The 57094-nt window shown below is 62.3% G+C and carries 47 protein-coding genes, 1 tRNA gene and 9 pseudogenes (1 of these 57 cut by a window edge); 32 read left to right on the forward strand and 25 right to left on the reverse strand.

What is annotated here, in order from left to right; translation table 11 throughout:
* Positions 1-1727: DNA translocase FtsK (locus KQH55_RS10875; protein ID WP_255763130.1), on the forward strand; the 1727-nt coding region annotated here is incomplete at its 5' end.
* A 26-nt stretch (positions 1728-1753) separates the two neighbouring features.
* Here KQH55_RS10875 and KQH55_RS10880 read toward each other — a convergent pair.
* Positions 1754-1960, reverse strand: a pseudogene (locus KQH55_RS10880) (beta-propeller fold lactonase family protein); the annotation flags it as partial.
* 118 nt (positions 1961-2078) lie between these two features.
* On the opposite strand from KQH55_RS10880, the pseudogene KQH55_RS10885 reads away from it, so the two are divergent.
* Both KQH55_RS10885 and KQH55_RS10890 read left to right on the forward strand, forming a co-directional pair.
* Positions 2079-2234: pseudogene (locus KQH55_RS10885) on the forward strand (trehalase-like domain-containing protein); the annotation flags it as partial.
* Between the two features lie 207 nt (positions 2235-2441).
* Complete coding sequence (locus KQH55_RS10890) at positions 2442-3704, forward strand: polyhydroxyalkanoate depolymerase (protein ID WP_235090894.1); 1263 nt, start codon at positions 2442-2444, stop codon at positions 3702-3704.
* Positions 3705-6815: 3111 nt separating this feature from the next.
* Here KQH55_RS10890 and KQH55_RS10895 read toward each other — a convergent pair.
* Positions 6816-7448, reverse strand: a complete 633-nt coding sequence (locus KQH55_RS10895) for a TetR family transcriptional regulator (protein ID WP_235090896.1) — start codon at positions 7446-7448, stop codon at positions 6816-6818.
* Between the two features lie 221 nt (positions 7449-7669).
* On the opposite strand from KQH55_RS10895, the gene rsxB reads away from it, so the two are divergent.
* The 3 genes from rsxB (at position 7670) to KQH55_RS10910 (ending at position 9919) form a co-directional block, all read left to right on the forward strand.
* Positions 7670-8638, forward strand: a complete 969-nt coding sequence (gene rsxB, locus KQH55_RS10900) for an electron transport complex subunit RsxB (protein ID WP_076797252.1) — start codon at positions 7670-7672, stop codon at positions 8636-8638.
* Positions 8639-8681: 43 nt separating this feature from the next.
* Complete coding sequence (gene nth, locus KQH55_RS10905) at positions 8682-9326, forward strand: endonuclease III (RefSeq protein WP_076786292.1); 645 nt, start codon at positions 8682-8684, stop codon at positions 9324-9326.
* Positions 9327-9487: 161 nt separating this feature from the next.
* A complete protein-coding gene (locus KQH55_RS10910) occupies positions 9488-9919 on the forward strand; it encodes a DUF1841 family protein (protein ID WP_235090898.1) in 432 nt (143 codons plus the stop codon).
* A gap of 62 nt (positions 9920-9981) precedes the next feature.
* Here KQH55_RS10910 and KQH55_RS10915 read toward each other — a convergent pair whose 3' ends face one another.
* Both KQH55_RS10915 and KQH55_RS10920 read right to left on the reverse strand, forming a co-directional pair.
* Positions 9982-10359, reverse strand: a complete 378-nt coding sequence (locus KQH55_RS10915) for a cytochrome c (RefSeq protein ID WP_373566387.1) — start codon at positions 10357-10359, stop codon at positions 9982-9984.
* Positions 10360-10399: 40 nt separating this feature from the next.
* Entirely contained in the window at positions 10400-10753 is a 354-nt protein-coding gene (locus KQH55_RS10920; protein ID WP_076786288.1) for a cytochrome c, read from the reverse strand.
* 316 nt (positions 10754-11069) lie between these two features.
* On the opposite strand from KQH55_RS10920, the pseudogene KQH55_RS16950 reads away from it, so the two are divergent.
* The 4 genes and pseudogenes from KQH55_RS16950 to KQH55_RS10935 form a co-directional block, all read left to right on the forward strand.
* Positions 11070-11255: pseudogene (locus KQH55_RS16950) on the forward strand (hypothetical protein); the annotation flags it as partial.
* An 8-nt stretch (positions 11256-11263) separates the two neighbouring features.
* Positions 11264-12481, forward strand: a complete 1218-nt coding sequence (locus KQH55_RS10925) for a benzoate/H(+) symporter BenE family transporter (protein WP_235090900.1) — start codon at positions 11264-11266, stop codon at positions 12479-12481.
* A 165-nt stretch (positions 12482-12646) separates the two neighbouring features.
* The gene (tal, locus tag KQH55_RS10930; RefSeq protein WP_076786282.1) at positions 12647-13600 is read left to right on the forward strand and encodes a transaldolase; all 954 of its coding nucleotides are present in this window, start codon (positions 12647-12649) and stop codon (positions 13598-13600) included.
* 99 nt (positions 13601-13699) lie between these two features.
* Positions 13700-14341 (forward strand): DNA-3-methyladenine glycosylase I, encoded by a 642-nt coding sequence (locus KQH55_RS10935; RefSeq protein WP_076795972.1) that lies wholly within the window; start codon positions 13700-13702, stop codon positions 14339-14341.
* A 113-nt stretch (positions 14342-14454) separates the two neighbouring features.
* Here KQH55_RS10935 and KQH55_RS10940 read toward each other — a convergent pair.
* A pseudogene (locus tag KQH55_RS10940) lies at positions 14455-14789 on the reverse strand (sodium:solute symporter); the annotation flags it as partial.
* 32 nt (positions 14790-14821) lie between these two features.
* Positions 14822-15766 carry a spermidine synthase gene (locus KQH55_RS10945; RefSeq protein ID WP_076795975.1) on the reverse strand — a complete coding sequence of 315 codons (945 nt, stop codon included), beginning with the start codon at positions 15764-15766 and terminating at the stop codon, positions 14822-14824.
* Positions 15767-16018: 252 nt separating this feature from the next.
* On the opposite strand from KQH55_RS10945, the gene KQH55_RS10950 reads away from it, so the two are divergent.
* A complete protein-coding gene (locus tag KQH55_RS10950; protein ID WP_076797253.1) occupies positions 16019-16297 on the forward strand; it encodes a YlcI/YnfO family protein in 279 nt (92 codons plus the stop codon).
* Positions 16294-16602, forward strand: a complete 309-nt coding sequence (locus KQH55_RS10955) for a type II toxin-antitoxin system RelE/ParE family toxin (RefSeq protein WP_076795977.1) — start codon at positions 16294-16296, stop codon at positions 16600-16602. Before KQH55_RS10950 ends, KQH55_RS10955 begins: the two co-directional genes overlap by 4 nt.
* 85 nt (positions 16603-16687) lie before the next feature.
* Here the strand turns inward: KQH55_RS10955 and KQH55_RS10960 are convergent, their stop codons facing one another.
* The 3 genes and pseudogenes from KQH55_RS10960 to htpG form a co-directional block, all read right to left on the reverse strand.
* Positions 16688-17164, reverse strand: coding sequence for a DNA-deoxyinosine glycosylase (locus tag KQH55_RS10960; protein ID WP_076795979.1), 477 nt, complete (start codon positions 17162-17164; stop codon positions 16688-16690).
* 25 nt (positions 17165-17189) lie between these two features.
* A pseudogene (locus tag KQH55_RS10965) lies at positions 17190-17753 on the reverse strand (chorismate lyase); the annotation flags it as partial.
* Positions 17750-19648: a molecular chaperone HtpG gene (gene htpG / locus KQH55_RS10970; RefSeq protein ID WP_235090903.1), complete on the reverse strand. Its 1899-nt coding sequence runs from the start codon at positions 19646-19648 to the stop codon at positions 17750-17752. The gene htpG and the pseudogene KQH55_RS10965, both read right to left, overlap by 4 nt.
* A gap of 330 nt (positions 19649-19978) precedes the next feature.
* Between htpG and KQH55_RS10975 the strand changes: the two genes are divergently transcribed.
* From KQH55_RS10975 to KQH55_RS10985, 3 genes are all read left to right on the forward strand, one after another.
* Positions 19979-20437, forward strand: a complete 459-nt coding sequence (locus KQH55_RS10975; protein ID WP_235090905.1) for a RidA family protein — start codon at positions 19979-19981, stop codon at positions 20435-20437.
* A gap of 483 nt (positions 20438-20920) precedes the next feature.
* Positions 20921-23269: an EAL domain-containing protein gene (locus KQH55_RS10980; protein WP_076786264.1), complete on the forward strand. Its 2349-nt coding sequence runs from the start codon at positions 20921-20923 to the stop codon at positions 23267-23269.
* Positions 23270-23393: 124 nt separating this feature from the next.
* Positions 23394-24578, forward strand: coding sequence for a chromate transporter (locus tag KQH55_RS10985; RefSeq protein WP_076786262.1), 1185 nt, complete (start codon positions 23394-23396; stop codon positions 24576-24578).
* A 9-nt stretch (positions 24579-24587) separates the two neighbouring features.
* Here the strand turns inward: KQH55_RS10985 and KQH55_RS10990 are convergent, their stop codons facing one another.
* The 4 genes from KQH55_RS10990 to KQH55_RS11005 form a co-directional block, all read right to left on the reverse strand.
* Complete coding sequence (locus KQH55_RS10990; protein ID WP_076795984.1) at positions 24588-25043, reverse strand: DUF4149 domain-containing protein; 456 nt, start codon at positions 25041-25043, stop codon at positions 24588-24590.
* A gap of 19 nt (positions 25044-25062) precedes the next feature.
* Positions 25063-27399 carry a DNA topoisomerase IV subunit A gene (gene parC / locus KQH55_RS10995; protein WP_235090907.1) on the reverse strand — a complete coding sequence of 779 codons (2337 nt, stop codon included), beginning with the start codon at positions 27397-27399 and terminating at the stop codon, positions 25063-25065.
* Between the two features lie 75 nt (positions 27400-27474).
* On the reverse strand, positions 27475-29463 hold the full coding sequence (gene parE, locus KQH55_RS11000; protein ID WP_076795990.1) for a DNA topoisomerase IV subunit B: 1989 nt from the start codon (positions 29461-29463) through the stop codon (positions 27475-27477).
* Positions 29464-29613: 150 nt separating this feature from the next.
* Positions 29614-31587, reverse strand: a complete 1974-nt coding sequence (locus KQH55_RS11005) for an ATP-binding cassette domain-containing protein (protein ID WP_235090909.1) — start codon at positions 31585-31587, stop codon at positions 29614-29616.
* 157 nt (positions 31588-31744) lie between these two features.
* Between KQH55_RS11005 and KQH55_RS11010 the strand changes: the two genes are divergently transcribed.
* The 11 genes and pseudogenes from KQH55_RS11010 to KQH55_RS11055 all read left to right on the forward strand — a co-directional run bounded on the left by KQH55_RS11010 (position 31745) and on the right by KQH55_RS11055 (position 38226).
* Positions 31745-31927 carry a rubredoxin gene (locus tag KQH55_RS11010; RefSeq protein WP_076786253.1) on the forward strand — a complete coding sequence of 61 codons (183 nt, stop codon included), beginning with the start codon at positions 31745-31747 and terminating at the stop codon, positions 31925-31927.
* A gap of 142 nt (positions 31928-32069) precedes the next feature.
* Positions 32070-32144: transfer RNA gene (locus KQH55_RS11015), tRNA-Arg, on the forward strand.
* Positions 32145-32304: 160 nt separating this feature from the next.
* Positions 32305-33441 (forward strand): glycosyltransferase, encoded by a 1137-nt coding sequence (locus tag KQH55_RS11020; RefSeq protein ID WP_235090911.1) that lies wholly within the window; start codon positions 32305-32307, stop codon positions 33439-33441.
* Between the two features lie 305 nt (positions 33442-33746).
* Positions 33747-34496: pseudogene (locus KQH55_RS16955) on the forward strand (glycosyltransferase family 2 protein); the annotation flags it as partial.
* A gap of 105 nt (positions 34497-34601) precedes the next feature.
* Positions 34602-35033, forward strand: a pseudogene (locus KQH55_RS16960) (glycosyltransferase family 4 protein); the annotation flags it as partial.
* A 57-nt stretch (positions 35034-35090) separates the two neighbouring features.
* Complete coding sequence (locus tag KQH55_RS16965) at positions 35091-35615, forward strand: glycosyltransferase (protein ID WP_370643011.1); 525 nt, start codon at positions 35091-35093, stop codon at positions 35613-35615.
* Positions 35616-35782: 167 nt separating this feature from the next.
* The gene (locus KQH55_RS11035) at positions 35783-36286 is read left to right on the forward strand and encodes a YbhB/YbcL family Raf kinase inhibitor-like protein (RefSeq protein WP_076795995.1); all 504 of its coding nucleotides are present in this window, start codon (positions 35783-35785) and stop codon (positions 36284-36286) included.
* A gap of 96 nt (positions 36287-36382) precedes the next feature.
* Positions 36383-36562 (forward strand): hypothetical protein, encoded by a 180-nt coding sequence (locus tag KQH55_RS11040; RefSeq protein WP_235090913.1) that lies wholly within the window; start codon positions 36383-36385, stop codon positions 36560-36562.
* Between the two features lie 106 nt (positions 36563-36668).
* Positions 36669-36995 (forward strand): DUF1488 domain-containing protein, encoded by a 327-nt coding sequence (locus KQH55_RS11045; RefSeq protein WP_373566388.1) that lies wholly within the window; start codon positions 36669-36671, stop codon positions 36993-36995.
* Positions 36996-37038: 43 nt separating this feature from the next.
* On the forward strand, positions 37039-37638 hold the full coding sequence (locus KQH55_RS11050; protein WP_076786249.1) for a hypothetical protein: 600 nt from the start codon (positions 37039-37041) through the stop codon (positions 37636-37638).
* A 144-nt stretch (positions 37639-37782) separates the two neighbouring features.
* A complete protein-coding gene (locus tag KQH55_RS11055; protein WP_076787742.1) occupies positions 37783-38226 on the forward strand; it encodes a PA2169 family four-helix-bundle protein in 444 nt (147 codons plus the stop codon).
* 125 nt (positions 38227-38351) lie between these two features.
* Here KQH55_RS11055 and KQH55_RS11060 read toward each other — a convergent pair whose 3' ends face one another.
* From KQH55_RS11060 to KQH55_RS11085, 6 genes are all read right to left on the reverse strand, one after another.
* Positions 38352-38699 carry a BON domain-containing protein gene (locus KQH55_RS11060; protein ID WP_076786248.1) on the reverse strand — a complete coding sequence of 116 codons (348 nt, stop codon included), beginning with the start codon at positions 38697-38699 and terminating at the stop codon, positions 38352-38354.
* 54 nt (positions 38700-38753) lie between these two features.
* Positions 38754-39593: a YihY/virulence factor BrkB family protein gene (locus KQH55_RS11065; protein ID WP_235090915.1), complete on the reverse strand. Its 840-nt coding sequence runs from the start codon at positions 39591-39593 to the stop codon at positions 38754-38756.
* Between the two features lie 17 nt (positions 39594-39610).
* The gene (otsA, locus tag KQH55_RS11070) at positions 39611-41077 is read right to left on the reverse strand and encodes an alpha,alpha-trehalose-phosphate synthase (UDP-forming) (RefSeq protein WP_235090917.1); all 1467 of its coding nucleotides are present in this window, start codon (positions 41075-41077) and stop codon (positions 39611-39613) included.
* A 152-nt stretch (positions 41078-41229) separates the two neighbouring features.
* On the reverse strand, positions 41230-41439 hold the full coding sequence (locus KQH55_RS11075) for a hypothetical protein (protein WP_076796006.1): 210 nt from the start codon (positions 41437-41439) through the stop codon (positions 41230-41232).
* 191 nt (positions 41440-41630) lie between these two features.
* On the reverse strand, positions 41631-41894 hold the full coding sequence (locus tag KQH55_RS11080) for a hypothetical protein (RefSeq protein WP_076786245.1): 264 nt from the start codon (positions 41892-41894) through the stop codon (positions 41631-41633).
* Between the two features lie 128 nt (positions 41895-42022).
* Complete coding sequence (locus tag KQH55_RS11085) at positions 42023-43444, reverse strand: sigma-54 dependent transcriptional regulator (RefSeq protein WP_235090919.1); 1422 nt, start codon at positions 43442-43444, stop codon at positions 42023-42025.
* 346 nt (positions 43445-43790) lie between these two features.
* Between KQH55_RS11085 and KQH55_RS11090 the strand changes: the two genes are divergently transcribed.
* Entirely contained in the window at positions 43791-44846 is a 1056-nt protein-coding gene (locus KQH55_RS11090; protein ID WP_076796009.1) for a sigma-54-dependent Fis family transcriptional regulator, read from the forward strand.
* Positions 44847-44946: 100 nt separating this feature from the next.
* On the opposite strand, the gene KQH55_RS11095 is transcribed toward KQH55_RS11090, so the two are convergent.
* Complete coding sequence (locus KQH55_RS11095) at positions 44947-46293, reverse strand: AAA-associated domain-containing protein (RefSeq protein WP_076786242.1); 1347 nt, start codon at positions 46291-46293, stop codon at positions 44947-44949.
* Between the two features lie 17 nt (positions 46294-46310).
* Positions 46311-48080, reverse strand: a complete 1770-nt coding sequence (locus KQH55_RS11100; RefSeq protein ID WP_076796012.1) for an ABC transporter permease subunit — start codon at positions 48078-48080, stop codon at positions 46311-46313.
* Between the two features lie 290 nt (positions 48081-48370).
* On the opposite strand from KQH55_RS11100, the gene KQH55_RS11105 reads away from it, so the two are divergent.
* On the forward strand, positions 48371-48637 hold the full coding sequence (locus KQH55_RS11105) for a hypothetical protein (RefSeq protein WP_076796015.1): 267 nt from the start codon (positions 48371-48373) through the stop codon (positions 48635-48637).
* Between the two features lie 45 nt (positions 48638-48682).
* Here KQH55_RS11105 and KQH55_RS11110 read toward each other — a convergent pair.
* Positions 48683-49252: pseudogene (locus KQH55_RS11110) on the reverse strand (ATP-binding protein); the annotation flags it as partial.
* A gap of 829 nt (positions 49253-50081) precedes the next feature.
* Here KQH55_RS11110 and KQH55_RS11115 point away from each other — a divergent pair.
* Genes KQH55_RS11115 through KQH55_RS11125 form a run of 3 tightly spaced genes read left to right on the forward strand, consistent with a single transcriptional unit; the run spans position 50082 to position 52308 of the window.
* Positions 50082-50771 (forward strand): ABC transporter permease, encoded by a 690-nt coding sequence (locus KQH55_RS11115; RefSeq protein ID WP_076796022.1) that lies wholly within the window; start codon positions 50082-50084, stop codon positions 50769-50771.
* 15 nt (positions 50772-50786) lie between these two features.
* Positions 50787-51500 carry an ABC transporter permease gene (locus KQH55_RS11120; protein WP_076796024.1) on the forward strand — a complete coding sequence of 238 codons (714 nt, stop codon included), beginning with the start codon at positions 50787-50789 and terminating at the stop codon, positions 51498-51500.
* Between the two features lie 28 nt (positions 51501-51528).
* On the forward strand, positions 51529-52308 hold the full coding sequence (locus KQH55_RS11125; protein WP_076786237.1) for an ABC transporter ATP-binding protein: 780 nt from the start codon (positions 51529-51531) through the stop codon (positions 52306-52308).
* A gap of 244 nt (positions 52309-52552) precedes the next feature.
* On the opposite strand, the gene KQH55_RS11130 is transcribed toward KQH55_RS11125, so the two are convergent.
* From KQH55_RS11130 to zwf, 3 genes are all read right to left on the reverse strand, one after another.
* Positions 52553-54472, reverse strand: coding sequence for a bifunctional transcriptional regulator/glucokinase (locus KQH55_RS11130; protein WP_235090924.1), 1920 nt, complete (start codon positions 54470-54472; stop codon positions 52553-52555).
* Positions 54453-55139: a 6-phosphogluconolactonase gene (gene pgl, locus KQH55_RS11135; protein WP_235090927.1), complete on the reverse strand. Its 687-nt coding sequence runs from the start codon at positions 55137-55139 to the stop codon at positions 54453-54455. Before pgl ends, KQH55_RS11130 begins: the two co-directional genes overlap by 20 nt.
* Before the next feature lie 82 nt (positions 55140-55221).
* Positions 55222-56679: a glucose-6-phosphate dehydrogenase gene (gene zwf, locus KQH55_RS11140; RefSeq protein WP_076796029.1), complete on the reverse strand. Its 1458-nt coding sequence runs from the start codon at positions 56677-56679 to the stop codon at positions 55222-55224.
* A gap of 411 nt (positions 56680-57090) precedes the next feature.
* Here zwf and KQH55_RS11145 point away from each other — a divergent pair.
* A pseudogene (locus tag KQH55_RS11145) lies at positions 57091-57094 on the forward strand (sugar ABC transporter ATP-binding protein) (its annotated part continues 143 nt past the right edge of the window); the annotation flags it as partial.

Below are 57094 nucleotides of genomic sequence, written 5' to 3' on the forward strand. Positions count from 1 at the left end.
CATCTACACCCGAGCCAATGTCCATGCTCGAACCGATATCCACGCCCGTGCCGATGCCCATCCCCGGGCCGATGTCCATCCCCCTGCCAATGCCCCTCCCCGGGCCGATGTCCACGCCCGGGCTGATGCCCGATCCCGACGGCGCGCCGGTTTCCGCCACGGTGCATGCTGCATCCGACGGAACCGTACCGGCGGCAAACCCCGCCTCGAAGCGCAACACGTTCCCATTCCAGGCGAGCGCCGCCTCGCCTATCGAATTGCCGGCCCTGACGCTGCTCGCAAGCGGCTCCGACATTATCGAACCGGTATCCGAGGCGACGCTCGCCGCGACCGGCCAATTAATTGAGCAACGGCTCAAGGAGTTCAAGGTACCGGTGTCCGTCATCGGCGCTTCGGCCGGCCCGGTCATCACGCGCTTCGAGGTCGAGCCGGCACTGGGGGTACGCGGCAGCCAGATCGTAGGCTTGATGAAAGACTTGTCACGCGGCCTCGGATTGACGTCAATCCGCGTGGTCGAGACGATCCCGGGCAAGACCTGCATGGGACTCGAACTGCCCAACGCTCGACGGCAAGTGATCCGGTTGGCGGACATCCTCGCGTCGCGGGAATACACGGGTTCGGCATCGCAACTCACGCTCGCGCTGGGCAAGGACATCACGGGTGAACCGGTCGTGACCGACTTGGCGCGCGCGCCGCACATGCTCGTGGCCGGCACCACCGGCTCGGGCAAGTCGGTGGCGATCAACGCGATGATCGTGTCCTTGCTGTACAAGGCAACGCCACAGGACGTCCGGCTGATCATGATTGACCCGAAGATGCTGGAACTGTCGGTCTACGAGGGCATCCCGCACCTGCTTGCGCCGGTCGTGACCGACATGAAGCTCGCCGCGAATGCACTGACGTGGTGCGTCGCGGAAATGGAAAAGCGCTACCGGCTGATGTCCGCGCTCGGTGTGCGCAACCTCGCCGGCTTCAACCAGAAAATCGTCGATGCGGAGCACGCCGGACGCAAGGTCGGCAATCCGTTCTCGCTGACGCCGGACGCACCGGAACCGCTTGCGCCCCTGCCCATGATCGTGGTGGTCATCGACGAGCTAGCGGACCTGATGATGGTGTCCGGCAAGAAGATCGAGGAGTTGATCGCGCGGCTCGCACAAAAGGCCCGGGCTGCGGGGATCCACTTGATTCTGGCCACGCAACGGCCGTCAGTCGACGTGATTACGGGTTTGATCAAGGCGAACATTCCGACGCGGGTGGCCTTCCAGGTTTCGTCCAAGGTGGACTCGCGCACCATCCTCGATCAGATGGGCGCGGAATCGCTGCTCGGCCAAGGGGACATGCTGTTCCTACCCCCCGGTACCGGCTACCCGCAACGGGTCCATGGTGCCTTCGTCGCAGACGACGAAGTACATCGCGTCGTCGAACATCTAAAACAGTTCGGTGAACCGGAATACGAGGAAGGCATCCTAGCTGGCGTGCCCGGGGACAGTGCGGCCACGGACTTATTCGGCGAGGCGCCCGATGCAGAGGCCGATCCACTGTATGACGAGGCCGTGGCATTCGTGTTGCGCAGCCGCCGCGCGTCGATCTCATCGGTGCAACGGCAGTTGCGCATCGGCTACAACCGCGCTGCCCGTTTGGTCGAGCAAATGGAAGCGGCCTCACTGGTGTCGTCAATGGGAGTCAATGGCGGCCGCGAAGTGCTCGCGCCGGCGCCCACAGACTGAGGCACCGCACCCGCACCGCGCGCCCTACGCGATGTGCTGCCCAGGCTCGACTGGCGGCCCACGAGGCTCAGGCGGCCGTTGTCGGCATCGACCGAATAGATCACGATCTCGTTAGCATCACCACGGTTGGTCGCATACAGGAAACGGCCGTCCGGCGACAGATGAATCGCACCGCCGCCCACCTTGCCGCGAAAGCCCGGCGCGCTCAACGGCACGGTGTGCCCGCGAGTCAACAACAAACGTTCCCGTGCCGGCCCGCTCAGCTGTTTGTCAAAAGGCCGGCAACACGCGGGCTGCGCTCAATTGCCTTATGATCGGGAACCATGCGCAGCTGCTGCTCCGACTCCACCCATGCCCCTTGCAATCGAAGACTATGCGTTGATCGGCGATAGTCACACCATGGCGCTGGTCGGCCGCGACGGTTCAATCGACTGGCTATGCTGGCCGCGGTTTGATTCCGGCGCCTGCTTTGCGGCATTGCTCGGCACGCCCGAGCATGGCCGCTGGCCGCAGTAAGCGACACGCTCGCCAGCGGGATTTGCTGCATTGCACCAGCCCGCGATTGTCCGATATGATCGGATATCAGGATTGGACGCGTCATCCTGCGCCCGGCCGCCCGCTTATCTCGCGCGGGCAGCGAGGAGCGCCCGGCTTCGACCGGCGCCGTACCGATGGCAGCGGGAATCAACCCACATGCCGTAACACGGAGCAAGCATGCTCTATCAATTTCACGAATTCCAGCGCGCGCTGCTGAGCCCGCTGACTGCCTGGGCGCAATCCGCGTCGAAATCGTTCGCGAATCCGGCCAGTCCGCTCGCCTACGTCCCTGGCGCATCGCGCTGGGCCGCCGCCTACGAGTTGCTATACCGGCTCGGCAAGGACTATGAACGCCCCGAATTTAACATTAAGCAAATCGAGAAGGACGGCCGCAGCATTCCGGTCGTCGAACAGACGATCCTGGAAAAACCGTTTTGCCGGCTGCTGCGCTTCAAGCGGTATTCCGACGACAGCGACGCCGTATCGCAACTGAAGCATGAACCCGTCGTGCTGGTCTGTGCACCGCTGTCCGGACATCACTCAACGCTGTTGCGCGATACGGTGCGCACGCTGCTGCAGGACCACAAAGTCTACATCACCGACTGGATCGATGCACGGATGGTGCCGCTCGAGGCCGGCGCGTTCCATCTGGACGACTACGTCGAGTACATCCAGGACTTTATCCGACACATCGGCGCAAAGAACCTGCACGTGATCTCGGTATGCCAGCCAACGGTACCGGTGCTCGCGGCGATCTCGCTGATGGCCAGCCGCGGCGAGGACACGCCGTGCACGATGACGATGATGGGCGGGCCGATCGATGCCCGCAAGAGCCCGACGTCGGTGAACTCGCTGGCAACGCAGCACTCGTACGAGTGGTTCGAGAACAATGTAATCTATACGGTACCGTCGAACTATCCGGGCGTGGGCCGCAAAGTTTATCCGGGTTTTCTGCAGCACGCCGGGTTCGTTGCGATGAACCCGGAGCGGCATCTGCAATCGCATTGGGAATTCTTTGAAAACCTAGTACGTGGCGACGAAGACGATGCCGAAGCGCATCGCCGCTTCTACGACGAATACAACGCCGTGCTGGACATGGCGGCGGAATATTACTTGGAAACGATCCGTATCGTGTTTCAAGAATTCCGGCTCGCGCAAGGCACTTGGATCGTCAACGGCGAGCCGGTGCGCCCACAGGACATCACCGATACCGCGCTCTTTACGATCGAGGGCGAGCTGGATGACATCTCCGGCTGTGGACAGACGCGCGCCGCCCACACGCTGTGCACCGGCATTGCGTCAGCGTCACGCCGGCATTTCACCGTGGAGCAATGCGGTCACTACGGGATCTTCTCGGGACGACGCTGGCGCACGATCATCTATGCGCAGATCCGCGAGTTCATTCATGAGCATGATCATGAGGCTGCAGTGCAGACGTAGCGCCGGTGCGGTCGGCTCTCCAACACGGGCAACCGCGATCACAGTGGGCACGTCGCCAAGGATTAGCTTGACTGACCTCTAAAACAGTTCGTGCAATCCTGTCACGGATCTGAATGCTGTACTTGTTGCAGTGCAGCTTAACGTGGGCCTCACACCGGGCGCACCGCATCTGGGTTTGCCGGACATATCAGCGGCACTGGCGTTCACGCAACGCAAAACTGAGCCGTTACTTTTAATGGGGCGATTCGGACTCCTCCGATGCGTTGTCCTCTATGTTACCCAGAGCGAGCGAGGGCTTGTAAAATGCCCGGGGCGCTTGATCGAGGGGAATGTACGATGATCTGAGTCGCTTAGTTGCTCTATCGTTCTCCGATTCCGTTGGCTGGCGCTTTATGCCTGCGGGAGTCCGCAAGGGCGCGCTATCCGTGGCCGCACTTCGAGACTCATCCAAAGCCTGCGTCGCATCTGCGCGCGAGCCGTCCGAAGCTGCGTGTTGGATCAAGCTTAGCCTGATGCCTTCGGCGAACGCCTCATCGTTGGCATCTTGTAATTCCTTTTTGGACGGCTTTTTCTTCGCGTCCAACTGTTCAAAAACCTCTTTCTGTTTCTCGCTCAAATAGGCATTAAGATTTTGGGGGCTAACGGTATTTCGCCGCTGCGACGACAGCGGAACGACTCGTCTGGGTGGCCGCCGTGGCGGAACAACCCCATTATTCGGCCGTGGCGGCGCATCCTCAAGGGTTGGAGGCGTAGCGTATCTTGGGGAAGGAGGCTGCGGCATTGGCATACTGGAATGAACGCCCGGCTCTTGGAACCTCTGCTGCGGCACACCGTGATTGGCGAACGCCGACATCGCGTACTCGGCGCCGCTCGGCTCATGCCAGCCCACAGCCATCGGAACGCTACCGTGGCCGGGCCAGGAAGGCGCCGGCGCGCTGCCACTGCCAGAGCCGTATGGACCGTACGACAGCATGATCGCACTACTTGGTACTGCCGTCATTGGTACGTCGCCTAACAACCGTGAAATGGCAGACATAATCGATGACTGCTGCGGCGGCAGGACGACGACCACGTGGTTTAAAGGTTGAGAAGGCATCGACATAACCAATGGGCTATTGCCCCCCATCGGGGTCAACTGTGATGGCGTTCCACGCTCAAGTGGCGACCCGAATCGCGGCACTGTAGAAAAGCCTATTGCATTGCCGTGTCCCCAAACATGAGGTGGGCGGGCGCCTTGCATCGCGCCGCCCGTACTTGGGGAGGATATATTCCACTGCGCTCGTTCAGACGGTAGCGCGGCAGCACGCAGACGCGAGCCATACTTTTTCAAGCCGCTTAACAGTGCCGAAACCCCGGCACGTCCTGGGGTGACGCCCGGCTTGTCATCAGAAGCCGAACGTAGAACCTGCAACTGTGGCAAAGCCCATCCAGATACATTCAGTTTTAGCCTGTCAACCATACATGCTCCAATGATCGCGTCCTATTCGAATTGTGCGCCGCTGCCTGGCGCCATGCACGGCTTGCGCCTCCAGTGCCTCGGCGTGATTTCGCAATGGCACTCCATCGGCGGCCGTCCTCGACACTCGCGTAGCATGCCGGCAGGGTGCACATTCCCAATTGGTTTGGGCTTCAAATTAATCTGTCTCTTGGTCTGCCAAGAATATACTTGGCGCCAACTGCGGCTGATAGACGTTCCTACGGGTTTCGGTCAGCGGTTTATGCGCCGGTACGCTCCGCTCCTGGAGAGGTAATATACGGCTCTTCCACTGCTGCTTCGATACATCATCAAGGAAACTAGCTTGTGACGGACTCGCGGACTTTGAGCGCTGTCCTGATGGCTTTTTAACAGGTGTGTGTTTCAGCGTCGAAGATGGCGGGGCCGGTGGCGTTCTCGCGAAGACGGCCTCCCCCTGCTGGGGACGTAATATGCTCATCTTCCACTGCTCCTTCGATGCATTATCGGGGAGACTAGCTTGTAACGGACTCGCGGACTTTGAGCGCTGTCCTGATGGCTTTTTAACAGGTGGTATGTATTTCAGCGTCGAAGATGGCGGAGCCGGTGGCGTTCTCGCGAAGACGGCTCCCCCCTGCTGGGGACGTAATATACTTATCTTCCACTGCTCCTTCGATGCATCAAAGGGGATACGAGCTTGTGGTGAATCCACCTCCTCCGAGCGCGGCTTCGGCGGCCGAAATGGACTGCACAATAGCATCTTCGCGGGATCCGGTTGCTGCAGCGAAGGAAACGGCTCGTCTTCGTCTAAATAGGCGGTGTCACTTTTCCACCTGGGAACACCGAACGGCTGGAATGGGTCATTAGGCCCGTCGGCACGTCCGTCTTTTGGAAACGGTGCAACGCCACCTTGTGCTGGCGCGTTTATGGGTGACGTCGCTTGCCCTTCCCAAGCCGAAGCGGCTTTGGGAATGAACAAGCCGCGGAACATTCGTGCTACAGCCGCCGCGATTGCCTTGCAACGGGCCCACGGCACGGTGGAGAAGGATGTGCTCGCCTGACGCAGCATTTGTGGGAATGAAGGCATCCAGCGAGCGCTGGGGGGCTCCCCGGCGCCCAGCGCGGATTGGCGAAGCGTCGGCTGCGGACCATATACGCGGGACGCAGCAGGAAACGTTGGATTGCCTTCGACAAGAGAGCCGTGCAGACCGAACGCCGCAGGCCTTCCTGCAGGCGGTTGACCGCGCATGTTCTTAGTTCGGGCCAACATTTTCAAAGCCGCCAGCGGCCCGTTAGACGCGGAGGGCCTCGAAGGACACGGCGTGCTCGCCAAGGAACGCTCATTGAGCCATTGCGGCAACAGCGCTGCTGAGCCGGGAGGTATCGCGACGCGGTGGTTGTACAAGTCTGACTCCTGACGCGGCGGTAAATAGGACACCACGCCCCGTCAGCTTAATCGCGGCACGGCACAACATCAGGCCGCATCCGAACGGCGACGCCGGCAAGCGAATCGACGAACCCCTGTCTCGACGCACCGGGTAGAACCTCACAACCGTGACGGGCTTAAGCTTGACGCTGACCTTCGTCACGACAGGGTCGCGCTGCGCACTGCCTGCTGTGTCGCGCAGCGCGGCACGACGGTCACCGATGCAGTAAGATCACCGATACAGTAAGTAAGCCAGCAACATATCCGTATTGAGTCGAACCATCTCGGCGTGCTCGTCGCCTTGTCCGAAATCCCGACCGAGCGTCGCCTTCAGCGTATGCCGATTGGACACAATGTAATAGCCTAACCCGGAGATCGTCACATAGAGGCGCAGCGGATCGATGCCAGCCCGGAACAGCCCAGCGCGGTGCCCACGTTCCAGGATGCCGGAAAGCGTCGCGAGCATCGGTGAAACGGTTTCAAGAATCCGCGTCGACTGTTGCAGATACCGCGCCTCATGCAGGTTTTCGTTGTTCAGCAAGCGCAGCAGGTCAGGACGCTGATGATAGAACGCCCATATGAAGTGGGCAAGCCGCGTCATGGCCTCCACGGGCGCCAGTCCGTTCAGGTCCAGCGTGCGTTCCGCTTCGGCAAATCCCGTCAGCGCCTGCTCCAGCACCGCAGTGAACAACTGCTCCTTGCTGCCGAAGTAGTAGTACAGCATCCGTTCGTTGGTCCCGGCACGACAGGCGATCTGGTCCACGCGCGCGCCGGACAATCCGCCGTTCGCGAATGCTTCGGCAGCGGCGGCGAGAATGCGGCGCCTCGTGCCTTCGGGGTCCCTTTTGATTCTCGGCTGGTTCATGTTCAAATCATGATGCAGTAGCCGCGTTGACCGATCGCGTCACCACCGGATAGGCCCACAGCGGCAGGAAATGGTGCGCCGCGCTCAGTTATCGCCCTAAGACTGACACGGAAAGCAGTTGGATTATGGCACGCGGGTCCAACGCCGCTATCGGAATAGGCGATAATTGCGTATTGATAAAATATGCGTCACGTTTCTCGACGCGTCCAGGTTCCGACACTGTGACTGCTTCTCCGTCGCTCGCGGATCGGATCGACGATCTGCTTCCCCAAACCCAATGCACCAAATGCGGCTATAGCGGCTGCCGCCCCTATGCGCAAGCCGTTGCCGACGGCACGGCGGGCTACAACCAGTGTCCGCCCGGAGGACAGCAAGGCATCGCCCGGCTGGCGTCATTGCTCGGCAAGCCGATCATCGCGCTCAATCCGACCAACGGCGTCGAGCGTGCACGGGCGCGTGCGGTAATCGATGAGACTGTGTGCATCGGCTGCACGTTATGCATGCAAGCATGCCCGGTCGATGCCATTGTCGGCGCCCCAAAGCAGCTGCATACGGTGCTGGCAGATTGGTGCACCGGCTGCGATCTGTGCGTCGCACCGTGCCCCGTCGATTGTATCGAGATGGTCCCCGTGACCGGCACTGCCACCGGATGGGACGCATGGTCACCGCAGCAGGCCGATGCGGCCCGACGCCGGCACGCGCAGCGCAATGCACGGCTCGCGAAAGAGCGTGACGTGGCGCAGCAGCGTGCCGCCGCTCGTCGCGCGACGATGAATCCGGATGCCACACCGATGCCGCCAGCATCGGGATGGGCGTCGCCCGGCACGGTGCGAGAGCGCACAAATGCCGAGCCCGGTCACCCGCCCGGCGCGACGCCCGCCGCTGCCACCACGACCGGCATGCCAGGGGCCGGGCCAATGGCGTCGTCGCAGAACCCTGCCGCCGCACGAAAGCAAGCAATCATCCAGGCGGCGCTCGAGCGTGCCCGTAAGAAGAAAGAGGAACTGGCCGCCCAGGGGCTGGGGCCGCGCAACACATCGGACGTCAGTCCAGCCGTGCAAGCGCAAATCGACGCGGCCGAAGCACGTCGGCGACGCCTGGGATGGGACACGGACGAACACGGCTGCGCTGCATCGGAGCCGCCCCCGCCGCCTGATGCGCGCAGAGACGGCTCCGACCTCGATGCATGATGCGCCGTCTGCGTCCAACTGTTCCCTAAAGCGACGAATCTTCATGAACGCCCAAAAGCGCCGCGCAATTTACGAAACGCTGCAAAGCTTGAATCCCCATCCGACGACGGAGCTAGAGTACACGACACCGTTCGAACTGCTGATTGCCGTGATGCTGTCGGCACAGGCGACCGACATCTCGGTCAACAAGGCGATGCGCCAGATGTTCCCAGTCGCCAACACGCCGAAAGCCATCCTGGCGCTCGGCGAAGACGGTGTGGCGCAGTACATCAAGACGATTGGACTGTACCGGACCAAGGCCAAAAACGTCATCGCGACCTGCAGGATCCTGCTCGACAAGCACCACGGCGAAGTGCCGGCTGATCGCGAAGCGCTCGAGGCCCTACCCGGGGTGGGCCGCAAGACGGCGAACGTCGTGCTAAACACCGCATTCGGGCACCCGACGATCGCCGTCGACACGCATATCTTCCGCGTCGCGAACCGCACCGGGCTGGCACCCGGCAAGGACGTGCGGGCGGTAGAGGTGGCGCTGGAGAAGCTCACGCCGGCCGAATTCCGGCATGACGCGCATCATTGGCTGATCCTGCACGGCCGCTACGTATGCCGTGCGCGGCTGCCTGAGTGCTGGCATTGTGCGATCGAGCCGCTGTGCGAATTCAAGAGCAAGACGCCCGCTCCCACCCAATGACATAATGATTGCCGCAAAAGCACTGCGGATGCACTGATACGAAGCTTGCGTCGTGGCTATGCAGCGATGAGCACCGCGGTGCGACGGTGCGGCGCCACGACAACGCTCGGCGTACAATGAGGAATTGCGCGGCTGCGCGTACCAAGCGGTTTCAGTGCCTGATGTTCAATCCGAGTCGTGACGAAGTCCGTCGTTTTTTTACCGAGACGTGGCGCAAGCAACGCGCCGGTGAAATCTTGACCCCGCTGCAGAGCATAGCGGCGGACTGGATCGTCCAGCACCCAGAGTACCAAGCTGTCCTGGACTGCGCCGACGCAAGCGAGCAGGACTACTCGCCCGAGCGCGGCCAGACGAACCCGTTCCTGCACTTGTCGATGCACCTGGCAATCAGCGAGCAGTTGTCGATCGACCAACCGCGCGGCATCCGCGCCGCACACGAGCGCCTGGCTGCACGCCTGGGCTCGGACCACGACGCACACCACGCGATCATGGAATGTCTTGGCCAGATCATCTGGGAAGCACAACGCAACAACGTCCCGCCGGATACCGACGCGTATCTGGCGCTGATTGAACAGCGCGCGTCCCGGGATTGACGGCACAGGGCCGGCCGACGCAGCGACGCCGCCGTGCGTGTGCGCCGGCGGCGTAAGACCGCTTACTTCTTCAGCACGAGATCGCCCTTCAGCGACTCGATATACGCGGCAATGTCTTTCAAATCGCTTTCGGACAGGCTCTGCACCTGCGCAGCCATGATCGCATGGTCGCGACCAAAGGACGGATTGCCACCGCCCATCTGGTATTGGCGCAATGCCCAATAGGTGTAGTCGGCATGCTGCCCCGCGAGCTTCGGATAATCCGGAGTCACCGGCTTGTCCAGCCCCGCTCCGTGGCACGCGGCGCAGTTGGTGCGCTCGACGATTGCGCGCCCGTTACCGATGTCCGCAGCGTGCGTGGCCCCGATCGATACCACGGCCGCACACGCGGCGATCATTGCCTTGGCGACGCCCGACGCTTCAATGATGCGCTTTTTCATGAGTTCTCCTGTTGCTCGTCTACCGTTCGCCACGTTCCGGTCACCGCTCCGGATTGGGCCGGCTTGCCGGCGTCTGAGCCGCGTAGTACGCAGCCAGGTCGGCAATGTCCTGGTCCGTCAGCGACTGGGCGATCGCTTGCATCGGCGCGAACTTGCGTGAACCCTTCTTGTATTCCTGCAATGCGTTTTCCAGATACTTCGCGTTCTGACCGCCGAGCATCGGCACTTTGTAGACCTGTGGGAACGCGGCGCGATAGCCGGGAATGCCGTGGCAGCCAATGCACATGGCGACCTTCCCTTGCGCGGCGCGCGCGTTGCCGACCACGTCCGCCGCCGCGGTGCCGGCTGACCCGGCGAGCACCGCAATGGCAGCCATCACGACGAATCTGTTCATAAGCATCTAACCTGGCTGTAGGGGAATATCGGGGCGCTGAAACCGCGCAGGCCTGCACCGCCCTGCTCTGCGCGAATCCGCTGGCGTTGAGCAGCCGGCCTGGCGTTGAGCAGCCGGCCAAAAAAACGGCGTATTGTACCCCCCGACGCTAGGAGCGTCCACTTGAGCGCCGGCGCGCGACTGCGCGCCGCGCACCGCGTAGTCAACCGTGCTGCAGGCAGCAGGCCGCCCTCACCCTGCGTCAATCGGCCGCAGCGAAATGCAGCATTTGGGCACTTCGGCTGCCCGCGCCGGCATCGGTCGGCGCGCCGATGGCATGCACACGCCCCAGGGGCAGCGAGTCGGCCACACAGCCGGCGGCGATGCGGCGCCTGTCCTATACTGGCGTTTTCGTGTCCCCGTGCCGATCATGCCGCCCGAGCGTTTCGAAGGTTCTTCACAGTATGCCGCGACCGATGACCTCAAACTGGCGGTCAACGCCGCGATCACGCCAAGTAACCCTTCTCATCCATGACTGCGTCCTCACCACCCGACCCAGCCGCACCGCCCACACTACGCGCGCCGCTGCGTCCGATCGGTGACACCTCGCTGTCGGCACTGGTCGCCGGTTTTGTGGCCGCGATGACGGGCTACACCAGCTCGATCGCATTGATATTCCAGGCCGGCCGCGCCGCGCACCTGAGCGACACCCAAATCTCATCGTGGATCTGGGCGCTGTCGATCGGCATGGCGGTCACGGCCATCGGGCTGTCGCTACGCTTTCGCGCGCCGATCGTCGTCGCCTGGTCCACGCCCGGCGCTGCGCTGCTCATCACCAGCCTGCCCGGGGTACCCTACGCTGAGGCAATCGGCGCTTTCGTCGTGTGTGCGGCGCTGCTAACCCTGGTTGGCGTCACTGGCTGCTTCGATTCATTGATGGCGAGGATCCCATCGGGTATCGCCGCCGCCCTACTGGCCGGCATTTTGTTCGAGATCGGCAGCGCGATCTTTGTTCAGGCGGGCCAACAACGCGCGCTGGTGCTCACGATGTTCGTCGCCTACCTCGTGACCAAGCGCGTTTGCCCCCGCTATGCGATCGCCCTTACGCTGGTGGTCGGCACGGTGCTGGCCGGCGCGCTCGGCTTGATCGATTTTAGTCATTTCAGCATCGCGCTCGCGCATCCCGTGTTCACCCGCCCGTCATTCTCCCTCGCCGCGTTGATCAGCATCGGCGTGCCGCTGTTCATTGTCGCGATGGCTTCGCAGAACATGCCAGGCGTGGCGGTGTTGCGCGCGCACGACTATAGCACGCCATCGGCGCCACTGATTGCCACGACCGGGACCGCATCGCTGCTGCTAGCGCCATTTGGCTCGCACGGGATCAACCTCGCGGCCATCACCGCAGCGATCTGCACCAGTCGTGACGCACACGAGGATCCGGCAAAGCGCTACACTGCCGCCGTATGGTGCGGCGTGTTCTACTTGCTGGCCGGCATCTTCGGCGCGACGATTGCGGCGCTGTTCGCCAGCCTGCCCAAGGCACTGATCGTGTCGGTCGCCGCGCTGGCACTGTTCGGCTCGATCATGACCGGCCTGACCCATGCGATGCAGGATGCCCGACAACGCGAAGCGGCACTCGTTACCTTCATGGTGACCGCCTCCGGGTTCACGCTGCTGTCGATTGGCTCGGCCTTCTGGGGCCTAGTGGCCGGCCTCGTCGCGAACACCATCCTGAACTGGCGCCGCTAAATGCGCCGGCAAGCCGGCGGCGCGGCGTCCGACGTCCGGCTGCCGGCACCCCGACGAACTGGGGGAGCACCGACTGGTCGGACAACTATCGGACGCCGCACGGCTGCGAGACAATAATAGAAATCAGCGCGGCATTACGCGATACGATCTACAAGGAACCTAGCCATGACGACTGCACTAGACCAGTTAAAGCAGTACACGACCGTCGTCGCCGACACCGGCGATTTCCAGCAACTCGCGCGTTACAAACCACAGGATGCGACGACCAACCCGTCGCTAATCCTGAAGGCGGTGCAGAAGGACAACTACCGCCCGCTGCTCGAGAAAACAGTACGCGATCATGCGAGCCTGCCCGTCGACGACATCATTGACCGATTGTTGGTCGCGTTTGGCGTCGAGATCCTGAAGATCGTCCCGGGGCGGGTATCGACAGAAGTGGACGCGCGGCTGTCGTTCGACGTCCAAAGAAGCATCGAGAAGGCACATCAGCTGGTCGCACTCTACGAGGCCGCGGGCATCGACCGCGAGCGCGTGCTGATCAAGCTCGCATCGACGTGGGAAGGCGTGCGCGCCGCCGAGGTGTTGCAGCAGGAAGGGATCCATTGCAACATGACGTTGCTGTTCTCGCTCGCCCAAGCGGTCGCCTGCGCGCAAGCCCGGGCCAAGCTGATTTCGCCATTCGTCGGCCGCATCTACGACTGGTACAAGAAAAATGCCGGCGCGAATTGGGATGAGGCCCGCGATGGCGGCGCCAACGATCCCGGCGTGCAATCGGTCAAGCGTATCTACGCATACTACAAAAAATTTGGCTACTCGACCGAAGTGATGGGGGCAAGCTTTCGCACAACGAGCCAGGTCGTCGAGCTTGCCGGCTGCGACCTGCTGACGATCAGCCCAGACTTGCTACAGAAGCTGCATGAGAGCAACGAGCCCGTGCAGCGCAAGCTCTGCCCGCAGCAGGCGGCCAGTGTGCCGATCGAGCCCGTCGCGCACGATGAGCCGACGTTCCGCTACCTGCTAAATGACGACGCCATGGCCACCGAGAAGTTGGCTGAAGGCATTCGCCTGTTCGCGGCGGATGCGGTCAAGCTTGAACAGTTGATTACGCCATTGCGCTAAGTGGCTCCGACACGCGCTCGACTACAATACATGGTCAACACACCGCATCAAGGATAATCCAAACCGTCGATGATACACCCTTCTGTTTCTGCTTCGGCGATGCCAGGCGGGCCATCGGTCGTGCCGGCACCGACAGTGGACCTCTCGCGGCGCTGCCATTGGTGCGGCACCGGCGCCGAGTATTGCGCTTATCATGATAAGGAGTGGGGGTTTCCGGTCGATGACGACCGCCGGCTGTTCGAGAAACTGTGCCTTGAGGGGTTCCAGGCCGGACTCAGCTGGCTGACGATCCTGCGCAAGCGGGAAGCCTTTCGCGCTGCATTCGCCAACTTTGACATCGAGAAGGTGGCCCGGTTTACCGACTGCGACGTGCAGCGGTTGCTCGGCGACACCGGCATCATCCGGCACCGGGGCAAGATCGAGGCTGCCATCCATAACGCACGCCGCGCGCTGGCGCTGCTCGATAGCGAGCGCTCGCTGGCCGCCTACCTGTGGCGCTTCGAGCCGGACCCGCGGAGCCGGCCACGCAAGCTGACCCGGGAGGTGCTCGGCACGATGACGACGTCCCCCGAGTCGATTGCGTTGTCGAAAGACTTAAAGCGGCGCGGTTGGAAATTCGTCGGGCCGACGACAATGTACGCGATGATGCAGGCGATGGGCCTAGTCAACGATCATCAGCACGATTGCAGCGTGCGGGCCGACGTCGATCGGGCACGTGCCGCCTTTCAGGTGCCGCGCTGATCAGTCGTCCTGCACCGCCAGGTCTGAGAGCGTCAATTTACCCAGCATGCCGGTGCGCGCCCGTAGGTTCAAGGCGGCACTCGCGCTGCCGCACGCTCCGGACCACGGGCGCATCACGTCTCGCTCTCGACGACGTCCAAGTAGTCTTCGGGCCGTGTCCTGTCTTCGGAGCGCGACATGCCGAGCACGCGCACGATCATGCTGACCACGATCGCCACCCCAATGTTCACGAGCAATGCCCACACCGCCGCCGCATAGCCCGGCATCGTGTATCCGCCGATATGCAACAGATAAATCGAGCCCGCAAGCTTCAGCGATGCGGCCATCCACGTGCCGGTCAGGATGCCCGCGGCCCAGCCGAGCAACAAGCCGCGATGGTCGCATACACGGGTGTACAAGCCAGTACGATCGCGGGCAACATCTGGATAATCCAGATACCACCAAGCAAGTCGGGAAAACGATGGGATGGTGGGGAGGAACTCAGATTATGAAATGCCCGCCGACGGCGATGTCGCGCGCGTCGCGGCGTGGCGCGCCGGACGCCTCGCGTAGGGCGGCGACCCACTGACGGGCGTTCAACCCACACGCCTTCTCGATGACCTTCGCGCGGTCGGTCAGTACGTTCCAGTCGATCGACAACGCGGGTCCGGAGAAAGCCAGCACGACGCGGTTGCCCTCATGCACCTCGGGCAACGCGATGACCCGCGCATCGAACGCCGCGCGCAAATGGCGCATGTTGCGCACAAAGCTCGGATGGTCGCCGAACAAGTTGACCGTCACCACTGCGGCGCCGCCGAGGCAAGCACGGCACGCGCGATAAAACGCGACGGAATCGAGCACCGGACCGCGTGCGGTCGCGTCATACAGGTCAATCTGCATCGCGCCGACCGTACCGTGGTTCGCGGGGTCATGAACAAAATCCCATGCATCGATCTGGAGCACACTCAAGCGCCGGTCGTCGCTCGGCAACTCAAACATGCTGCGCGCGGCTATGATCACTGCCGGGTTCAATTCCACCGCCTCCACATGCGAGCGCAGAAAATGCCGATGACAGAACTTGGTCAAGGCTGCCGCCCCCAAGCCCAATTGCACAATACGCTGGGGCGGCGCGAGAAAGAGCAGCCACGCCATCATTTGCTGCGCGTATTCGAGTTCAATATCGAACGGCTTTTTCAGGCGCATCGCGCCCTGTATCCATTCAGTGCCGAAATGCAGGTAGCGCACGCCCCCTTCTTCGGAAAATGTCACCGGCGCAAAACGGGCTTTGCGCGGCGCTTCGAGGGTGGGTACGGCCTCGTGCTGCGCGGCGCTCTTGTGTTTGTCGCGTCCCGTGCGGCGGGTGGCGCCGCGCGACGGTTGCGCGGCCCGCTCACCGCGCTGGAATGCGCGCGCTTGCGCCGACGCGCGCTTGATCAAGGATGTCATGTAACGAAGTCTTGCGTGTTGCACAGTTTTTGTTTGTCCCAAGCATAGCATCCGGGGTCGCGCAGCGGGTTAAGCAACCCGTAATCGAGTTGGGGTGACCTGCAGCTATCCACGGGTCGCGCGACGCTGGCGCTGGAAGTCGCCCATTTCGGAGCGTTGGACGCTCTCCATCGACTCTACCGAACGGCTAACTTGCATCAACATAGCCATCAGCGGATAATGCATCGCAACTGCGATGCTTTGACAGATATCATGAAATCCGCCACCTTCCCCTCCATTCGGGTCGAACCGGAACTGCGTGACGCCGCCGAAAGCGTCCTCGGTGAAGGAGAAACGCTGTCGAGTTTCGTCGAGCACTCGATCCGCGAGGGCATCGAACGCCGTCGCAATCAAAGCGAATTCATTGCCCGCGGCATCGCGTCGCGCGAAGCGGCCCGACGCACCGGCGACTATCTGCCTGCGTCCGAAGTACTGGAGAAACTAGAGCGGCGGCTCAACGCTCTTCGCGATACGAGGCGCAAGCCTCGATGACGTACGCGGTCCGGTTCACGCGTGCGGCTTCAGATGATCTGGACCGCCTTTATGGCTTCGTTATCGATCGCGACGACGCCGACGTCGAAATCGCTACTCGTGCACTTGCGGCCATCGCCGCCGGGATCGCTACATTGGAATCGTCGCCGTTCACATGCCGCAAAGCCCATCCATCGATGCCGTTTCTGCGCGAATTGATCATTCCGTTCGGCGCGTCGGGATATGTTGCGCTGTTCGAGATCGACGACAATCGGACGGTGACGATCCTGGCGGTGCGTCATCAGCGGGAAAGCGATTACCACTGAAGCGGAACGGATTCGACGTTCGGTCACGCAGGCTGTGGGTTGGCCCCATGCCACGCAACATTGCGTCACCAGCGATCGGATGGCGTCAGAAAAGAATCTCCCGCCAACACGAAAGCTTTTGTTCGAACGACAGCATCGCATGAGCCGGACTCGACGAAGGCAGTACGAGCGTCTCATAGCCCGCGGCACCGATCACATCGGCAAACCGCCCCGCCGTCTTGCCGTTGAAGCACACCTTCTTCAGCAACGGTGCATGCGCTCTCAACGACGCGAAGTCGTTCGGCTTCGCATGGCGAATCGCCGAATCGAGACTGCCCTCGCGATGACACGCGGCGAGCACGTCCCATATCCCGATTCCGTGCTTCAACACGCGTTTGAGCCGCGCGTCATACGCAAGCTCCTGCAACTCAGGCTCGTTAAGCACCGCGCCCAATAACCGCCAGAACTGATTGCGAGGATGCGCATAGTACTGCCCTGCCCCAAGCGATGCCTCACCGGGAAAGCTGCCCAGCACCAGAATCGTCGTATCGGGCCGGATTACCGGCGGAAAACCTTGCAACATCAGCAGTTTAAAGGGTCGTCATGGTCCACATGGCCGGCAGGAAGCATTCGGTCACCATCAGCGGTAGCCGATGGCGGGTAAACACCGAGCGCCGCGCGACGCATGCATGCGGCCGATCCGGGCCTAGCTGTGCGACAGCGAGCCGGTACAGCGGATGGGCGCCATCGACGCGCCGGCTGACGATCGGCGAGCGTGTCACCGTCATGTCCGCATACAGCAGCTCGGCCAACGCTCGCGTACGCAGCCGTCGTACGGCTTGCCATACGCCCCAGCTCGCGCGCAGCGGCGTGACACTGTGCGCAGCCACCACGGCCACGCCATCCACTGCGAGCACTGCCTCGCGAATCCACACCGGCGCGCGGCGTGCGAGGCGCAACACGCGCGCCTCGTCGCGCCACGCGACGCCAACCTTCTCACAGGTGACCCGCACGGTCACCCGACCGAGTGTGCCCAAATGGCGCGTGAGCGAGCCCGCGCGTGTTACCCAGTCCTTCTGTGCGGCGCTCAAGACAGCACGCGGTTGCACCCGCCAACCGTCGCCGTGCGCACAAAACTGGCCGCCCGAGCGCCGCTCAAGCGTGTCGTTCAATGCGTGCCCGACAGCAACAACGTGTTGGTGCGCTTGACAAAGCTCGCTGGATCATCGAGCGCGCCCCCCTCGGCGAGCAGCGCCTGATCGAACAGCAAATGGCACCAGTCGGCAAAGTCCGCTGCGTCCGGCGACAGCCGCTTGATCAGCGCATGTTCCGGGTTTACTTCGAGGATCGGATGGAAATCGGGCGCCTTCTGGCCAGCCGCCTTCAACATTCGCTGCAAGTAGCCACTCATCTCTCCCTCGTCGGCCACCAGGCAGCTTGGCGAGTCGGTCAGGCGGAACGTGAGACGCACGTCCTTGGCCTTTTCCTTGAGCACGTCCTTCATCCGCTCGACCAGCGGCTTCAGGTCCTCACCGACCTTTTCCTGAGCCTTTTTCTCCTCGTCGTTCAACGCACCCAGATCCAGATCGCCACGGGCGACGCTGGCCAACGGCTTGCCGTCAAACTCATGCAGGAACGACAGCATCCATTCGTCGACGCGATCGGTCAGCAGCAGCACCTCGACACCCTTCTTGCGGAATACTTCCAGATGCGGACTGTTGCGCGCGGCCTGCCAACTGTCGGCGGTCACATAGTAAATCTTCGTCTGCTCCGGCTTCATCCGCGCGACGTAGTCAGCCAGCGACACATTCTGCTCGGCGCTGTCGGTTTGCGTCGACGCGAAGCGCAGCAGCTTGGCGATGCGCTCCCGGTTCGCGAAGTCCTCGCCCAGGCCCTCCTTGAGCACCTGGCCGAATTCGCGCCAGAACGTCGCGTACTTCTGTTTGCCGGCGTCGTCGTCGGCGCCAGCCAGTTCCTCGAGCATCGACAGCACTCGCTTGGTGACGCCGTCGCGGATCGCCTTCACGTCGCGGCTCTCCTGCAGAATCTCACGCGACACATTCAACGGCAGGTCGTTTGAATCGACCACGCCCTTGATGAAGCGCAGGTAATTGGGCAACAACTGCTCGGCCTCATCCATGATGAACACGCGCTTCACATACAGCTTCAGCCCGCCGCGATGGTCGCGATTCCACATATCGAACGGGGCACGACCAGGCACGTACAGCAACTGGATATATTCGCTGCGTCCCTCGACGCGGTTGTGGGTCCAGGCAAGCGGCGCCTCGTGATCGTGCGACAAATGCTCGTAGAAGTGCTTGTACTGCTCGTCGCTGATCTCGCTCTTGGCACGCGTCCACAGTGCGCTAGCCTGGTTGATGGTCTCGTCCTCGTCTTTGACGACCATCTCGTTCTTTTCAGCGTCCCACTCCTCCTTCTTCATTAGAATCGGCAGGCCAATATGATCCGAGTACTTCTGGATGATCGACTTGAGTCGGTAGGAGGACAGCAGCTCGTCTTCGCCCTCGCGCAGATGCAGCGTGATCGATGTGCCGCGCTGCGCACGTTGGATCGTCTCGACGCTGAATTCGCCATCGCCAGTGCTTTCCCAGCGCGCCCCCTGGTCGGCGGGCAAGCCAGCGCGGCGCGATTCCACAGTGATCCGGTCCGCGACGATGAAGCCGGAATAGAAGCCGACGCCGAACTGGCCGATCAGTGCCGCGTCCTTTTGCTGATCGCCGGACAGTTTGGCAAAGAACTCCTTGGTCCCTGAACGCGCGATCGTGCCCAGGTGCGAGACCGCGTCGTCACGGCTCATGCCAATCCCGTTGTCGTCAACCGTGATCGTGCGTGCAGCCTTGTCGTACGCGATCCGGATACGCAGGTTTGGGTCGTCTTCATACAGCCCGGCATCGGCGATCGCCTCGAAACGCAATTTGTCCGCCGCGTCGGACGCATTCGAAATCAGCTCACGCAGGAAAATTTCCTTGTTGCTGTACAGCGAGTGAATCATCAGTTGCAGAAGCTGCTTGACTTCCGCCTGGAAGCTCATGGTTTCTTGCGCCATAGTCTAGGTCCTTTCAGCGAGTTGACGTCAACGGCACGAGGCCAGGTTTGTCCGTGTCCGCGCAAATGGGGACGGCCCGCGCCAAATTCAAGACTTGCCCAGAGACCGCGACAGAAACGCAGACAGCCCCGGGTCGCCGCAGTTCGCGACGTTAAAGCGCCGCCTGGCGTATGCCGTCCAGCATCGCGGCCCCCGCCGACGTGCGCCCGGGCAACGCTGTCCTGCGTTACATTGTCGATGATGGCGGGTGCTGCGGCGCGCCGGTATGCAGTTTTCTGATCCGGCCCGGCCGGTCTCACCCTTGTATTTTCCTCACCCTTTGGAGTCCCCATGTCGAATGTATACGATCAACTGAAGACGCTCGGCATCGAGCTACCGACTGCCGGCGCACCGGCGGCCGCTTACGTGATGAGTGCGCAGGCAGGCAAGACCGTGTTCCTGTCCGGCCATATCGCCAAAAGGAACGGACAAGTCTGGACCGGCAAGCTCGGTGACACAATTGGCACGGCAGAAGGACAACAGGCGGCGCGCAGCATTGCCATCGATCTGATTGCGACGCTGCACGCGCACGTGGGCGATCTGAACCACGTCAAGCGCATTGTCAAGATGATGAGCCTGGTCAATTCGACGCCGGACTTCACCGAGCAGCACTTGGTGACGAACGGGGCGTCGGAGCTGTTTGTGACGGTGTTCGGGGAACGCGGCAAGCATGCCCGCTCGGCGTTCGGCGTCGCGCAGATTCCGCTGGGTGCTTGCGTGGAAATCGAACTGATCGCCGAAGTCGAATAACGGCATCTGTGCTCCGCCCCGCGGCACGCCGCTTCTTTGCCGGTGCTTGGCACCGCCCACGACAACGCAACGATTCGAGTAGATCAATCATGAGATGAGGCAACGTGCGGTTCTGGGGTGCAATGGCGAGGCGCGTCAACGACATGAAGCGCGAACCGCGGATCGACAGCAATACGGTAACGGCCATAGATGGAACGTTCCAGGCACGATTCAGCCGACTTCGGACAGATTTCTTATATATCCCGAGTAGACAGCGTAGGCGCGCCGCCATTCTTCCCGCATAATCTGCTGGCGTCACAGGCAGCATCCAGGCGTTACACGGTACCCTAACAAGGTGGGGGCGTTTTACGCGTGGCGCTGTTTTAATTACCATTGTTTGAGCGCCCGCGCGGCACGGCCTTTGGCGGTTCTGCATCACGCCCCGTCATCGCATTGGACACGCCGCCGCACGGGGATATTCACCCCCTATCACGGCCTGGCTCCATGACTCTTCCGCTGACTCCCTCGGCACGCGAAGCGCGTTTGCGCCGTGACGCGGCGGTGTCCAGGCAGCGATCTCTGTGGGTCATCCCAGCTCTCGGGTTATTGGTGCTGATCCTGCTGTGGGCAGTAATCTATACGCGGCTGCAAGTGGAGCGGGACAATGCCCAGCGCGAAGCCACAGCTTCGGCCGCGCTGCTGTCCGCGGCTTTCGAACAACATACGGTCAAGGCCATTCACCAGGTCGACCAGATCACCCGCTTCGTCAAATACGAATTCGAGAAGTCGCCGCAGCGCTTTAAATTAGCCAGCACGATCGAGAAGGGCGTGATCCAGAGCGACACACTGATTCAGGTGTCGCTGGTTGACGAGCATGGCTATCTAATCGCGAATACAGAGGATTCGCGGCCTAAGCCGCTGAATTTGTCCGACCGCGAGCATTTTCAGGTCCATAAGCACGAGACGTTCGACCAGCTGTATATTAGCAAGCCGGTACTAGGCCGAGTATCGCACCAATGGACGTTGCAACTCACGCGCCGACTCAACTATCCCGACGGCTCGTTCGCGGGTGTGGTCGTGGTGTCGGAAGACCCGAGCTATTTCACCAATGACTTCTATAACAGCGCGGCAATTGGCCGCGACGGCGTGATATCGGTAATCGCCGACACCGGCGCGGTGCTGGCGCGCCGCACTGGCAACACACTGAACGCACCCGGCGCGTTTTCTGCGACCGGCAGCTATCCGCTGTCTGAACATGTGTCCGGCACGTACCGCGACCCGATCGATGGCGTGATGCGCATCGTGTCGTATCGCCACATCGACGGCTACCCGCTCGGCGTCATGGTGGGCCTATCGCAAAAGGAAGAATTTGCCGATTATGAACACACTCGCAATATCTACCTGTTGATGGCCGGGTGCATTTCGATCGCGATCCTCGGCTTCTTCGGCGTGGCCACAGGCTTGATCCGCAAGCTGCTCGGCCGTGAACGCGAGATGACGCACCTCGTCGAGTATGACTTGCTGACCGGCTTGCCGAACCGCTACCAGACGCTGCAGATTTTGCGCACCGAAGTCTCGCAGCCGGCAAACGTCGGCCGGCTCGCATTGCTGTTCATCGACCTGGACAATTTCAAGACGGTCAACGATACGCTCGGCCACAACGCCGGAGACATTGTGCTGCAAATGACATCGGCACGGCTCGCACAGACGGTCGATGGCAACGGTATCCTCTCGCGCATCGGCGGCGACGAGTTCGTTGTGATCGTCAAGGAGGATCACGTTGAACCGAAGGTGGTCCAATTGGCCGAGGCGATTGCCGGCAGTTTCCTGAGGCCATTCGACGTGCGCGGCAGCTCATTCGTGCTGCACGCAAGCATCGGCATCGCGCTGCTCTCCAGTACTAGCGAAAGCGAGATCGATTTGCTGAAAAAGGCCGACCTGGCGATGTACAGCGCCAAGGATGCCGGCCGCGGATGCTATCAGTTCTATTCGCCGCAGCTCGCGCACCGCGCCGACCATTTGATGAAATGGGAGCAGCAACTGCGCGTCGCACTTGCCGAAGGGCAGTTGTTTCTCGCCTACCAGCCCAAGATCGACTTGGCGCGCCGCTGCATCACCGGCTTCGAGGCACTGCTCCGCTGGAACCACCCGCAGCATGGCGAGATTACCGCAAGCGAGTTCATCACGATTGCCGAGTCCACCGGTTTGGTCGTGCCGATTGGCGACTATGTGATCGACAGCGCATGCCAACAGCTTGCGCAATGGACCTCGCTCGGCTACGACACACTGTCGCTGGCCATCAACATCTCGGCCGTGCAGTTCTGGCGCGGCGATGTGTTCGGGGCCGTGGAGCAGGCGCTGGACCGCTATAAATTGTCTGCACGGCGCATCGAACTCGAGATCACGGAAACGGCGATGATGGAGTATCCCGAAATCGTGTCGGAGAAGGTCGCCGCGCTCAAGCGGCTTGGCGTGCGCATTGCACTGGATGACTTCGGCACCGGTTATTCGTCGCTGTCCTACTTGAATCGTTTTGCCGTCGACACACTGAAGATCGACCGCTCGTTCGTCCAGGCCATTCCCGCGGACCGCAATGTCTGCGTTATGGTGTCGGCAATCGTCAATCTGGCCCGCTCGCTAGGGTTGACCGTGGTCGTTGAAGGCACGGAAACCGAAGAGCAGATTGCATGGCTGTCGGGACTGGGCAACATCGAGGCACAAGGCTTCCTGTTCTCGCGCCCGGTGCCGCCCGACGGGGTGCTTGCGCTGCTCGAGCACTTCGGGGTTTGTCCATATTCTGAACCAGGAGGCGTCGCAGCAACGCACGCCGTGCAACCACGTGTGTCCGCTTGAATCTCGTGCCGTGCCGCATAATCGATCTCACCTTCCATCCGTTGCCTCCTCACCAGCCGCGCCGGCGCCCTCGTCTGCCACCGGCGTCGATGGTGGACCGCTTCAGCCGCAGACAACGCAGGATGTGCCATCCCGCCAAGAGCCATTGTGGTCGCTGCTGCTGGTCATCGCTGGGCTATCATCCGTTTCATGGGGTGGGCTGTCGCTGATCGCGCAACTGGAGCGTCACTATGTTGAGCGCAAGCAACTGTTCAACCGGCTCGACTACCTGAACCTGGTCGCGCTGGCCTGGCTGATTCCCGGGCCGGTCGGCTGCAATGTCGCGATCCAGATCGGCGCCGCACTGCGGGGCTGGCGGGGCGCGTGGATGGCCGGTCTTGGCAGCGTGGTGCCCTTCGCGATCGTGATGACCGTGCTGGCGATGTTCTATCGCACGCCGACCGTGGCGTCGCTCGCATCGCAATCGCTGGTCACGCACTTCAGCGTCGTACTGGCATCGTTAATCGGCACGACCTGGATCAAGCAGGTGCGCACCTTGATACAACGCCCGATCGACTGGGCCACGGCCATCGTGGCCAGCGTCACGCTGCTGCTCCTAAATAGCCCGGCCATCTATGTCGCGCTGCTTGGCACCGCGTTCACATTGGGTTGGTTCACGAGTCCGGCGTCTGAGCAGCAGACGAAATCAGCATTCGTGCTGTGCCGCACCGACTCACTGCTGCTGGCCTTGCTCGCCGTACTACTCGGACTGTACGCATTGCCATTGCCGCTGCCATCGAGCAACGCCATGCTGTTGCTGTGGCCCCGGCTGGCCGGTGCGGGCCTGACACTATTCGGCGGCGGATTCTCGGCGCTGCCGGTATTGAAGACGTTGTTCGTGCCGCCGATCCTGGACATTTCCGACAGCGAATTCACTTTCGTTTTCGCGCTGTCGCCAGTCTCGCCCGGTCCGTTGTTGAACGTGGTGCCGTTCTTCGGGTATCTGGTCGGACACATCCCCGGCGCGCTGTTCGCCACCTTTTCGGTATTCGTGCCATCGGCAACGCTGGTGGTGATCGCGCAGCGCAACTTAAAGGTGCTCGAATCGCACCCGCGTTTCAAGTCCGCAATGCGAGTGTTGCGCGTGGCGACAACGGCTTTTCTCATATCGGCCGTCGCCAAGATCGCCTGGCAAGTACCCATGGAGCCAATCTACGCGGTCACCGCCACGTTCGCGCTGACGTGCTTCTGGCGCGCCAAGGTGCCGGTCTATGCGGTGTACGGGACCGTGGCGCTCACCTACGGGCTGGTCCTCTGGCAAACCGCGTAGCGGCCACGGTCAGAAACGCCCGATCACGCCCAGCGCAGTGGCTACCGCACCGAGCGCGAGGTTGAGCGCCACCAGCCGGCGCAGGCCCGTGACGACGCGGGCGCCGTCTGGCCAGTTCTGCGCTTGGACCGCGCGCTGCAGCCGCGGGTATAACGCGAAGCGGATGTGGCCGAACAGTAGCATCATGAGTACACCGATCGCGGCCATCGCATGCATCGGCCAGTTCGCCTGCGCGCCGCCCAGCGTCACCAACATGAATATGCCAGTGGCCAGGATCACGACGATCGCCACCGCGACCAGCCAGAAGAACCGGCCGAATAGCGAATCCAGCAACGGCAGGCGCAATTGCGGCGACACGTCGGACAACGCTGGACGCAGGCAAAATTGCACGAACGTCATGCCGCCGACCCATATCACGACCGCGGCGATGTGCAAGAACATCGCCGCCTCCAGCACTTTCAACATGCTCGTTTCTCCGTAATCGTCATGCCGGCTGCCCGAGCAATACCGGGCGCATGCTCGACACCTTGAACTTGACCGCCGGCGCCTTGCCACGCCGCGCACGCTTGCCGACGTAGGGCGCGAGTGCAGCACCAACCAGTGTCTCCTGCTGCGGCTTGCCACCCCGCCCGGCGCCACTGAGCAACAACCCGCCCTGGCCGATCGCCAGCGCCTGGAGCAACTGCTCGTTGCCGTCCAGGCCAATCAATGTCACGCCACGTCCGCCGCTGGACAATGTCTTCATCTCGTCCAGCCCAAACACCAGCAGGCGTGTCTCGTCCTTCGCGCCGAGTGCCAGACATGCAACCTGCGACGCATCCGACCACATGGGCATCGGCGCGAGCGGCTGCGCGCCAGCATCAATCGTCATGAACGACTTGCCGGCCTTCACGCGGCTGATCATGTCACCGATCCGCGCGATGAAACCGAAGCCGTTGCTTGAGGCGAGTAGCAACGGCTGTTCCAGCGGCGCAGCGAAATAGTGCATCAGATGGGTGCCAGCCTCCAATTCGATCAACGACGTGACCGGCACGCCATCACCGCGCCCGCCCGGCAGCGCCGCGACCGGCACCGAATACACGCGACCATTGCTGCCCCACGCCACCAGCGTATCGGGCGTGCGGCACTGGAACGCGGCATACAAGCTATCGCCAGCCTTGAACGTGAAGCCTGACGCATCTAGCCCGTGTCCTTTCAGCGTACGGGCCCAGCCGCGCTGCGAGACGACGACCGTCACCGGCTCGTCGACGACCCGCGCCTCGAACGTCGCGCGCTTGTCTTGCTGGATCAGCGTGCGGCGCGCATCGCCGAACTGCTTCGCATCGGCTTCGATTTCCTTGATAATCAGCCGCTTCATCGCCACGTCGCTATCCAGCAACTGCTCGAGCCGGGTCTTTTCGTCGCGCAGCTCGCCCAGCTCCTTCTCGATCTTGATCTTTTCCAGTCGCGCCAATTGGCGCAAACGGATTTCGAGAATGTCGTCCGCCTGCCGCTGCGATAACCCAAAAGCCGCGATGAGCGCCGCCTTCGGTTCATCAGACTCGCGAATGATCCGGATCACTTCGTCCAGGCTCAGGAAAACGATCATCCGGCCTTCTAGGATATGGATCCGGTCCTGCACCTTGGACAGTCTGAACCGCGTTCGCCGCGTCACGGTCGCGAAGCGGTAGCCAATCCATTCGCGCAGGATCTCGCCCAGCCCCTTTTGCCGCGGCCGACCATCGGCGCCGATCATCACCAGGTTGATCGGCGCACTGGATTCCAGGCTCGTGTACGCAAGCAACGTATTGATGAACTCGGTCTGGTCGATGCGGCTGGACTTCGGTTCGAACACGAGCCGTACCGGCGAGTCCTTGCCAGACTCGTCGCGCACCGCGTCGAGCAGCGCGAGCAGGTTTTGCTTGGTCTGCAGTTGCTCGGGCGTCAACGTCTTCTTACCAAGCTTGACCTTCGGATTGGTCAACTCCTCGATTTCCTCCAGCACCTTCTGCGACGATGTGCTGGGCGGCAGCTCCGTGATCACCAGTTGCCACTGCCCGCGCGCCAACTCCTCAATCTTCCAGCGCGCGCGTACCTTCAGGCTACCGCGACCGCTTTCGTATGCCGCGGAAATCTCCGCTGGACTCGAAATGATCTGGCCTCCGCCCGGGAAGTCCGGGCCCGGTATCCGCTCCATCAGTGCTGCGTGATCCAGGTTCGGATTGCGGATCAGTTCGATGGCCGCCTGCGCGACCTCACGCAGGTTGTGCGGCGGAACCTCAGTAGCCATGCCGACCGCAATGCCGGATGCGCCGTTGAGCAACACGAACGGCAGGCGCACCGGCAACGACCTGGGCTCCTCGAACGAGCCATCGTAGTTCGCAATGAAGTCGACGGTGCCCTGCTCGATCTCATCGAGCAGCAGCCGCGCGATCGGCGTGAGCCTCGCTTCGGTATAGCGCATCGCTGCGGCGCCATCGCCATCGCGCGAGCCGAAATTGCCCTGCCCGTCGATCAGCGGGTAGCGCATCGAGAAATCCTGCGCCAGCCGTACCAGCGCCTCGTACGCGGACGAATCACCATGCGGATGGTACTTGCCCAGCACGTCGCCGACCACGCGCGCTGACTTGACCGGCTTCGCGTCGGCCGCCAGCCCCATCTCGTGCATCGCATACAGGATGCGACGTTGCACCGGCTTCTGACCATCGGTCACATCGGGCAGCGCACGACTCTTGACCACCGATACCGCATAGTCGAGGTAAGCGCGCTCAGCATAGTCGCCCAGCGTCAGGTACTCGCCGTCAGAGGGCGGCGAAAAATCCAATTCCAGTTCTTCACTCATTGGGTGACAGCCTCAAATTCAAGTCCACCGGGCATCGTGCGCAGCGGCGCCTAGCGGCATCGCGCACACCCTGCGTCAGATGTCCGCCTGCGCCTCGTTGCCCTTTTCTTCGAGCCACGCGCGACGGGCAGCGGCTTCGCCCTTGCCCATCAGCATCGTCATGCGCCCGATGGTCGCATCGAAATCTAGGTCGCCCAGTTGCACGGGCATCAGCCGCCGGGTATCCGGGTTCATCGTCGTGTCCCACAACTGCTCGGCGTTCATCTCGCCCAGTCCCTTAAAGCGTGAAATCGTCCACGCAGACTCGCGCACGCCGTCTTTGCGCAGCTTGTCCACTATCGCCTCAAGCTCGCCTTCGTCCAGCGCGTAGAGTTTCTGCGCCGGCTTCTTACCCCGAGCCGGCGCGTCCACGCGAAACAGCGGCGGGCGCGCCACATACACGTGGCCGCGCTCGATGAGTTGGGGAAAGTGGCGAAAGAACAGCGTGAGCAGCAGCACTTGGATATGCGAGCCGTCCACGTCCGCATCCGACAAGATGCAGATCTTGCCGTAACGCAGATTCGACAGGTCGATCGCATCGTCGCTCACGTGCGGATCGACGCCGATCGCCACCGCGATGTCGTGCACTTCATTGTTCGCGAATAGCCGGTCGCGCTCCGTCTCCCACGTGTTGAGGACCTTGCCGCGCAGCGGCAGAATCGCCTGAAACTCCTTATCGCGCCCCATCTTCGCCGAGCCGCCCGCGGAATCGCCCTCGACCAGGAACAACTCATTGCGTGCTACGTCCGTCGACTCGCAATCGACCAGCTTGCCGGGCAACACCGCCACGCCGGAACTCTTACGCTTCTCGACCTTCTGGCCGGCACGGGTGCGCGCCTGCGCCTGCTTGATCACCAATTCGGCCAGCTTGCGTCCATGCTCGACATGCTGGTTGAGCCACAGCTCCAGGCTCGGTCGCACGAACGAAGAGACCAGCCGGACTGCATCCCGGCTGTTGAGTCGCTCCTTGATCTGACCTTGGAATTGCGGATCGAGCACCTTCGCAGAGAGCACGAACGAGACCCGTGCAAACACGTCCTCGGCGAGCAACTTGACGCCCTTGGGCTGCAGGTTATGCAGCTCGACAAAGCTCTTGACCGCCTGGAACAGGCCGTCGCGCAGCCCGGACTCGTGGGTGCCGCCCGCCGGCGTCGGAATCAGGTTCACATACGACTCGCGCAGCAGCGAGCCCTCCTCGGACCATGCGACGACCCATGATGCGCCCTCGCCCTCGGCGAACGTGTCGTCGGTCGTGCGTGACGACCCGGCGTATCGCTCGCCCTCAAACAGCGGGATCAATGTATCGTAGCCGGCCAGACCCTCGAGCAGATAGCCACGCAGCCCATCGTCGTATTTCCATGACTGCCGCTCGCCGGTTTTCTCGATGATCAATACCACCTCGACGCCGGGCAGCAGCACCGCCTTGGAGCGCAACAAACGCTGCAGTTCGGACTGCGGCAGGTTGGCCGAGTCAAAGTATTGCGGGTCGGGCCATGCCGTGACGCGGGTGCCGGATTTCTTGTCCATGCGGCCCTTGGCCGCGCGTACGGTGAGCGGGCGCACCACGTCGCCGTGCGAGAAGCCGATGTCGGCTACCTTGCCGTCCCGCCACACCGTGACATCGAGTCGCTGCGACAATGCATTGGTCACCGACACGCCCACGCCATGCAAGCCGCCGGAGAACGTATACGCGCCACCGGCAGCCTTGTCGAACTTGCCGCCCGCATGCAACCGGGTGAAGACGATCTCCACCACTGGCACCCCTTCTTCAGGGTGCAGGCCGAACGGAATACCCCGCCCGTCATCTTCGACGCTGACCGAACCGTCGGTATGCAGCGTCACGACGATTTGCGCGCCAAATCCGCCCAGTGCCTCGTCCGACGCGTTGTCGATGACTTCCTGCACGATATGCAGCGGATTCTCCGTGCGCGTGTACATGCCCGGCCGTTGTTTCACCGGCTCGAGCCCCTTGAGCACCTTGATCGACGCTTCGCTGTATGCGGGACCGGATTTCTTTGTAGCCATGTTCCGATAAATTCCGCCGTTGTCCACAGTTGTTGTGGACAAACGCGTGGACAATTCGTTGAGTTCTTGAAAAAGCCCTGCCGAAACAACTCGCTCGTCACGATGCCCGCGAATCGTGCGCGCTGCCGGCGGCCGGGGTGGGAACGGGCGCTATTTTACCGGCTTGCGCTTGGCCTCCAGCCTCTCCCAGCGCTCGAGCGCGGCCAACAGCTCGTCGTCGATCGCCGCATAGCGCTCGGTGAGCCGCGTGCCTTCGGCCGGATCCGTCACGAAGATCGACCCGTCTTCCAGCCGCGCACTGATGGACTGCTGCTCCGCCTCGAGCTGTGCAATCCGCTCCGGCAACGCATCCAGCTCGCGCTGCTCGTTGAACGTCAGCTTGATGCTGCGCTTTTCATTGCGCGCTGAGGCGGCGCTGGGGGCGTCATGCAACGCACTGTCGTCGTTCGATGCGGCCGGGAGGTGCGCGGCGGCCTTCGCCGGCAGCCCGGCACCGGCCTGCGCCAGCACATCGGCGCGCGCCTTCTGCATCTGCCAATCCGAGAAACCGCCGACGTACTCGCGCCACTGGCCGTTTCCTTCCGCCGCGATCACCGACGTGACAACGTTGTCCAGGAAAGTGCGGTCATGGCTCACGAGCAGCACCGTGCCGTCATAGTCGGTCAACAGCTCCTCGAGCAGTTCGAGCGTCGGAATGTCCAGGTCGTTGGTCGGCTCGTCCAAGACCAGCACATTCGCGGGCCGTGCGAACAGTCGCGCCAGCAATAGCCGGTTGCGCTCACCGCCGGACAATGATTTGACTGGCGAGCGGGCGCGTTCCGGCGAAAACAGGAAATCGCCCAGGTAGCTCATCACATGCTTGCGGGCACCGTTGATCTCCACCCAGTCGCTGCCCGGACTGATTGTGTCCGCGAGGCTGCGCTCAGGGTCCAACTGCGCGCGCATCTGATCGAAGTATGCAATTTGCAGATTCGTGCCGGTGCGCACCCAGCCTTCGTCCGGTGCGATCTCGCCGAGCATCAGCTTAAGCAGCGTGGTCTTGCCCGCGCCGTTCGGGCCGACGAAGCCAATTTTGTCGCCGCGCATCACAGTGGTCGAAAAACACGCGACGACCGTCTGCCCACCGTAGCGCTTAGTCACATCGGTGAGTTCGGCGACAATCTTGCCGGACTTGTCGGCCTGGCTTACGTCAAGGCGCACGTTGCCCTGCACGTTACGCCGCTGCGCGCGCTCGTTGCGCATCTGCACAAGGCGTGCGATGCGCCCGACACTGCGCGTGCGACGCGCCTCGACGCCCTTGCGGATCCAGATCTCCTCCTGGGCGAGCAACTTGTCAAACTTCGCATTCTCGACCGCCTCCACTTCGAGCTGCTGCGCCTTGCGTGTCTGATAGGCCGAGAAGTTACCCGGGTATGACAACAGACGCCCGCGATCGAGTTCGACGATGCGGGTCGCGACGCGGTCGAGGAACGCGCGATCGTGCGTGATGAACAACACGCTGCCGCGCAGCGACAACAACAGCGCCTCGAGCCAGCGTATCGAATCAAAATCGAGATGGTTGGTCGGCTCGTCCAGCAGTAGCACATCGGGCTGCGTCACTAGCGCGCGGGCCAGCGCAACGCGTTTGAGCAGACCACCAGAGAGCTGATCCACCCGCGCGTCGCCCTCCAGGCCCAATTGCGCGAGCGTGGTCGCGACCCGGGTGCGCCATGCCCATCCGTCATGCGCGTCCAGCGCGCCCTGCAGCACATTCATGCGCGCCAACAACGCGTCATGCGACGGGCCTTCGGGCGTATCGGCCAGCGCGTGCGCAACGCGATCGTACTCGTCGAGCAGCGCACGAGTGTGCTCGAGCCCCGCGGCCACTGCGTCGAACACGCGCATGCCAGGGTCGAAGACCGGCTCTTGCGGCACGTAGACAGTCGTGAGTGCCTGCGCACGGGTGATCAAGCCGTCGTCGGGCTTGGCCAGGCCGGCGACGATCTTCAGCAACGATGACTTGCCCGCACCGTTGCGGCCGATCAGGCCCACCCGCTCGCCCGGTTCAATCGAGAAGTCCGCGTGGTCAAGCAGTGCGACATGGCCGAACGCGAGTTGCGCGCCGGTGATGGAAAACAGCGACATCGGCTCAAGAAAAGGACAGAAAACACCCATTGTACCGGCCGGACACAAGCCACTGTGCGTGAATCCGTATCGGGCGATTGGCCGATGTAGGCTGCGCCTTGCGTTACGCTAAGATACCGGCTTTCCAAGCAGGCCAAAAAGGCCCAAGGTTGCAGCCGTGTCTGACGTGATTGAATACAAGAGCTGGGTCTGCCTAATTTGCGGGTGGATCTATAACGAGGCAGACGGGCTGCCGGACGAAGGGATTGCTCCCGGCACGCGCTTTGCCGATATCCCAGCGCAATGGCGTTGTCCGTTGTGCGACGTCAGCAAAGCCGACTTCGCCGTGGTGGAATTCTGAGCGCCGCGCCGATGCGCGTCGGGATCGTGCTCGTGGTATCCTTACGACCCCGTGATCCTGACCACTCCCGATCGCACGGCATGCTACCGGTACGCGGCTTCGGACAGGTCACCGGGTCGCATGTCGTCGATGATGACGCCCTCTCGCCGTAGCACAATGGATAGTGCACGCGCCTCCTAAGCGTGAGATTCAGGTTCGATTCCTGACGGCGGGACCATATTGGCTGACGGCCCGTATACTCATGATCCGCCGGCGCTTCGCATAGGGCACCGCGTCGCGATGATGTGGTGCACCGCACATAAATGCTATCCATCGGACGGTAAGGTGTGGCAAACCCACTGCGATGCGCGGGTGCGAGCGCACCGCGCGGTTCCTGCATGTCCCGGACCGGGCAGTGCGACGCGAACCGCTTTCTCACGCCAGATATGACTCTTTCCGGACGTGTATCCACGAGCACGCTGCTGACCGTTGTTGTGCCCGTCTACAATCTCGAAGACTGCATCGCGAATGCATTGCAGTCGATACTCAAGCAACGCCATCTCGACGAGATCACGACACTGGTGATCGACGACGGCTCGACTGACCGCTCCCGCGAGCGCATCGACGCGATCGTGCGAGCTAATCCGCACGCTGATATCCGGGTGATCACGCAGCCCAACGGCGGATGCAGCGCGGCCCGTAATACCGGCATCGCACAAGCGCAGTCGCCGTACCTGTCCTTTCTGGATGGCGACGACACGTGGGAGCCGGACTTCTCCGATAAGATCATTCCGATCCTGCGGATAGGGCACGCCGACGTGATCGATTACAACATCTGGATCGTAGGGCGCAACGGCAAGCAATCGGACGAGCTGACGATGATCGGCGCCAAGTGGGCTGGCGAGCATCAGGTGGACGATCGGCTGCTACTGGATGTCGCAGCCACCTACGAGATGTTCGCATGGGCCCGTATTTACCGGCGCTCGCTGTGGCATGGCATCGCGTTCCCGCCTGCCCAACTGTACGAGGACGCCGCGGTCACGCCGCACCTGTATTTGCGTGCCCGCACAGTGCACCGGCTCAGCGAGCGCCTGTACAACTACCATCGACGCTCGGGCAGCATCACGCAAGTCATAAACATGCGCAGCGTGCAGGACCTGGCCAAGAATGTCGAGCGCGCGCTATCGCAATGCGCTGACCCGGCGCACCGGAATTACTGGATGACGCTCACTGCGATGGGATTCGCACACGCGCGTCGGGAAGCGGCCCGCGTCGATGGCCATGCGCTGGGCGACGCGCTGCGCATCATCGACACGCTGGCCCAGCATTGCCGTACCGTCACGCAGGCCTACCCAGAACTAGCCAAACACGCGTCATTTGACCGCTATCGCGGTGCAATGTATCGGGAGCGTGCAGTGTTTCTAGCCAAGCGCGCGATCAAGCGCCTGATCGGTCGGGAGCGGCGCCTGGGAGCACCGCCTGCCGCGGGTAAAAAAACCTCGGCCGCGGTACCCGCGCTGCAAGACGAGCACTGAACAAAACGCTGCGGCACATTCGCTGAATGCCGCGCATGAAACACGCCCACGTGATGCCGCACCAGCCAGCGCGCCGGCCGCGACGCGAACAGAAGGCCCGTGGCGACGTGCTCCACCAACGCCATGTCGCCAGCACCAGGCCGTTGAACAGATACATGTTGGCCGATGGTGTTGGCACATTGAATTGTCACGAAGCTGTGGTATGTGCAGCCACGCCCTTGGTCAGGCAATCGCCGACGTACGGGCCGCCGCGGCCAGATCCATTAATATTGCCGGTTTCGCCGTTACCTTCCCCTCATATTGTCATGACCGTGCATCGCGAACCGCTCAGTGTGATCATCATCACGCTCAATGAGGCCCACGACATCGAAGCCTGTCTGGCATCCGTGCGCGACCTGGCTGATGAGATCGTCGTGGTCGACGCCGGTAGCACCGATGCGACGGTGCAGATCTGCGAGCGCTTCGGCGCACAGGTCGTCACAGCAGACTGGCCGGGGTTTGGCCCTCAGAAGAATCGGGCGCTCGCGCTCGCCACCCGGCCGTGGGTGCTGTCGCTGGATGCCGACGAGCGCGTGACGCCACAGTTGAGGGAATCGATCGAAGCGGTGCTGGCCGGGCGCGGGCCATCCGGCTATATAGGGTATGCGATGTCCCGCCGCTCGCAATTTTGCGGCCGCTGGGTCAATCACTCGGGCTGGTCGCCGGATTGGGTGGTCCGGTTGTTCCGCCGCGAAGCGGCCAAATTCTCGGACGATGCCGTGCACGAGCGGCTAATCGTCGAAGGCCCCACCGGGCGCCTTGACGGCCGGTTACTGCACTATAGTTATCGCTCTGGCGAAGAGGTGGCGGACAAGACACTGGCCTATGCTCGCGCCGGCGCCCGGATGTTGCGCGCGCGCGAGCGCCGCATCAGCGCATTGGCCCCCCTCGCACACGGCGGCTTTGCTTTCGTGCGCACGTTCATGTTGCGAGCTGGATTCCTCGACGGGCTGACGGGCCTGGGCATCGCGCGGATGAATGCGCGGGCGACGTTCCTAAAATACCATTATGCGCGGCGCGCAGACCGGTCAGCGCGCGGCGACAGCGGCACCGGCAGCACCTGGCGGGGGCTGCGCATCGGATTGTCATGCCAGGCGCTGCGCCACGCCGGCGGCTTCGAGCGCTACGCGCGCGACATCATTGGCGCAATGGCCGCGCGGGGCGTCCGCCCCATCGTCTTCGCCCGCAAATTCGATAAAACGCTGCCCGAGTACAGACTCGTCGACGCGCAAGCCATCCGGGTCAACTGGCTGCCGCGCGCGCTGCGCGACGCGGCGTTCTCCTGGCGGCTGCGCGCGCGCCGTACACGCAGCCAAGCGGACATCGTGATCGCGTGCAATCGGGTCGACTCAGCCGACATCGTCGTATGCGGCGGCACGCATCCGGGCGCATTGCGCCATGGTCGCAACAAGCCAAAGTGGAATGACGGCTGGCAAACCGCGCTGGAGCGCCACACCTATCGCAACGCGGGCGTGGTCGTCGCCCACTCCAAGATGATGGCACAAGAAGTCCAGCAGTATTTCAGCATCGCGCCGGACAAGATCCGTGTCATCTATCCTCCGGTGCGCAGCGACTGCTTCGCGCCGATGGCGCCGGCACAGCGCGATGCGATGCGGGCACAGCTCGGCATCCCCGACGGACACGCCGCATTTGTGTTCGTGGCCAACACCGGCAAGGGATTCGAACTGCTACGCGCGTACTTTGAGGCGAGCGCCGAGCCGGTCTGCCTGTTGGTCACGGGCCGCCCGGTCGCCAGCTCATCGCCGCGGATCCGCTCGCTCGGCTATCGTACAGACATGCAATGCGTGTTCGGCGCAGCCGACTTCACGATCGTGCCTGCGCCCTATGAACCGTTCGGGCTAGTGGGCATCGAATCGATCCTGTGCGGCACGCCGGTGCTCACCGCCGCTAACGTCGGCTGCGCCGAAGTCATTCGCGACGACGCGCAATGGCGCTTCTCGCACCTGGACGCGGGCAGTTTCGCCGCGGCGGTCGAGCAGGCGCTCACGCGCTGGCGCGCCGGCACCGCGCGGCTCACCCGGCCCGACGAGCATCTGCTGTACAACTACGATGTGGCGTCCCACACCGCGCACTTGCTGGCGCTGGCCTCGGAACTCGCCGGCCGTCGCGCGTAGCGCTGCGTCTCGTCGCCCCGTGCGGCGCCCACCCCCTGTCGCGCCACGCGTAATGCTACACTCGCTCGTCTGGTGCGAACGCTGCGTCACGCGCGCCGCACGGCAATGCCATGCGGCCGCCGTCATGTCGCGGCACCGCGCGTCGTCAATCTACCGGAGCAACGTCCATGGCTGAATTTCGCATTTGGTCCGATCGGTTCTCGCACAATGGATTCATGCCTAAGCAGCAGGAATTCGATGACCGTTCGTTTGGCGTCGACGGCGGCAACGTGTCGCCTGCGCTGCAATGGGCCGACCCGCCCGCCGATACCAAGAGCTTCGCGCTGACCGTGTACGACCCGGACGCGCCGACCGGCAGCGGTTTCTGGCACTGGGTTCTCGTCAATATCCCGGCACATGTGCGATCGCTGCCGGATGGCGCCGGCAAGGCCGACGGCAGCCTGCTGCCAACCGGTGCGCTGCAGCTACGCAACGACTATGGCACGGTAGGCTTTGGCGGTGCAGCGCCGCCACGCGGCGACAAGCCGCATCGGTACGTGTTTCGCATCCACGCGCTAAAGATTGACGCGCTGCCACTTGGTACGGACGCGACCAACGCGGTGGCACGCTTCATGATCCACTTAAATGAAATCGACTCGGCCACCTATACAGGTCTGTACGAGCTGAAGTAATTGGGCGCGCGCGGGACCTAGCGAGGGCTTGTCGCCGGCCTCGCGCTGCTGGCCACGCTTGGCGCGCACCCGTGCACGATCGATACCACGTCGCGCATGGCGCTGCGCAGCTGCAGCTTCGGCCTGTTCCAGTCGCCCAACAAATGCACCCTTCTCGTCTCGGCGCCACGCGAGCGCAGCGTTGGCGCGAATGGCATGTTCGGCACGGCCCGACTGACCGGCCAAGCTGTCGAAGCAGCCCTCCTTGCACGGATTTTCAACGTCATCAGCAACTAGGGGACCTTCTCCATGCTGACGGTGGCGGCTACCTTTTCAACGCTGGCGGCATGGATAAGTTTTGCGCGGCGTCGATCCGTTGCGTCGCCGCTGATTGGCTACAGGCATGCTGCTTGCTGTAAAGAAGGGCATGAACGTACCACCTAAAACATCATTGCATATTCATTTCGAGGACGCGCCACCTTCCTTCGACGGCGCACGAATGATGCTTGACTTCACCGCGTCCGTCGATGGGCGCCTAGTGCGGTGCTCGGTGAGTGCCGAAGCCCTTGAGGACCACTTTGGTGCCGCGTCCGCGCTCGAGAGCGAATTGCTGCAAGCGTTCGAGCGCGGTCGCAGCCGCATTCATCGAGTCGCTCGGCTCGCACTGGCGGACAGCGACGGCCAACCCGTCGTGCTGCACAGTGGCCTATTCCGGATCTCGGCAACCTAACGCCGCCAGGCAACCTGCCCACTCATCCTGCAAAGGAGGCTTTATGTCACTGATCGTTGCGGGACGCTTCACCTCGTTCCCTCAAGCCGAACGCGCGTCGCAGGCGCTGTTCGAGCATGGTTTTGTCCAAGAGGACGTCACCCTATTCTTCGTCAACCCACCCGGCCAGCACGCGCGCTTTTCGATCGGCGGCGACGTATCGACCGACCCCGGCGCACGCGAAGCGCCGAAGGGCGCGGCCAAGGGTGTCGCGCTGGGTGCTGTCGTGGGCGCAGTCGTTGGCGTCGCGGTTTTTGTGCTCGCGGGCGCGCCGATGCTCGTATCGATCATCTCCGCTGGGGTCGGCGCTTACGTCGGCTCGATGATCGGTGCGATGAGCCATACCCGGCGCACGCTCGAACAGCATCATGGACGCGAGCGCTTCGTCGACCGCGAGGCGCGTGACGCCGGCGTGCTGGTTGCCGTGCACGTGGACGCGGCCACGCAGGAGAATGCATCACGTGTGCTGCGCGACGCAGGTGCGCTGGATATCGAGCGCGCCTCCGGACGCTGGCGCGACGGACGCTGGGCTGACTTCGATCCGACCCGAGCGCCGCACGTGGAGCGCGACAGCCAGCCCGATCTCAACGAGCGGCACACTTAGTCTCGCCGCATTGCAGGGTGGCAACCGAGCCAGGGGTAGCCGGACGGACAGGCCGCCGGTAGCCAATCAGGTGGGATGACCACCCGCATACCGGATCTGCGCGGTGCGCAGTTTCCGATCAACCACAACCAACGGAGGTACACGATGGCAAATCATATTGTTTCCGTTCTAAATGACCTGATCGAAACGTCCAAAGACGGCGAAGCCGGCTTCCGCAAAGCGGCAGAGGATGCGTCGAATCCGGAATTGAAGACGCTGTTCGCCAGTTGTGCCCAATCGTGCTCGCAAGCGGTCAGCGAGCTGCAAGCCGCCGTCCATTCACTCGGCGGTAAGGCCGAAGATCACGGATCCGCGTCCGGGGCGCTGCATCGTGGCTGGATGGACCTGAAGTCAGCCATCAAAGGTCGCAGTGACCACGAGATCCTAGCGGACTGCGAAAAAGGCGAAGACGTAGCCAAGAAACATTACCGACAGGCGCTGGATGAAGCGTTGCCTGCGGACATTCGGATGCTCGTCGAGCGGCAATACGAAGGCGTACTCAAGCATCATGATCGCGTACGCGAATTGCGCGACGCTACGGCACGATAATCTGCCTGCGCTGGATGCGGCGATGCACGCCGCATCCAGCAGGGGCGTGGAAGCTGGCCTAACAAGCCGCTTCGCCGCGGCCCTGGCAGTCACCATGCGGTATCTGACTGCATGTCACAATAGCCTTAATTCGCGATGTGCAAGTCGTTGTGCACGTGGGTCACACCGTCAACCGTTCTAGCCGCATCGGCAGCAGCTTCCTTCACCTCACGGCTGGGTACTGTCCCGGTCAAGCGCACCGCGCCAGCCGTGGTCTTCACGTGGATATTTTGAAAGCCTTTCACGCCCTTCGCGTTCAGCAATGCAGCCTTGACCTTCGTGGTAATAGCGCCATCACTGATTTTCTCGCTGAGCGTTTCGGAACCCGACAATGGCGCGGCCCTATTGCTGCCCGCGCTTTGGGCGGCCAGCCCGACCACATGAGCTGCACAGATTATGCCAATGGCAACGCGGATCCATCGTGTCGTTTGCATCGTCTTCTCCTGGATTGAAGTGGCAAGGGGGGGTTGCAAGGATCGTACCCACGATTAATGGGCGTCATTGCGTCGGCGCGCGGCGGTCGCGCTCACCTCCGCGCCGAGCAGGAACACCGACGACGAGAAATACAGCCACATCAGCAGCACGGCGAGGGAGCCCGCAGCGCCAAACGTATTGGCGGTGCCCGCATGTGCCAAGTAGAACGCGAAGATATTCTTGCCGCTGGAGAACAGCAGTGCCGCCGCCAAGCCGCCCGCGAACGCATCGCGCCATTGGATCGACGCATCGGGGACGAACTTCAGCATCGCGGAGAATGCCAGCCATAGCGAACCGAGTGTGGCCACGTGCTGCACTGCATTCGCTATCCGGTACGAAGCGCTTTGCGGTCCCCAGAACCATTGCCCAATCACGCTGATCGTGGTGTCTAAAATCAGCAGCACAACGATCAAGAATGCCACGCCAAGCACCAAGCCAAACGAGATCAAGCGCACCCGCACCAGGCTGAGCAGGCTGGCGCGCGTATCGGGTTCCGGCACCGGCCAGATCGCGTTCAACGCGCTGTTCAGCGTCGAGAACGTAGCGGATGCGCCGATCACGATACCCAGAATCGACACCGTAGTCGTACGCGTTGCCATATCGGCGTGCCACGCGTTCGCCACGATGGCCTGCACGCCTTGTGCGGCTTCGTCGCCAATCACGCCGCGTATTTCGCCGAACAACCGGCCTTGCACCGCATCCTGTCCGAAAAAAAACCCGGCCACCACGATGACAATGACTAGCGTCGGTGCGAGCGAGAATGCCGTATAGAAAGCGATCGACGCCGCCATCGTCGGACAGCGGTCCTTGATCCAGTGCGTGACCGGATCCGATACCCAAGCCAGCAGATCCATCGCGCGCGAGCGCATCGTCAAGACAACGTGGTGGCAGGCAACCGCACCGGCACACCGGGTCGGGCGAACGTCGCCGGTTGCGCCATCACGCGCAAAGTCAACGCGTCGTCGCGGTCCACCACTTCACGTAGATCGCGCATGAATGAATCACGCCATACAGACAGGTCGTTCTGCCGCAATACTGCCATCATCGCTTGGTGCCGCTGTTGCCGGTCCACCAAAGGCATCGACAACGCGCGGCGCATCGCGTCGGCGACTTGCACTAGGTCGAACGGATTGACTATCAATGCACCCGGCAATTGGTCCGCGGCACCGGCAAACTGCGACAACACAAGCACGCCAGGATCAGCGGGGTCTTGTGCTGCGACGTATTCCTTGGCCACCAAGTTCATGCCGTCGCGCAGCGGCGTCACGCATCCGACCTGGGCCGCGCGGAACAGCGACATCAGCAGGTTGCGCTCATAGTTACGGTTCAAGTACAGGATCGGGGTCCAGTCCAGTTGTGCAAAACGACCGTTGATCCGGCCCGCCTCCGCCTCCAGGTGTTTGCGAATCGACTGGTAGTTTTGCACGTCGGTACGCGTAGGCGGTGCGATCTGCATCAGTGACACGTGCCCAGCCAGGCTTGGCGAATCCAGCAACAGCCGTTCGAATGCCTGAAACCGCTCGGCAAGCCCCTTCGAGTAGTCGAGCCGGTCTACACTGATGATCAGCTTGCGCTCACGCATGTTGTCGCGCAGCCCGACCACCTGCTTGCGACTGGCGTTTTGCTGCGCGGCTTTCGCAATGGCATCCGGGTACACGCCGATCGGATACGTAGCGACCTTGAACCGGTGGTCGAACGCGTGGACCATCCCGTTGCCGAGCAACTGTCCGCCGCATTCGCGCTGCACGATGTCGGTAAAAGACTGCAAGTCGCTGCTCGTCTGGAAGCCGACCACGTCGTAACTGCACAGCGCCTTGAGCAGCGTGGCGTATGGCGGGATCGTATGCAGTACCTCGGGTGCCGGAAATGGAATATGCAGGAAAAACCCAATCGGATTGCGCATGCCGATTTCGCGGCATGCCTTGCCGAACGGGATCAAGTGGTAGTCGTGCACCCAGATGAGGTCGTTCGGCCGAACCAGCTTCTGCAATTGCCGGGCGAGCATCCCGTTAACGCGCATGTAGCCTTCGTAGTCGGCGCGGTCGAACCGCGTCAGATCGTTCCGATAATGAAAAGCGGGCCACAACGTCGCGTTTGAAAAACCGCGATAGTACTGATCATAGTCGCGCCGACTGAGGCCGACCGTTGCGTAGGTCACGTTGCCCCGGGTCTCGATTGTTGGCTTACCCGCTTCACCGCCGATCTCGCCATTCCAGCCAAACCATACGCCGCCGGCCTCCTTCAGCGCATCATAGACGCCGATTGCCAGACCTCCGGCCGCGGGACGGCCCTCCTGTGCCGGGGCGACCCGATTGGATACCACGATCAATCTGCTCATAGGGATTGCCACCTGCTGTTTGTTTAAATGAAATCATCGACACCAGCATGCAAATTTTGTGCCTAATGCTGCAATGCACAAAAAAGGCCGAGCACAGCCCGCGCCCCTAAAGGCGCAATGGGTAGGTTTCCAGCAGGATGACCGCGATCGTGTTACGCGTCCTGCTCTGTCCCTATTTCTCGATGATAGTCCAAGCCGGCACGGCGGGCGCCGCCCTGGTTGGCGACGCCATCTGCCGGCGCGTCAGGTGCAGGCCGGTTCTGCCCGGCCGATATGTTGTCTTCGTGGTCGCCCGCGTTACCCGTGCCGGTGGACGGCAACCGGTCCGACCATTGGCCGGCTTGCGTGTTTGGTCGGCTCATTGCGCCTCCAACTTGCATTGCATGGTCCCTGATTGTACCCACCCGTGCGGCTGGGCTTTCGCGCCGCCTTCGCGTGGTGGGGTAAACGTTACGCTCCGGGTTGTAATCCTTACAGCAACAGGTGCGCAGAGCGATCTTATGGGCGCCACGGCCGGGGTCGTCGGCGTTCATCCCCCTGGTCAATGTGTGCGTCAGCCATTGAGCCACGCGGGCCGCCCGCACAGGTGACGTTGACCAGACGCGTGGAACGCCGATGCTTGCACGTGCGGCATATCCGGGCCTTGCGGCGGTGGATCGCCGATCGGCGGCATATCGGGACCGGGTGGATCACGCGTCGGATCAGGCGGCGCTTCGTCCGGTGGCATGTCCGGCGGTGGCACCTCGGGCGGATGCGGCGGCGTGGGCGTAAGCGGATCGGGCTGCGGCGCATGGGCGCGCCATTTGAGCGTTGACATAAATCGCTTCCTTGAAGGAGACGATAAGGGAACCAGCAACCCGTATGCCGGCTACCCCTGCCAAAGAACCCGCCGATCAGTCCCGCTCACGCCCAGGCGCCTGTTCATCGATCGGCTAAGCCTATTCGTCAGTTACCGGTGTACTTCGCCCCGACGCTCTCCGGCGCCTCATCGCTGTCGCCGGCATCCTCGCCTGATGCGTGGCGCGCGTCATCGCCATATTCGACCAAGCGGTTGTACAGCGTCTTCAAACTGATGCCGAGGATCTCTGCAGCCCGCGTCTTCACGCCACCGCATTGCTCCAACGTGGCCAGAATCAGTTGACGGTCCGCGTCGGCCAGCGATGTGCCGAACGGGATGGTCACCGCAGTGCCGGCGGACGGCTTAGACAGCGAGATCTGCAGCGGTACCGATGCGGTCGCAGACGAATCAGCCGGCGCCATGATGTAAGCGCGCTGCACGTAGTTCTTAAGCTCACGCACATTGCCAGGCCACGTGTACGACAGCATGGTTTCCTTGACCGAAGGCGGAAAGTGCTTGTCCGTGCCGTAGCGCTGGTTGAGCTCGTCCAAAAAGCTCTGCGCAAGCAACTCGACATCTTTGCCGCGCTCGCGCAGCGGCGGCAGGCTGATCGGAAATACGTTCAGCCGATGATAGAGATCCAGCCGCAGCTTGCCCTCGAGTACCGCCTGCTCGGGATCGCGATTGGTCGCCGCGATCAGCCGCACGTCGGTCTCGATTTCCTTAGTGGTGCCGACCCGCATGAATACGCCCGTCTCGAGCACGCGCAGCAGCTTAACCTGCAACTCGATCGGCATCTCGGTGATCTCGTCCAGAAATAACGTACCACCGCTGGCCCGCTCGAAATAGCCTTTGTGCTGTCGGTCCGCACCAGTGAACGCGCCCCGCTCATGACCGAACATTTCCGACTCGATCAGCGTCGGCGACACCGCGCCGCAATTGACAGCCAGAAACGCCTGCTTGCGCCGCAAGCTCAACTCGTGCACGGTCTGCGCGGCCACTTCTTTGCCGGTGCCGGATTCACCGACCAGCAGCACCGAAGCGGATGTCGGCGCCACCCGGTTGATTTGGTCATAAACCTGTTGCATCGCCGCCGAATTGCCTAGCATCAGGCCAAAGCGCCCAAAGCGGCGCAGTTCGCCACGCAGCGTGCCGATCTCGGCGCGCAGGTCGCCGGTACGCGGGATCCTGGCGAGGATCGCCTTGACCCGTTGCACATTGATCGGCTTGACGAGGTAATCCGTTGCGCCCATTTTCAGCGCACTGACCGCGGACTCCACGGTGGCGTGCCCAGTAATGACCACGATTTCTACGCCGGAGCGCAGATCCAGATCGTTGAACAAGTCCACGCCGCTGCCATCCGGCAGCTTCAAGTCGGTAAAGACAACGTCTGGCACCTGCCTGACGATCTGGATACGCGCCTCACGCACGTCGCCGGCCATCGCAATGGTCAGACCATCGCCCGTGATGATCTCCGCCAATGCGTTGCGGGAATTGGGGTCGTCATCGACTATCAGTATATGCGGCATGAGAAAGGAATCGTGTCCGGAAAATAAGCGGCAAGTCGGCAGCCCCACGGACGTTGCGCGTCAACGCGCATGCGACGTGCCGCCTGCCAATTTGGAAAAATTGCGCGCCTCATCCAAGACTATTACGCCAACCGCGTAATAATGCCATTTAGAAGTCTTATTCGGTGCGTAAAGTTGATTACAAAGAATAATCGACACGCTCGGGGCCCCCAGTGTAACCGCTTCCGGTCGAGCGCTCAAAACACAATTCGTTTACGCCAAAACGGCTGACGCTTCAGCATAAGCAATTGCCGCTGAGTTGGCGCAGGTGGTTAAATAGGTTCTTTGCACCAGAAAGCCCTACACCATGTCGTTAAGCGAGGCGGACGCGCCAGTAGCGTCCGATGAACAGTACTCACGCACCATCCCGCACCCGAAGGTGCCGGGCCTGAAGTCGTTCGGCCTGCTGTATGGCTCGTCCGACGCAATGCTGGGTCTATACGAGCAAATCGAGCGGGTCGCGGCCACCGACGCGACCGCGTTGATCGTCGGCGAGTCTGGAACCGGCAAAGAGTTGATCGCACGCACGATCCATGACGCCAGCCACCGCAAGGATGGCCCGTTCGTCGCGGTCAATTGCGGCGCCATCCCGGACAACCTGATCGAGGCCGAGTTGTTCGGCCATGAAAAGGGCAGCTTTACGGGCGCCGTGCAAGGCCGCATCGGCTACTTCGAACATGCGCACGGCGGCACGCTGTTTCTGGACGAGGTCACCGAGATGTCGCCGGTGCGTCAGGTCAAGCTGCTGCGTGCGTTGGAAACCGGCACGTTCTATCGGGTCGGCGGCAACGAGTTGATCAGCGCCAACGTGCGCGTGATCGCCGCGACCAATCGCGACCCGGCCACCGCGGTCAAGGAAAACGGGCTGCGCGAAGACCTGATGTACCGGCTTGCGGTTTTCCCATTACGCGCGCCGCCGCTGCGCGAACGCAACGGCGATCGCGAATTGCTCGCGCAGTATTTTTTGGCCGAGTTAAACACCCAGGAAAATACCAGCAAGACATTCAGCAAGCGCGCGCTTGACACGGTGCGCACTTATTCGTGGCCGGGTAACGTGCGCGAATTGAAAAATGCAGTTTATCGTGCGTTCATTCTGGCGGAGAAAACCGTCGAGATTCAGCATCCGCACCTGGCGTCGCGAGTCAAGAAGCCAGTGCTGCAAGGCGATGCGATGAGCGTCTGGGTCGGCACGCCGCTTGCCGATGCGCAAAAGCAAATCATCCTGGCGACGCTGAAGCACTGCGGCGGTGACAAGCGGCGCGCGTCCCAAACGCTTGGCATCAGCTTGAAGACGCTATACAACCGTCTGGGCGCGTATGAGGCGCAGGCGTGCGCGGACTCGCCCGAGAGCAACGAAGGCTGAGCAGAGTTTATCCTGCTTACCACTGTTCCCATTGTTTGCCGCGCGTACCCGAGTGGGGCGCGGCGGCCCTGCCCAATGCCCGCTGCCATAGCCACTGCAATCAGGATTCGACGTCCTCCAGGCTGAAGATCTCCGTCTGGTCGTTGTATGAAAAGATCTCACCGTAGCGGCCCCAATTGATGACTGCGTCGAGCGTTTCCTCCGCGGCACTGTCCGACAAGTAGTCCTCGAGTTCCTGTTCGAAACGCACCCGCGGCGCCCGATGGCCAGGCCGTTCATTGAGAACCCGCTTGATCCGCGCCGCCAGCGGCACGTGGCGCAGCAGATGATCGGCGAACATCATCTTGCGCTCCTGCGTGCCGCATTCGGCAAATACACGGGCCGGCGGTGTCAGGAAGATATCGCCCTCACGCACGTCGGCAAAGCCGAGCCATTGCAGCACTTCGGCAATCGGGAACAGATCGTCGACCTCCAGATGCAGCGTGCGAGCAATCTCGGGCATGTCCGCTCGGCCGTGGTAAGGTGCGGCCGCCAGCGTCTCGATCAGGCCAGCCATCAAGTTGGTCGACACGTGTGGCAACCAGCTATGCAGCTCCAGGCCCTTGCGCGGCGCGCCAGCGCTCGGACGCGCCGTCATCTTCGCGTAGATGTCATCGACTAGACGGCGGAACGCCGGATCGAGCCGGTTGCGCGGATGCTTGAACGGCACCTGGATCTCGGCTAGCACGCGCCCCGGATTGGACGACAGCACCAGGATCCGGTCGCACATGAACACCGCCTCTTCGATATTGTGCGTGACGATCAGCACGGCCTTGATCGGCATGCGGCCTTGCGTCCACAAATCGAGCATGTCGGTGCGTAGCGTCTCGGCGGTGAGCACGTCCAGCGCCGAGAACGGTTCGTCCATCAGCAGCAGCGTCGGATCCACCACCAGCGCACGGGCAAAGCCCACGCGCTGTCGCATCCCGCCGGACAGCTCGCGCGGGTACGCGTTCTCGAACCCGTCCAGCCCGATCAGATCGATTGCGGCCAGCGCGCGCTCACGCCGGATGCGCGCGGGTACGCCCTGGGCCTCTAGGCCCGCTTCGACGTTCTGCAGCACGGTGAGCCACGGGAACAGCGCAAAGGTTTGGAAAACCATCGCGACGCCTTCCGCTGGGCCCCGCAGCGGCTGGCCGCGATAGGTCACCTCGCCCCCGGACGGCGAAATCAGCCCCGCAATGATGCGCAGCAGCGTGGACTTGCCCGAGCCGGAGCGCCCGAGCAAGCCGACGATCTCGCCCTCGCGGATCGACAGGTTGACATCGTCGAGCACCAGCAGCTCGCCCTGGGTCTTCTCGAACCCACGCCGCACGTGGTCAACGGACAAAAGGACAGCGTCGGGCGCAGGCGCGCGAATGGCGGGCGCTGCCGTTACCGGCGCAGCGGCATTCGTAGGATTTTGCATAGCAACCACCGTATCGATCAATCCAGGCGCAGTTTGTTCTCGGCGTAGGCGTACATCGGGCGCCACAACAAGCGATTGAAAAGTGTGACAAACAACGACATCACCGCGATGCCGAGAATGATCTTGCGATAATCACCGTCCACGGTCATTTGCGCAATGTAGGCACCGAGCCCATGCGCGACCACGTGTGTATCGCCCCATTGCACCGCTTCGGACACGATGCTCGCATTCCACGCGCCGCCAGAGGCCGTGATCGCGCCCGTCACATAGTACGGGAAAATACCCGGCAGCATCGCCTGACGCCACCATTGCCAGCCGCGAATGCGAAAGTTGGTCGCGGCCTCTTTAAAATCGTTCGGATACGCGCTCGCGCCGGCAATCACATTGAACAAGATGTACCACTGCGTGCCCAGCACGATCAGCGGGGACAGCCAGATGTCCGGGTTCAGCCCGAAACGCACGATCACGATCACGAATACCGGGAACAGCAGATTGGCCGGAAACGCCGCCAGAAACTGCGCGAGCGGCTGAAGCTTCTCGGCCAGCGCTGGGCGCAAGCCGATCAGCACGCCCAGTGGGACCCACACGATCGAGGCAATCACGATCAGCACCAGCACGCGCACCAGCGTAATGCATCCCATCGCGAGCACATGCCCAACCTCATCCCACGTCACGCCGGTGCTGACATAGCTGATGACGCGCCACAACAGGTACGCGGTGCCAGCCAGCACCAAAGCGCCCCAGGCGAGATCGCCAAGCCGTGAGGGCTGGCGATGCGGCCTCACCGCGGGCCCGACCAGCGGCAGCTTGCGCCAACGCAGCGGCAATCGCGCCATGCGCGCGAACAGCCATCCGGCCGGCACCAGTAACTGGTGAATCAACCGAGTGCGGCGCACCAGGTCGAGCAGCCAAGATTGGGGGGCGCTCGCCGACGCGGTGTTCTCCATGCGGAACTTGTCCGCCCACGCGACCAGCGGCCGGAACAGCAACTGGTCGTAGGCGAGAATCACAAGCGTCATCGTCAAGATCACCCAACCAATCGCCGGCAGGTTGCGCTCGGTGATCGCCTGCGCCAAGTACGCACCCACGCCGGGCAGCGTAATCGTGTTGTTGCCAACGGTAATCGCCTCGGACGCGACGACGAAGAACCAGCCGCCGGACATCGACATCATCATGTTCCAGATCAGGCCCGGCATCGAGAACGGCACCTCGAGCTTCCAAAAGCGCTGCCAGCCCGTCAGGTGAAAGCCGCGCGACACTTCGTCCAGGTCGCGTGGCACCGTGCGCAGCGACTGGTAGAAGCTGAACGTCATGTTCCAGGCCTGGCTGGTGAAGATCGCGAAGATCGCTGCACACTCCGCCCCGGCAACCCGCGTCGGGAACAGCGCAATGAAGAAGGTGACCGTAAACGAGATATAGCCGAGCACCGGCACCGATTGAAGGATATCCAGCATCGGCACCAGCACTTTCTCCGCCCGCCGGCTTTTTGCGGCAAGCGTGCCGTAGGCGAGCGTGAACACGAACGCGGCGAGCATCGCGGCGAGCATCCGCAACGTGGTGCGCAGCGCATATTCCGGCAAATACATCGGACTTAGCGAGATCGCCTGAGCCTTCAGCGTCGAGATCGGCGCCATTGTCTGCTCGAAGCCGATCGCGGCCATCGCGATCAGGCCGATGATCAGCGGAAAGGCCACGAAATCCCACCGATTGGGCAACAAGCGCCACGCGGACGCCGCGGCGTCGCGCTTCGGATCGAAGCGAAAACCGAAATTGAAACCGAAATCCATCAGACAAACTCCCCGGCGCTCTGGGCATGCGGATGGACCGCGCCGCCGCACCACAGCGCGATGGCAAACGCTGCCCATTTCAAGACCGCCCCGACACTACACCAAGCACCATGACCGTTACAACCTTTTAACGTATTTGACTTGTTCCACCGTGGCGCGAATGCGGCACGCGCGCCACGCAGCCCACGTGGCCCAGCCGCACCACTTACCTTCCGCACTGCACACGCAGCGCGGCGCGGCGGCCATTAACGGTTATCATGATGGGTCACTGAATGAATGCAGGAGGCCGCATGAAAGGAAATCTCGTCATCATCTGCCGTGACCAGGACGCCCACGAGTTCGACGCGCTGATGACCGAATACGGCGCCTTCCAGACGAGATTATCGTCGACCGCGTGGTATCTGAAGTTCGACGCGGCGCCCGACGTGATCCAGGAGGAGATTTTGGCACGGCTGGGCAAGTACACCACGCACTATATCTTTGAGGCTAACAGCGTCACGTACAACACAATCGACAGCGAAGCTGCTGCGGCATTGAATACCCTGTTCGGTAATTGACGCAGTTACGCCGTCCCCGTGTGCAGGGATGCACGTCGCGGGAGATCAGACCTGCGCGGCGCCCGACTGAGCCGGAAACTCCAGTTCGACGCGCAGGCCGCTGCGCTCATGATTGCCGATCCGGCATTCGCCGCCCAGCCGGTTCGTGAGCCGCTCGACGATAGCCAGCCCCAGGCTGCTATGACCGTTGCAGCCGCGCGCCGGGTCCAGGCGCACGAAGGGACGGCTTGCATTGACCAGATCCTGGGGCGAAATGCCGCCACCCTGGTCGCTGACCGTCAACGTAAAGCCTCGCGTCGTGCGGGCGGTTTTGATCACCATGGGCGGCGCGCCATAGGCCTGTGCATTGTCCAGCAGGTTGGACAGCACGCGCTCAAGTGTCGCAGCCGGCAGCACGAAGTGCGGCCCCGCACGCAGGTCGGCGCGAACCGCGTCTGCCGACGGCCACACCGCGCGATAGGTCCGCGCGATACGGTCGCATTCGTCGAGCATCTCGGCGCGCAGCCGCAACCGCGCCAACGGCGTGCGCAAATCGTGCGCAACGCCAGCAAGCATCACATTGCGGTCGTTGTCGGTCTGCGCGAGATTGCTGACCATTGTATTGAAGCCGCGCGAACGAACGCCATTTCCCGTGTCTGGCACCTAGCCGGCCCGGCGCTTCCGTTCTCGTCAGAAGCCCAAATGAAATTGTTAAGCCATCCCAACACGATGACCTCGCGCTCACATGGCATGCTGCACCGCCAATCCCATCCGCTCCACGCCCCACCGGTGCGCATTCGATCCAGCACTGCGGCGGCGTCGAGCGCAAACTCGCCGCGCTACGCGTCAAGCTGCATCTGAGCGCCGAACAGAACAGACTGTGGCAAAGTGCAATGGCGGTCATGAAGTACAACCGCGACGAACAACGCCGGTTGCACCAGCAAATGACGCAACAGATCCATGCTGCCTTGCAATAAAGCATCATCAATCTGAACGCGCTGCACGCGGCGCAGCAGCGCCTCGCCGCACAGCGCGAACAACTACATAAGCAAACCGTAGCCGCGTGACTGAACGTCTACACTGCGCTAAACGATCAGTAAAAAAACGACCGTCAGCGTCATACTAAAAACGCACTGGGCACGAATGGCGCAGATGCGGGCGAAGATGCGCGAGCGGCTGGGGCACGCACGACGCGCATGGCTCGCCCCAGATGCCGTGCCGGCCGCCACTAAGGCGCAGCCCGAGTCATCACCCCTGCCTAGCCGGCGCAGCGCTGCCAGGCCCGCCCCGCTGCCTGGCGGCCCTCGTGCGCCATTGAGTTAGAATACCGCCCTTCGCGTACCGAGCATCACGCAGACATCCTGCGTACCGGCATCGCGTTGCACGCATTGTTGGCCGCCTAACATAGGCGGGCGTCCCAAATTGCGCCGAATATTCGACCCATCATTAGACTACTGACTTCACCATGTTCCTGCAAGGGTATGGCCCGGTCATCGCAGCGGGCACGTGGCAAACTATCAAGTTGTCGCTGCTATCGCTCGCGGTCGCCTTCGTAATCGGACTGCTTGGCGCCGCGGCCAAGCTCTCGCGCAGCCATGTGCCGCGCGTGGTCGGCACAGTCTATACCACGCTGATCCGCGGCGTGCCCGACCTGGTGCTGATGCTACTGGTGTTCTTCAGCATGCAAATCTGGCTGAATCACCTGACCGACCTGATGCAGATCGACCAGATCGACATCGACCCATTCACCGCCGGCGTACTCACGCTGGGTTTCATCTACGGCGCATACTTCACCGAGACATTCCGCGGCGCATTCTTGTCAGTGCCGCGCGGCCAGATGGAGGCGGCGGCGGCGTACGGCATGACAGGCTGGCAAGCGTTTTCGCGGGTGATGTTCCCGCAGATGATGCGCTTTGCGTTACCCGGCATCGGCAATAACTGGCAGGTGCTCGTCAAGTCGACCGCGCTGGTATCGATCATCGGCCTTGCCGACGTGGTCAAGGCGTCGCAGGACGCCGGCAAGGGCACGATGCGCTTTTTCTTTTTCACGATCGTCGCCGGCGTGATCTATTTGGCGATCACGACGCTTTCCAACGTCGTGTTGCTGTACCTGGAGCGCCGCTATTCAACCGGCGTTCGCCGTGCGGATCTTTGATACCCGGTCGCGACAATGATCGAACTGCTACATACCTACTGGAAAGCCTATCTGTTCACCGATGGCTACAATATCACCGGCGTGGCCATCACATTGTGGCTGCTGGTCGTGTCGATTGGCATCGGTTTCTGCCTGTCGATTCCGCTTGCGGTCGCGCGCGTATCTCGACACAGGTGGATCAGCGTCCCGGTCTGGCTGTATACCTATATATTCCGCGGCACCCCGCTCTACGTGCAGTTGCTGCTGTGCTACACCGGCATCTACAGTCTGGAGCTTGTGCGTTCGCACGACTTGCTCAATGCGTTCTTCCGGCAGGGAATGTACTGCACCCTGCTGGCGTTCACGCTGAACACTTGTGCTTATACCACCGAGATTTTCGCCGGCGCGATCCGCGCAACGCCGTACGGTGAGATGGAGGCCGCGCGCGCGTACGGCATGTCCGGCTTCGCGCTCTACCGGCGCGTGATCCTGCCCTCGGCGCTGCGCCGGGCGCTGCCGTACTACAGCAACGAAGTGATCCTGATGCTGCACGCCACCACGGTCGCCTTCACCGCGACGGTGCCGGACATCTTGAAGATCGCACGCGACGTCAACTCGGCCACGTATCAATCGTTCGAGGCGTTCGGCATTGCCGCGCTGCTCTATTTGGGCATTTCGTTCACACTGGTGGGTCTATTTCGGCGCGCCGAGCAGCGCTGGCTGGCCTACCTACGACCGCAAGGTCAATAAGTTCAATCCGTGAAAGGCTCAACACGCGATGAATTCGCCCATGTCTAAGTTGTTCGTTGATGATCTGCACAAACGCTATGGCAGCCAGGAGGTACTCAAAGGTATTTCGCTCGAGGCCAAGGCCGGCGATGTGATCAGCATCATCGGTTCGTCGGGCTCCGGCAAAAGCACGTTCCTGCGATGCGTGAACTTTCTGGAGCAGCCCAATGCGGGCCGGATCTATGTGGACGGCATCGAGGTCAAGACCGCACCGGATCGCGCCGGCAACCTGAAAGTCGCCGACGCCAAGCAGTTGCAGCGCGTGCGCACCCAGCTGGCGATGGTATTCCAGCACTTCAACCTGTGGTCACACATGACGGTACTGGAAAACCTCACCGAGGCACCCGTGCACGTGTTGGGCCTGTCGCGCGCGCAGGCGCAGGAGCGGGCGCGCGAGTACCTGGACAAGGTTGGACTCGGCGCATCGGTCGAGAAGAAATACCCGTCGCACCTGTCCGGTGGGCAGCAGCAGCGAGTGGCCATCGCCCGCGCGCTGGCAATGCACCCGGATGTGATGCTGTTTGACGAGCCGACCTCGGCGTTGGACCCTGAGTTGGTCGGCGAAGTGCTGAAGGTGATGCAAACGCTAGCCGAAGAAGGCCGCACGATGATCGTCGTAACGCATGAAATGGCGTTTGCGCGCAACGTGTCAAGCCATGTGATGTTCCTGCATCAAGGCCGCGTCGAGGAACAAGGGCCGCCGGATGAGGTATTCGGCCGCACAAAGAGCGAGCGGCTCAAGCAATTCCTGTCCGGCAGCCTGAAGTAGCCATCGGTTGGCTCGTCCCCAGCAACCGGTTGGGTGTCAATCGATCTGCAAGCGCGGTGACCAACAACGCTCCGCGGTTGGGCCGGCGTCTACGCGGGCATTCAGCACGTGTTCTGACCGGCTGGCACGACAACGACAGATGGGGCCGCCGCCACGCCGGCGTGGCGAACGCGGAACGGCACTAGGGTTTCTCGCGGCGGCCAGAGGCGCGTATCGGTGCTGATTCGTATGGACCGCACCGTTTTTATTGCGTATCACGCCGCTCCAATGCCGCGCCGTGACTGAGCCAGTCCAGCACCGCCGCGGCGTCTTCGTCGGTATGCCCGCGCACCGCCTCGACCACCTGCTGCATGCCCACGTCAGGTAACGCGCGCCGGATCGCGACGCCGACCGCCAAGACGTCGATCACCAGCAGGTGCAACACGCGCGAGATCATCGACACCTGCGAGTCGCGGATCTCGATAGGGTCCGTTTCCAGCACGACGCTCGCACGCTTGGCCAACGGCGTGTTGCTCGACGTGATCGCAATGACTTGCGCGCCACCCTGCATCGCCACCTCCAGCACGCGCAGCAACTCCGGCGCCTTGCCGGACTTAGAGACGGCGACGATCACATCGCCCTTGCCCAGCAACGCGGCAGACGCGGCCTGCATGTACAGGTCGCCGTATGCAATGGTCGGGATGCCAAAGCGGAAAAACTTGTAGTGCGCATCCTGAGCGACGATGTTCGAATTGCCCAGGCCGTAGAATTCGATGCGCCGCGCGCTGTGCAGCATGTCGATCGCGCGCTCGATGTTGTCGAAGTTCATATGCTCGCGCAGCTGCAGGATCGCCGACACGGTGTTGTCGAGCACCTTCACGCCAAAGTCGGTCGCCGAGTCGCCCAGGTGGACCTGGCTGTGGCTAACCGAGTTCGTGCCAGTCAGGCCAGTGGCCAGCTTCAGCTTGAAGTCGGACAGTCCCTGGCAGCCAAGCGAGCGACAGAAGCGGATCACGGTCGGCTGGCTCACGTCGGCCTTGCGCGCGATGTCGATGATCGGATCGTTGACGATCGAGCGCGGGTGGTCCAACGCCAAGTCAGCCACGCGCCGCTCGGCCGGCGTGAGCACGTCGCGCATCTGCCGGATGCGCTCGAACACGGCTGATCCGCCGCCGGCACGATGCCCGAGTTGCTCGGCCAGGATCGCAGACACGCCGAGGAAGGCCGGATATTGCGCGGTGATCACGAAGGTCGGGATGTTCGCCAGGTACGCCTGGAAACGGCCCTTCGCCTCGAACCGTGCACGAAACGGCGAAGTCGAAAACAACTCGCCCAGATGTGGGATGACACCGCCGCCGATATAAATGCCACCCAGCGCGCCGAGTGTGACTGCGAGATTGCCGGCAAATGTGCCAAGCACTGCGCAGAAGCACTCCACTGCCTCCAGCGCGAGCGGCTCGGCCGCCTGCGCGCGCCGCACCACGTCAGCCGGCTCGAGTTGCGGGCCAAACCGTTTGTTCTCGCATGCGGCAAGCGCGCGGTAGATCAGTGCCAGCCCCGGTCCTGCGCAAACTCGCTCGAACGACACATGCGACCACTTCTTGCGCGCATAATGCAACACCCGATCCTCGCGCTCGTCCTGCGGCGAGAAGGTGGCATGTCCGCCCTCACTGCCCAGCGCGATCCAGCGGTCGTTTGCGGGAATCAAGCCTGACACGCCCAAACCCGTGCCCGGCCCGAGCAGCCCGATCACACTGTTGTGCCGGCGTACGCCGCCGCCAATCTGCGCGCGTTGTGCATCGGATAGACCCGGCAGCGCCATCGCCAACGCGGTGAAGTCGTTGACCACCAACAGCGTATCAAAGCCTAATGCGCGACGCGTGGCCTCGATCGAAAAACTCCAGTTGCGGTTGGTCATCTGCACCTGATCGCCATCGACGGGATTAGCGATCGCAATGGCCGCGTGGTTCACGCGACCGATCTTACTGTCCTTCAGGAACTTGCGGATCGCAGCGGCGATGCCCGGATAATCCGCGCAAGGGTATACACGAATATCGTCAATCTGCCCCGGTCCGAATTCCAGTGCGAAGCGCGCATTGGTGCCGCCTACGTCGGCAAGCAGCCGCGGGCCATCCGGATGTGGACTCTCACGCGCGAGCACTGCCTTAGGCGCACCAGTAGGCATCGACGTTGACTCCCGTATCGTTGGCCAGCTTGGAGATGGCGTTGTGTTGTGGATGCTCGATCGCGGCGCGCAGCACGTCCAGCTTGCGCTGCCCGGAGACCAACAGAAACAGCCGGCCGATTTGCCTGAGTGCCGACAGCGACAAGCTGACCCGCAGATGCGGCGCCTGCCGCGGCTGGACCAGTACATAGCGCTCGTGGGTCCGTGTAGCCAGATCCCACTGTGGCGCATCGGCGAAGATCGACGCCGTGTGGCCATCCTCGCCCATGCCGAGCACGGCCACGTCGGGCAGCGCGCGCGAGGCATCCGCGTTCAGTGCCGCGACGTGGGCGGCAGGCGCCTCGTCGACGTCTACCAGCGGCTGGAACACTGCCTCGCGCGCCGCGTGCTGCAGCAACGTGTCGCGCACGAGTCGCGCGTTGCTGTCGGCATGCATTGGCGGGACCCAACGATCGTCGACCAGGGTGACCTCGATGCGCGTCCAGTCGAGCGCGCGCCGCGACAAAGCGTGCAAGAACGGCCGTGGGCTCGTGCCGCCCGACACCGCGAGCGTGGCACGAGCCGCGCCGATACGCGCGGCCAGCGACGACTGCAACGCATCGCCGACCGCCTGCGACAGCGCGTCCTGCTGGGCGCGCGCATCGTCAAAAGCGTGAAGCTCGATCACTTCTCCTCCGTACTCCCTTCGACCGCCCACCGACATTGCGGGCGGGCCGGTCCCTGTGATTCAAACAAGCGTGGCGTGCCTGCTAGTTCTCTTCTTCGAGCCAGTATGTACCATGCTGGGCGAGCATCGCGCTCGCTGCAGCCGGTCCCCACGTCCCCGCCGCATACGGCTTGGGCGACGTGCCGGGACGAGCCCATTCTTCCAAGATCGGCTCGACCCACTTCCATGCCGCCTCCTGCTCGTCCCGATGCACGAACAACGCCAGCCGGCCGTTGATCACGTCCAACAACAGGCGCTGGTAGGCTTCCATGCGATCTTCCTTGAAGAACTGGTCGAACGCCAGATCCAAATGCACGCTTTGCAAATTCATCCCCTCACCGGGCTGCTTGGCCTGGCAATATAACCGGATCGATTCGTTGGGTTGCAGCCGGATCACCAGACGATTGGCGCCATTGCGCAGCGCCGTTGGACCGAGCGCCGAGTGCGGGACTGCGCGGAAGTTGACGACGATTTCCGCAACGCGCTCGGCAAGCCGCTTGCCGGTGCGCAGGAAAAACGGCACGCCGGCCCAGCGCCAGTTCTCGATTTCGACCTTCAACGCGACGAAGGTCTCGGTCGTGCTTGATGCGCTCACGCCATGCTCGGTCACATAAGCCGGCACCGCGGCACCCTTGACCACGCCCGCCTGATACTGGCCGCGTACCGCAACGCGACTGATGTCGCGGGGCTCGACGGGCTTGAGCGCGCGCAGCACGCGCAGTTTTTCATCGCGCACCGCGTCGGCCCCCATCGAGTGAGGCGGCTCCATCGCCACGATCGACAGCAGCTGCAACAGGTGGTTCTGCACCATGTCGCGCAACGCGCCGGTATTGTCGTAGAAGTCGCCCCGTCCCTCGACGCCCAATTCTTCGGCGATTGTGATTTGGATGCTCTCGACCCACTCTCGGCGCCACAGCGGCTCGAACAGTGCGTTGCCGAAACGCAGCGCGAGCAGGTTCTGAACAGGCTCCTTGCCCAGGTAGTGATCGATCCGGTAGATCTGGCCTTCCGCGAAGATCTCGCCGACCGCGTCATTGATCGCGTTGGACGACTCCAGGTCATAGCCAAGCGGCTTCTCCAGCACGATGCGCGCGCCATCGCTCAAGCCCACAGTCGCCAGTGCACGGCAGATCGACACGAATAGCGACGGCCCGGTAGCCAAGTAGAACACCCGAATGCCAGGCAGCGGCGAAATCGCATCGCGTAGCAACGCATAATCCTCCGGCTGTCCGAGATCGATCTGCACGAATAGTATTCGCTCGAGAAAGCTGTTCCACGAAGCATCGTCGCCGGCCGGCTTCACGTGCTGGCGCACATGCGTGTGCATCCATTGCACGTACGCGTTGCGGTCGCCGATGCCACGCGCGACCGCAACGATTCTGCCTGCCGCAAGCAGCATGCCGCCGCGGTGCGCCTGGTACAACGCCGGCAAGATCTTGCGCATCGACAAATCGCCGGTGCCGCCGAAAAGGACGAACGTAAAGCCTGGATCAACTTGCATTGTGTGTTGACGGTGACGTTGGAAATTTGGCTCGGGTAGGCCGTCGCGCCAGGCGCGCAATCGGCCGTAGCCCGATAAAAATATTTTCGACGATAAATTGTAGTTTAGCTACAATTTCGAGCAAACGGTACATTTAGTTCAACGAAAACTTCGTTATATCAATCCGTTGCCGTGCGATCTGGCGGTCAGACAGGAGCAAGCGAATGGTCACTCGACACCGTTTGTCACGAAGCGTAGCAGTCGCCGCGCAGGCACACCGTCATGTTAAAGGACATTGTGCGCACACAATTCACCTTCCTATTTGACGAACTGCTGTCCAACCTCGATGCGAAGTTGCACATCGAGAAGCGCTCGGAGATCAAGCTGATGCACCGGTGTGATGCACCAGCGCCTGGGCACGACGATCGTCTGCTGG

The organism is Mycetohabitans sp. B3, from assembly GCF_021498065.1.
Classification (GTDB): Bacteria; Pseudomonadota; Gammaproteobacteria; order Burkholderiales; family Burkholderiaceae; genus Mycetohabitans.

What these genes read in the sequence shown, in the direction of transcription:
- KQH55_RS10890 (WP_235090894.1), top strand. Translation starts at nt 2,442, where the DNA reads ATGCTCTATCAATTTCACGAATTCCAGCGCGCGCTGCTGAGCCCGCTG.
- KQH55_RS10895 (WP_235090896.1), bottom strand. Translation starts at nt 7,448, where the DNA reads ATGAACCAGCCGAGAATCAAAAGGGACCCCGAAGGCACGAGGCGCCGC.
- nth (WP_076786292.1), top strand. Translation starts at nt 8,682, where the DNA reads ATGAACGCCCAAAAGCGCCGCGCAATTTACGAAACGCTGCAAAGCTTG.
- KQH55_RS10910 (WP_235090898.1), top strand. Translation starts at nt 9,488, where the DNA reads ATGTTCAATCCGAGTCGTGACGAAGTCCGTCGTTTTTTTACCGAGACG.
- KQH55_RS10915 (WP_373566387.1), bottom strand. Translation starts at nt 10,359, where the DNA reads ATGAAAAAGCGCATCATTGAAGCGTCGGGCGTCGCCAAGGCAATGATC.
- KQH55_RS10920 (WP_076786288.1), bottom strand. Translation starts at nt 10,753, where the DNA reads ATGAACAGATTCGTCGTGATGGCTGCCATTGCGGTGCTCGCCGGGTCA.
- KQH55_RS10925 (WP_235090900.1), top strand. Translation starts at nt 11,264, where the DNA reads ATGACTGCGTCCTCACCACCCGACCCAGCCGCACCGCCCACACTACGC.
- tal (WP_076786282.1), top strand. Translation starts at nt 12,647, where the DNA reads ATGACGACTGCACTAGACCAGTTAAAGCAGTACACGACCGTCGTCGCC.
- KQH55_RS10935 (WP_076795972.1), top strand. Translation starts at nt 13,700, where the DNA reads ATGCCAGGCGGGCCATCGGTCGTGCCGGCACCGACAGTGGACCTCTCG.
- KQH55_RS10945 (WP_076795975.1), bottom strand. Translation starts at nt 15,766, where the DNA reads ATGACATCCTTGATCAAGCGCGCGTCGGCGCAAGCGCGCGCATTCCAG.
- KQH55_RS10950 (WP_076797253.1), top strand. Translation starts at nt 16,019, where the DNA reads ATGAAATCCGCCACCTTCCCCTCCATTCGGGTCGAACCGGAACTGCGT.
- KQH55_RS10955 (WP_076795977.1), top strand. Translation starts at nt 16,294, where the DNA reads ATGACGTACGCGGTCCGGTTCACGCGTGCGGCTTCAGATGATCTGGAC.
- KQH55_RS10960 (WP_076795979.1), bottom strand. Translation starts at nt 17,164, where the DNA reads ATGTTGCAAGGTTTTCCGCCGGTAATCCGGCCCGATACGACGATTCTG.
- htpG (WP_235090903.1), bottom strand. Translation starts at nt 19,648, where the DNA reads ATGGCGCAAGAAACCATGAGCTTCCAGGCGGAAGTCAAGCAGCTTCTG.
- KQH55_RS10975 (WP_235090905.1), top strand. Translation starts at nt 19,979, where the DNA reads ATGTCGAATGTATACGATCAACTGAAGACGCTCGGCATCGAGCTACCG.
- KQH55_RS10980 (WP_076786264.1), top strand. Translation starts at nt 20,921, where the DNA reads ATGACTCTTCCGCTGACTCCCTCGGCACGCGAAGCGCGTTTGCGCCGT.
- KQH55_RS10990 (WP_076795984.1), bottom strand. Translation starts at nt 25,043, where the DNA reads ATGTTGAAAGTGCTGGAGGCGGCGATGTTCTTGCACATCGCCGCGGTC.
- parC (WP_235090907.1), bottom strand. Translation starts at nt 27,399, where the DNA reads ATGAGTGAAGAACTGGAATTGGATTTTTCGCCGCCCTCTGACGGCGAG.
- parE (WP_076795990.1), bottom strand. Translation starts at nt 29,463, where the DNA reads ATGGCTACAAAGAAATCCGGTCCCGCATACAGCGAAGCGTCGATCAAG.
- KQH55_RS11005 (WP_235090909.1), bottom strand. Translation starts at nt 31,587, where the DNA reads ATGTCGCTGTTTTCCATCACCGGCGCGCAACTCGCGTTCGGCCATGTC.
- KQH55_RS11020 (WP_235090911.1), top strand. Translation starts at nt 32,305, where the DNA reads ATGTCCCGGACCGGGCAGTGCGACGCGAACCGCTTTCTCACGCCAGAT.
- KQH55_RS16965 (WP_370643011.1), top strand. Translation starts at nt 35,091, where the DNA reads ATGCGGGCACAGCTCGGCATCCCCGACGGACACGCCGCATTTGTGTTC.
- KQH55_RS11035 (WP_076795995.1), top strand. Translation starts at nt 35,783, where the DNA reads ATGGCTGAATTTCGCATTTGGTCCGATCGGTTCTCGCACAATGGATTC.
- KQH55_RS11040 (WP_235090913.1), top strand. Translation starts at nt 36,383, where the DNA reads ATGGCGCTGCGCAGCTGCAGCTTCGGCCTGTTCCAGTCGCCCAACAAA.
- KQH55_RS11045 (WP_373566388.1), top strand. Translation starts at nt 36,669, where the DNA reads ATGCTGCTTGCTGTAAAGAAGGGCATGAACGTACCACCTAAAACATCA.
- KQH55_RS11050 (WP_076786249.1), top strand. Translation starts at nt 37,039, where the DNA reads ATGTCACTGATCGTTGCGGGACGCTTCACCTCGTTCCCTCAAGCCGAA.
- KQH55_RS11055 (WP_076787742.1), top strand. Translation starts at nt 37,783, where the DNA reads ATGGCAAATCATATTGTTTCCGTTCTAAATGACCTGATCGAAACGTCC.
- KQH55_RS11060 (WP_076786248.1), bottom strand. Translation starts at nt 38,699, where the DNA reads ATGCAAACGACACGATGGATCCGCGTTGCCATTGGCATAATCTGTGCA.
- KQH55_RS11065 (WP_235090915.1), bottom strand. Translation starts at nt 39,593, where the DNA reads ATGGATCTGCTGGCTTGGGTATCGGATCCGGTCACGCACTGGATCAAG.
- otsA (WP_235090917.1), bottom strand. Translation starts at nt 41,077, where the DNA reads ATGAGCAGATTGATCGTGGTATCCAATCGGGTCGCCCCGGCACAGGAG.
- KQH55_RS11075 (WP_076796006.1), bottom strand. Translation starts at nt 41,439, where the DNA reads ATGAGCCGACCAAACACGCAAGCCGGCCAATGGTCGGACCGGTTGCCG.
- KQH55_RS11080 (WP_076786245.1), bottom strand. Translation starts at nt 41,894, where the DNA reads ATGTCAACGCTCAAATGGCGCGCCCATGCGCCGCAGCCCGATCCGCTT.
- KQH55_RS11085 (WP_235090919.1), bottom strand. Translation starts at nt 43,444, where the DNA reads ATGCCGCATATACTGATAGTCGATGACGACCCCAATTCCCGCAACGCA.
- KQH55_RS11090 (WP_076796009.1), top strand. Translation starts at nt 43,791, where the DNA reads ATGTCGTTAAGCGAGGCGGACGCGCCAGTAGCGTCCGATGAACAGTAC.
- KQH55_RS11095 (WP_076786242.1), bottom strand. Translation starts at nt 46,293, where the DNA reads ATGCAAAATCCTACGAATGCCGCTGCGCCGGTAACGGCAGCGCCCGCC.
- KQH55_RS11100 (WP_076796012.1), bottom strand. Translation starts at nt 48,080, where the DNA reads ATGGATTTCGGTTTCAATTTCGGTTTTCGCTTCGATCCGAAGCGCGAC.
- KQH55_RS11105 (WP_076796015.1), top strand. Translation starts at nt 48,371, where the DNA reads ATGAAAGGAAATCTCGTCATCATCTGCCGTGACCAGGACGCCCACGAG.
- KQH55_RS11115 (WP_076796022.1), top strand. Translation starts at nt 50,082, where the DNA reads ATGTTCCTGCAAGGGTATGGCCCGGTCATCGCAGCGGGCACGTGGCAA.
- KQH55_RS11120 (WP_076796024.1), top strand. Translation starts at nt 50,787, where the DNA reads ATGATCGAACTGCTACATACCTACTGGAAAGCCTATCTGTTCACCGAT.
- KQH55_RS11125 (WP_076786237.1), top strand. Translation starts at nt 51,529, where the DNA reads ATGAATTCGCCCATGTCTAAGTTGTTCGTTGATGATCTGCACAAACGC.
- KQH55_RS11130 (WP_235090924.1), bottom strand. Translation starts at nt 54,472, where the DNA reads ATGCCTACTGGTGCGCCTAAGGCAGTGCTCGCGCGTGAGAGTCCACAT.
- zwf (WP_076796029.1), bottom strand. Translation starts at nt 56,679, where the DNA reads ATGCAAGTTGATCCAGGCTTTACGTTCGTCCTTTTCGGCGGCACCGGC.